Source organism: Candidatus Neomarinimicrobiota bacterium (assembly GCA_012964825.1).
Taxonomy (GTDB): Bacteria; Fidelibacterota; Marinisomatia; order Marinisomatales; family S15-B10; genus UBA2125.
The window spans coordinates 1-54,910 of the sequence record DTTI01000081.1 but is presented as its reverse complement, the minus strand read 5'-3'; the positions used below and the strand labels follow the sequence as shown (position 1 = coordinate 54,910).

Here is a 54,910-nt window from a genome sequence, read left to right as displayed (position 1 = left end):
CGACAGCGTGCAGGAGGAGCAAAAGAGTTTATTAATATTGAATCAGGTATTTCAAATGAAGCAGCTAAGATGGCTGCAAATGCTAATATACCTCATGCATCGCTAATATCAGCAAAAGGTGCAAATCATAAAATATGGGCTAAGAATTGGATTCATCCATTACTGTATATGAAGACTATTGGGCAAAAAGAACAAACTGTAATATCAAATTTCTTTTTTAATAGAGTCTCTATTTTTAAGCCAGGTATGTTAATACGACTTCAGGGTAAAGAAACATGGTTGGAGTATTTTTTTGAATCGAAAGGACTTGGGCTTAGAGTCGATACTTTAGCTTCAGCAATGATACATGATGCGGAGAGAGTAAAATTTGGTCTAGTAGAAAAGTCACCCCAATTTTTTATTGGTAATAACTATATAAAATCTTCTTTAGAATTATAAATAATTTCACCATATGAGAAAATTGAAAGTGACGGGGGGACGGTCGGGATGAAAGAATGAAGCACTTCTGGCTCAAATAAAGGAAAAGAGAATCAAAAAAATTATACTAATGGTACTACTAACTGGTGTTGTTTATTCCCAATGTAATAAGGATAATTGGGAAGACTATTATCCTTATAAAATGCAAGATTGCAACCTTGCAGGGGCAGACCTTAAAGGGGCAGATCTTGAATGGGCATTCCTTAAAGGTGCAAACCTTTCAGGGTCAAACCTTGAAGGGTTAGACCTTTCAGGAGCATACCTTCAAATGGCAGACCTTACAGGGACAAACCTCACAGGGACAAACCTTGAAAATACAGACTTTACGGGAGCAGACCTTAAGGGGGCAGACTTGAAGGGTTCCATATGCTATGGAACAAACTTTTCAGGGGCAGACCTTAAAGGGGCAGATCTTGAATGGGCATTCCTTAAAGGGGCAAACCTTAATGGGGTAAACCTTAGAGAGGCAGACCTTACAAGTGTTATATCGGGTGGGATTAAAGGGACTCCTAAATCGTTACCTGATGGATGGTCTCTTGTAGGTGGGGTTTTAGTAAATGAAAGTGAGGGTATCAAAGACGAAAGTAAAGATGTTGAAAATGAAGCTTTATCTTTATTCGATAATATTGATATTAATGGAAACAAAAAGATTAGTAAAAAAGAGTGGAAGCTGTATAAAGAGGAGCAACAGCCAGAAGTTATGAAAGGTAAGGCTACATTTTCTTCGGTTGATAGAAATAAGAACAAGAATATTAGTAAAAAGGAGTTTATAAATTTTTTCATCAGACTTAAGAAATAAACTAACAGTCTAATCTATATTTAACAAATCAGCCTCCTCACGGGATTTTTTTGTTTATAGACCTCATGATTGACTTTACCGTTATCTCTCCTTAGTTCGCCTCCAGAGAGGTAGTTTCCCCTATTATTCTTTCACATCAGCTTTCTCAACCACTTTCCCAATCTCAATCTTGAAAGTGAGGGGAGGACGGTCGGTTGAGTATGGGGGAGGCATTTAATGTCATTCCGTTGCCTCCATAGTAATCCAGCCGGAGTCCCTTTAATCATACTTAGCCCGCATCTTCTTTAAGGTTTTCAGCCATGCCTTGTTGATATTGTGTTCGGTGGCGCCCGCTATCATGAGATCCAAATACTTCTTTGCCGGTTTGTATGGACCCTTAGGTTCACTCACCCGATATAGATCGGCCGCATACCATTCCCCATCTTCGCCCAAAACCTGAAACGTCTCTCTATTGTAAATACCAAGAGGAACGTCTTCCAGTATGTCCAGTGCTTCCATTTCCTTTTTCTTGATATAATACATTACACCATAGACCATGCCGCCTGGCTTCTCAATGATACTACTGATTCCGCCGCCCATATTTTTAGAATATTTGCGGAACTGAATCTCAAAATTGGGCAACTGGGCATTCATAACATATTCCAGACTCGGCGTGTATTGACGCATATAGGCTTCTGACATATTGGATCCATAACCGAAATGCAGCACCAATGCTTTCTTCTCATCCGTATTCTGGCTGTACCCTATGGATACAACAATCATCAGGCAGAGTGCCTCAATCGCAACTGTTTTTATTTTCACCTTTATCCTTCTCCTCATTTCATTTGATGCTGAATATACGATGGGACTGAGGGCGTTGTATCTATTTTCAAATCCCCACTACCTCTCCTCTGTTTTGAGAGGAGCGATTCGTGGTCTTTATTGTTTCTAGAAATATCAAGACTCTGCTGATTAACTTTACAGAGTCAACACCTATGAGAAGATGAGTGCCACCTCCTAGGCGCGTATTACCGAAATGCTGGAGGCGGCGGCCAAGCGCCTGGTCCTGCTAGTCTCGATCCTTGAGAAATACCGTATCAATGTGTTGTAACACTCTCGCCTATATTTCACCCAAACGAGGTTTCACACGGTCCGACTTTCGGGCCGTTGACACCACCCTTTTAGGATCTTTCCTGAGAACTCTCTGTTCCTCTTTGGGCAAGCGGGCAAATTCTCTACAATCTTTTGAACAGCAACCCTCATATTTTTTTTTGCAGGCATCACATTGGATAAATAAGATATGACAGGCATCATTGCAACAGTCAATATGATTATCTGCCGGTTCACCGCATTGGTGACATTCGCTGATCACATCATTGGTGATTCGCTCTCCAATACGGGCGTCAAACACGAAATTTTTTCCCAAAAATTTCGACTCAAGATTTTTTTCCTTCACATTGTGGGCATAATTGATAATGCCGCCGTTTAGCTGATTCACGTTTTTGAAGCCGTGGTGAATAAGATAGGCGCTTGCTTTTTCACAACGAATTCCACCGGTGCAGTACATTAAAATCTCATCATTTTCCTTCCCTATTAAGAGGCGTTTCATCTCTGGCAAAAGCTCACGAGAGGTTTCTACATCAGGTATAATGGCACCGTCAAATCGACCCACTTCACTCTCATAATAATTCCGCATGTCAACAACAACTGATTTAGGGCGGTTCAGGGCCGAATTGAATTCCTCAGGACTGAGATGCTTCCCAACATTATTCATATCAAATTCGCTTTCACTTATGCCGTAGGTGACAATTTCATCTTTCACCTTGATGATTAGCTTGAAAAAGGAGCGTCCATCCACAACAGCTAATTTTTTGGGAATATCTTTTAGAAAGAGGCGATGATTGAGTTTTTTATTAAATAACCGCCAGTTCTGCTCGGGGCAGGAGAGTTGAGCGTTAATTCCCTCATTTGCTATATAAATACGGCCAAAGATTTTCAGTTTGGACCATTCCTCATAAAGGGTATCTCGCAATTCCACCGGGTTTTTGATTTTCACGTAGCGGTAAAACGAAGTTGTTAAGCGCTGGAAGGGTTCCTCTTCCAATTCTTTAATTAAAAGCTCCCGGCTTTTCTTATTGTATAACAGTTCCTTTTTCATTGAGGTGTAATCTTACGGGTATCTTTTTGCGAAATCAACTTTCCACTGATTAGCTCGTTAGAGAGAAAAAGGCTGAAGGATCTGTTATCCGTGGATGGATTGTGTTTACAGGACGTGATATTTGCGCTAAAAAATGTTAAAAATTATTTTCCCACATTCATATTGGGGCTTGGATAATTTACTCAGACTTGGAAGATGCTTTTGTTGAAATAAGTTGGTTTTTCAACGACTTTCCCAATTTTAAGATAGAAAGTACCGCGGGAATGGATGAGATGAAAGATGGGGAAAAATATTGTTGAGGAATTATTTGTAATCAGCTAATCGTTCCTAACAGAATTCTAATTCCGTTCTTGCTTTTTTCTAACATCTGGAGTGTTATATCGGGTCCTTAGAAGATTAATGTCTGGTTAATTATTTATCTTATTAAGCAGGTTTTATGGCACAAAAGTGTGTAAAGAATTTGGATTATTGGTTTTCGTTATGCAATTTCGAAGGGCTCGTAGATGGAGCTTCCAAACCTCGGAACTCCCTCAAATTGGAATATGCAAAAGATGCTAAATACTTAGGGAGATATACCTATGAAAAAGATAATATTATCATCTGTTCTATTATTTCTTCTTCTTACTCTCCCGGTTTCACTGTTTGCTCAGGCAACAGTAGCTGGCCGGGTAACAGATGCTGAAACAGGACAAGGGTTGGCGGGAGCGAATGTAATAATTGAAGGTACCTCTATCGGTGCTGCTGCCAATGCAACTGGAGATTACTCCATATCAGATGTACCCGCGGGAACTCAAACCGTGACCGCATCTGTTATCGGATACGCTTCAAGCAGCACAACAGTAAACGTACCTTCCTCTGGGTCAGTGACGACAAACTTTGCTCTGTCTGGCGAAGCAATCGAACTTTCCGGATTGGAAGTATTAGCTTCTCGTGCCGATGAGAGAACACCAGTTGCTTATACTAATGTCACGAAAGCGGACATGGAATTCCGTCTCGGATCACAGGATATCCCGATGAGTCTTAACACGACTCCAAGTGTCTATGCCACACAGCAAGGTGGTGGTGCTGGGGATGCTCGTATTAATGTTCGGGGGTTTAACCAGCGTAACGTTGCCGTAATGATCAATGGTGTACCGCAAAATGATATGGAAAATGGTTGGGTCTACTGGTCCAACTGGGACGGTGTTGGTGATGTAGCCTCCATCCAGATGCAGCGCGGGTTAAGTGCTGTTAACCTTGCTACCCCTTCCATTGGCGGAAGCATGAATATCATTACCGATCCAACGGCACTCAGCAGCGGTGGAAAGTTCAGACAGGAAATTGGTGCTGGTGGTTTTGTGAAAACCACACTGAATTACAACACCGGACTCATTGGTGATAAAATGGCTTTCAGCGGAACAATCGTTCGTAAAACGGGTGATGGTGTTATTGACAAAACATGGACGGACGCCTGGGCATATTATTTTGGTGCCAGCTACGCCATGAATGAAACCAACCGTTTCGAGTTGTATGCAGTTGGTGCTCCGCAGCGTCATGGCCAAAACCTATACAAACAGAATCTGGGTGCTTATGACTCGGATTTTGCTGCTTCTGTAGACGGTTACGATACCGGTGCACTTGGGAGTGATGGACAATTTCGTGATGAAGGTGAGGCTAATGGAATCGGTTTCGGTCGTACGTTTAACCAGAACTGGGCGCCTGTTTCCTCTTCCTATCAAGGGAAACAATACTGGTACATGTATGGTGCGAAAACGGTGGATCGCCATAGCCCAGACTTCCTGAATGAAAGAGAAAACTTCTTTCACAAACCATTAGTTAATTTGAACCATTATTTAACCCTCAACAGTAAAATGAGACTCTCATCGATTCTATACTGGTCCGGTGGTTCCGGCGGTGGTACAGGAACCTATGGTAAAATTCCAACGATGGATGCTGATGAAAATCTTGGGGATGACGATTACAAATTCTACTATGGGCGTTCTCCATGGGTCAGGGACTGGGATGCATTGATCACGATGAATTCTGGCTCTGATGCTACAGTCTATGTAGATAAAACGGCTCTTTCCCGCGATCCCGGTCAATCAGTTGGTATTCTAAGAAATAGTATCAATCGCCAGAACACCTACGGTCTCATCTCCAAGCTCAACTTGGATATGAGTGATGCATTGAAACTGCAGCTTGGTGTTGACTGGCGAATGGCCGGTATTGAGCATGCTCGCGAAGTCCGTGATCTGATGGGTGGTGATTATTATATTGATTTTGCCGATGATAACTATTCCAGCGGTAAGCAAGTGAAACTTGGTGATATTATCGCATACCATAATGAAACCACCGTTGACTGGATTGGTTTTTTTGCTCAAGGAAACTACACGGCCGGTCCTATATCAGCGTACGGTATGGCAGGTTTTTCCTCCATTGCCTATTCATACCAGGATCATTTCACTGTTGCGGATGAAAAAATTGTAGCTGACCCTATTTCCACTATGCAGTTCAAAGGTGGCGCCATGTTTGATCTAAATGAGAGCATGAGCGTATTCGCCAACTTTGGTCTGTCAGAAAAACCGCCCATCATGGATAACGTCATTTACTTTGATGGTACCGTGGCTTCAGATCCCGCTAACGAAAAATTCCAGAGTATGGAAGCTGGAGCTAACTACAGTAGTGGAATGTTTGCTGTAAAGACAAGTTATTACAATACTGACTGGCAGGACCGTAACCTCACGAAAGCAGTTACATCAGGTCAAGGATCCAGTGGTGATACGGACGTTATCTTCCTGTCAGGTATTAACCAGAACCACAGTGGAATTGAAGTTGAGGCATCAGCTCAATTAATGTCTATGCTTCGTTTTGACGCGGCCGTGAGCCTGGGAAACTGGAAGTTCGTGGGTGACGCCTCCGGTAATTATCAAGAGGATGAGTTTAATGAGCAGGGTCAGGTAATTGGTCAAACCTCAACGACCTATAATTACGCTCTTGATGGTCTTTTTGTGGGCGACATGCCTCAGACAGGTTATGTCATGGGTATAACTCTTACACCTATTTCCGGATTAAGGGCTCAGGTTCTGTATAATATGTACGATAAGAACTATTCAGACTGGGGCCCTTCGGATCGTGAATACAGTGGCAATGATTCTGAAGCAGACAGAGCACAGGTATGGCAAGCCCCAGGATATTCGAAAATGGACGTACATGTCACCTATGACCTTCCGTCAATGGGTGGTTTGAATCTCCAGGTTTTTGCCCATGTGTTTAATGCCCTTGATGACGTGTATGTGCAGGATGCTGTTGACCACAGTCAATACAACAGTTATGGGGATAAAGTCCATGCTGCACATAATGCTGAAGTCTTTCTGGGTATACCCAGATACTTTAATGCAGGTCTTACGGTCCGGTTCTAATCGAAGAATTTAAGATCGAGATGAAAAAAGCCCCGCTTTGGCGGGGCTTTTTATTTTTTTCCTGGCTTGCTTTTGGGATGGGGGTCAGTTTGTTTTCTTAACCTCCCGGTGGAGAATTCCTCCTTTGGGATCGCGGATGAGTGTCACCAGTTCATTCCGCTCAGAGTCGAAGATATACTCGATCGTCTCCAGCAGTGTTCCCCTTGCATCATAGAACGCTTTTTTCAGCAGACGGTTGTTTTCATTAAACACCAGTTGATGGCTCCCCATTTTGGTGCTATCTGCCAAATAGTATTCTGATGTTGTGTATCTGAAACTTACGGGGTTAAGACTGTCACCTTCAGTTTCATATCTGTGTTGAAAACGATAAAAATAGTACATATTTCCAACGGGATCACTTACTACGGTCTCAAGCGGTCTGTCGAGGCGGTTGTGTTTGAATTCAGCAATCCAGCCCTCCTTCATTTCGCTTGCAGAAGTGTGGAACAAATGAGGGTCCAAAACTGTGAGAGGCTGCTGCGTTGAAAATACAATTGAGAGATGTGGCCCTTTTTCGCCTTCCCGTGTCATGAAATAATATGTCCAAAGGTGCCTGTTTCTCCTGCGGAAGAATTCTACTGTTCGGATGGCTGATTCTCCCTCGAATGAGACACGGTAAAATGGTAGACTGCCAATCTTTGAAGCTGGCAGCTGGTTTGCCAACTTTCTGCTGTGAGGATTCCATCTGCGGTAATACTTATACGGTGGTCGGGGACGAGGGAAAATTTCCCGCTTGCGCAATTGTGCAAGGGTGCGGTCACCGTTGGGATAAAATTCTACTCTTACCAATCTTCCCTGGGCATTGTAAGTAGCTTTAAAATGGTTGATTTTCGCAGCTTCATCCTCGGGAACTTCTTCTTTTAACAACTCGCTTCGATGAAGGTCAGTCTTGAAATATTTTACGTTTTTTTTCTCCTGCGCCGGGAGAAAAGAACCTAAAACAAAAACAACGACAAGGTATGAAAAGGTCTTCATAATTCTGATGTGATCATTCGCTACTGCACAGCTTCCAGGAGAGTTTTCCGTTTGGCTTCCAGATCGTTTATCTGTTGTCGAAGATGCATGACGGAAGCCACAGCTTCGCTGGTGTCCTCACCGGCCCGCTCCATACCGCGAAGTTTTATTCTCGCCTGTTCAATCAGCTGTTTCAAAGGATTTTTCTCCAGCGTGATGAGGCAATCAATTGCCACACGGTGGGCATCCTCTTCTGTGGTCGTTTCAAGGAGCAGACGTGAAGCCCGTTCTCTTTCTTTCTTTTCTTGGAACAGGTCAAGAGCACCTGACAGGTTTGAATTTCCGTTCTGATTTTCCGATTCCAAAAGGTAACCGGCCAACGTTTTCATGACAGGATCAGTGAAAGTTTCGAGGTTGGTATTATCGCGCAAAAGTTCCACCACTTGGCTATTACCACTGGCCAAGAGCTTAATGATTTCACATTCGGCTTTTTCCGTTTGAGAACCGGGTTCTGTGTCGGACTGTACACTAGGCGTTTCTTGCTGCCTGCGCGGACGGCGCATGTTCTTTTTCACTATTCTTAGTATAGCTTCTTCATCCACAGCCATCCGTTCCGCCACTTGTCTCACCATATCTCTCTGGATAATCTCATCACCAATTCCCGCAAGTTCAGTTGACATTTCTTCCGCCAACCGGGACCGCTCCGAGGCGTTGGAGAGATCCCGCGGTGTATGCCCAAAATGGAAAGCGATAACATCCCGGGCCTGTGCCTGAGCTTCTTTGAAACTGTCAACACCAGATTCTTTCACCCAACTGTCGGGATCTTTTTCTTCCGGCACTTCCACGATTTTGGGTGTGATGCCACCTTTCAACAGATTGTAGCCGGCGGTAATGGCAGCTTTTCGACCGGCAGTGTCGCCGTCATAGGCGAGGTAAACGGTGTCGGCAAACTTCCTGATCTGTGACACCTGGCCAGATGTCAGGGCCGTTCCTGAGGTGGCAGCGATGTTGGTAATACCGTTCTGATAAAGTTGGAGCAGGTCCATGTAACCTTCCACCACCACCAGAGTGCGATCCTGCCTGGCGGCGTCTTTCGTCCGTGAAAGGCCGTAAAGTATTTCCCGTTTGTTGTAGATGGGCGTCTCGGGTGAGTTCAGGTACTTTGCATCACTTTCACCAAGCATATCCCTGCCGCCAAAGGCAACCACACGGTCACCCCGATTGGTGATAGGAAACATCAGTCGATTTCTGAAACGGTCAAAGATGCCTTTATCGGTCTTGGTGAACAGCCCGCATTTTTTGATTACTTCTTGTGTCACTTTTTTCGATTTTGCCACACTGAGCAGATGATCCCAGCCGTTGTCGGCATAGCCGAGATCAAATATTGCCACGGTCTCATTTGATAGACCGCGCTCTTTCAGGTAGTCACGAATTTTCTTTCCTAATTCTGAAGCGAGGTTCTTTTTGAAGAAATTTACCGCCGCAGTGTGGATGTCATAGAGTTGACTGAAGAACTCGCTGGAGCCGTCATCCCGCTGTAGGTTCAGTTCTATGCCATAACGCTCTGCCAATTTTTGCAGCGACTCCACAAAGCTTATTTTTTCATATTCCATGAGAAAAGAGATGGCGTTGCCGCCGGTTCCGCATCCGAAGCAGTGGTATATCTGCTTGTCCGGTGCTACGCTGAATGAGGGTGTTTTTTCCGTATGGAAAGGGCAGAGGCCGAAGTAGTTCCGTCCTCGTCGGCGTAACTCTACATAATCAGAAACCACATCAAGGATTTCAGCGGAATCCCGAATCCGATCGATGGTATCTTGAGGAACCCGGGCCACTTTCTACTTGCTCTCCATCTTATCCCTCACCCACATTTCGCCTTTTTGAACAGATTTTTCCAGATGGAACGCCGCCACAATCCAGTTCCGGATACCGCTGGAATTTTGATAGACGTATGAACGAGTTTTCATCTCTGAAAAGTAGTCGGCGTTGGGGAGAACATCAACTGCCCAGCAGAGGATGACCGTCATAACAGACGCCTTCACGGCACCCACAGCGACCCCCAGGGCTCTGTTGGCCCAGCGAATTCCCCGAGCAAGGAGAAACATTTGAATAAAGCGTGTGAACAATCTTGCTGCAAACAGGATCACTATGAAAACAATAGCGAACGAAACGACCAAAATAAGCCGACTGTCAACAGGTAGCCGGGGATAGAGAGCCATGGCAATGGTGTCGTGAAACTGAAAAGCAGTTACTGATGCCAAAATGAGTCCTGTCAACCGTCCAACCTCTTCCAGAAAGCCGCGGCTGTATCCCACACACCCGAAAGCGATAAGCAGAAAGATGCCAATTAAGTCAAAAGGGTTGATCAACTAGAAAGCCTCTTTTTTACCAGCTCCTGCACAGTTTTACCATCTGCCTGTCCCCCCACGCGCTTCATAACCTTTGGCATCACTTTTCCCATATCCTGCATGGACTCAGCACCCGTTTCACTAATGATCGAGTCTACAATTTCCGCCAAAGCTTCCTTTGACATCTGGACAGGAAGGTACTCTTCGATGATGGCCAGTTCATTCAACTCTGTCTCGGCCAGCTCATTTCGGTCGCCCTTCTCATACATTTCAGCAGATTCTTTCCGCTGCTTAGCGGCCGTCTGAAGCACTTTGATTATTTCGCCATCATCCAGATCTCCCCTCTTCTCAATAGACCTCTCTTTCAGTTTTGCCATCAGAGTGCGGAGGGTACGGACCCTGTCTCTGTCTCCTGATTTCATGGCAGCCTGCATGCTAGACTGTAGGTCGTTAACCAGAGTCATACATTTACCTCGGAGTTACAAACTTGAGAAATTGACACCTTCGAAGGGTGAAGTCAAGGTGTTTTGATTCAGTTCAAGACGACGTGACGTAGAATGATCCTTTTGTTTTGTCTCCCAGTCCAAGACTCAGCTCATCGTTGTGGTGAAGGGGACCCACCCCGCTGGGTGTACCGGTGAAAAGAAAGTCACCTTCCTGAAAAGTGACGATTTCTGAGAGTGTTGAGATTAGTGTAGGAATGTCGAACACCATATCGCTCACATTCCCTCGTTGGACTTCTACTCCGTTTTTTGTGAGCCAGAAATCCTGTTCCAGTATTTGCCAGTCAATGGGCTCTCGGCCAGTGATCACCGCGGCGCCTGGGAACGACTTGGCGTCAAACCAGGGGAGACCTTTATCGCGCTTTTTATTCTGGCGTTCTCTATCGGTGAGATCAAGACCGAGGCACCAGTGTGAGATATGATCTCGAGCTGCACCTTTCGGAATGTTTTTTTCACTTTTCCCGAAAATCACAACCAGTTCAAGTTCATAATGGATCTTGCGCCCGTTAGGAATTTTGATCTTATCACTTGTTGAAAGGCAAGATGATGCCTTCTGGAAAAAGATCGGTTCTTTTGGCACTTCATTGTCTAATTCCTGTGCATGTTTGGCGTAATTCTGCCCCACACAAAAAATGTTCATGTTTTTCTCTCTTTTTTTCTAGCAGCGGGAAAGAGAATATTGTTCAGTATTAAGCGGTAGCCAGGGGAGTTCCGGTGCAGTGCCAAGTCTGTGGGAGGATCACCTATAAAATGCTGGTAGTCCTCCGGGTCGTGCCCACCCAGGAAAGTGAAGGTCCCCCTTCCGTAGTTTCCGTGGATGTATTTCACCTGCTCATCTCCTTCAACTTCTCCCATGATCAGCACATGATTTTTGATAAGAGACCTTCGGAAGCCGGTTGTTTGCCCCATGAATCCCTTCACAATACCCACATGGTTCTGCGTCAGCATAGAGGGAACAGGGTCGTATTTTGCTGAAAACTCGAACAGCGTGAAATAGTCCGCTTCGGCGCCACGGGTAGTAGGACGGTCGCTGGGTGGCACATCGATATTGGAAAATTCATACACAAACGGATCGGTGATGATAGTGAATTCCTCAAAGGCGAAACTTTTACTGTAGTCCATTCTGCTCTCGGCATTGTGTTCAGCAGGAGTTCCATCTATAATAGCCTCGGTGATGTCGACACCTTCCGCTGTTAGGGCGATATCGTAGGAGTCGGTGGCGGAGCACATGGCAAAAAGGAAGCCGCCTTTGCCGACGAAATCCCGAATCGTCCTCGCCACAGCTTTCTTTTCCTCACTGACGGAGGCGAACCCCAGCCGTTGAGCCATGGTTTCAAACTCCAGTTGCTGCTCCACGTACCACGGTGCGTTGTGAAAGTTTCGGTAAAACTTGCCGTACTGACCCGTGAAATCTTCATGATGGAGATGGAGCCAGTCGAAACGGTCCAGCTTGCCGAGAAACACTTCATCGTCCCACAGCTTCTCATAGTCCACTTCTGCATAGGTGAGGGCCAGGGTAACGGCGTCATCCCACGGCTGTTTGCTTGGCGGCGTATAGATGGCGATTTTCGGCGCTTTCTCCAATAAAACAACTTCCATATTGTTGGCGTCAACTTCAGCATAGATACCGATGGCCGACTGACCATCCATCGGTTCCACGGTAACGCCCCGAATCCTCGCTTCCCTGGTAATTGCGGGAAATTCATCCAGCATAAATGAGCCTCCGCGATAGTTCAGAAGCCACTCCACGTTGATGTCTTGAGTGAGGATCCAGTATGCAATACCGTAAGCTTTTAGGTGATCCTTTTGAGCCAAGTCCATAGGAATAAGGATTTTATTTCCTGAGAGGAATGAAAAAGAGAGGAAAACTATCAACACAAGCCGTTTCAATTTAATTCATTCCTTTTTGTGATTTCGCGAAGACGGTACCGTACCGGTTCCGTCAATAGGCTTTCGGGATACTCTTCCAGCACCTTGAAGTACCACACCTCCGCCTCTTCATTGTTGAAAAGATATCGGTCGTACACCTCGCCTGTCATGACGGCGGCAAGATCTCCCAAGGGGGAATCCTGTATGGCGGCGAGCTGCTCCACGGCCCTGGTGTAATTCCCGAGCTCAAGTGTCAGCTGCGCCCTGCGAAAGGCGGCCTCATCGGCAATGGGTGTTTCGGGGTATGCGTCTACCACAGATCTGAAGAAAGAATCCGCCTCACTGCGCTTTCCCTGCCGCAGAAGCCGTTCAGCCAGGATGTAACTCTGAAACGCATCCTTATCAATCTGATCACCCCGAACATAGTTTTCTTCAACAAAACCCTTCAACTCAAGGGCATCATTGAAGTAAGGATCGCCCAGTTCCAATGAAGAGAGCAACTGATCCAGGATCACAAGTGTGCTGTCAATATTGCCATAGAGAAAGTGAACCTGGCACAGCTTGAACTTGAGTGATTGCCGCTCCTTTTCTTGCCCGGTTGATGACAGTGCGTCCCGGAGATGGTTCAGGCCCGAGGAGAAATCACTTTTCGCCATAAATACATCGGCTAATCTGAGATTTGAGCGGAGAGCCAGATCTCTATCTTTCGTGGCACCGGCGGAAGCCGAAAAGGCGGTCATGGCCCCATCGAAGTCCCGGGTAATCTTGTACTTAATCTCACCAAGACGAAAGTGCGCCTGAGGAGGGAAAGTGGTGGAAGGCAGCGTCACGAGGATGGAGTCGTAGAGCGAGAAAGTGTCCTCCAACGGTTTAACTTCAATGGACTTAAGTGTAGTGAGATGATCTTTAAAAACCATATTGCCGGGAAAGTATTCCGCGAGCGGTGCCCATTGCTGGCTCGGTGTAATCTGCTGCTCATATGTAAGAGCGAGACCGTAAAGCGCCTCACCGGTGATTCGCTTGAGATTATTAGCGTTACGAGAGAAGGAAGTACTTTTCAGGGTGTCCAGCACCATGGTGAACGCCTTCAGGGCGAGGGGGAGAGATTGCTCCTTCCTGAGATTATGGGCGAACCTGATCCACCGCTCCATATTTTTCACTCCCGTCACGCCCAGTGCTAAATGTTGATTATAAGCTTCGGGATAGCGCTGTACCTTGAACAGAAAATCGCTGTATAGTAAACGGACAACGTCTTCACTCACTGCCCTATTATTCATGAGAGCTTTCTCGATATTTTGATGACTCTCCTCCCGGTCAGACATTCTAAGTATTTGAGATGATATCGTCCGAATTTGTTCAGGATGGTACGACGCGTATGTGACAAATTCCTCTGTGGCGCCGCTGTAATCGAGATTGCGCATATGGATGTTTCCTAGCTCCAGGCTCAAGAAGGAAGGGTCATCGAAATGTTTTCGCCCTGCATCCACCAGTTCATTCATTTCTTCGTCCAAGTTGTGCTTTAGATACATCTGGATCAGCATATAATAGATTGACCTCGTTTCGCCAAACTGAAAGCGGAGATTATTCCAGTACTGTTTCGCTTTTTCCCGCTCGTCCATGAGAAGAAAAACTTCCCCGAGCTCAACATGGCTCTGGAGGTCCCTGTTGAAGGTGCGCACTCTCTCAAGCAAGACCACTTTCAGATCTTCATACTTTTCCTGTTTCCGGTAAAGCGCCTTTAACTGTAGGAATATCCGTGTATCTTTCGGATTGACCTCCAAGAGTTCCAGGTAGATGGTCTCAGCCGCTTCCAATTCACCGATTTTCTCAAGTCGAATGGCCTGGCGGAAGCTGTCCTGCTTTTTCTCCAGCATGGGCAGCGTCTTCTGGGGGATTTGCCCGAAAGAGATTGTTAGGGCCACCAGGAGGAGTACAATCTTAACGATTCTCATTTTTCTCCTCTTTCGAAAGATTACCTAAATCTACCAGTGAATTGAAATATCTCCGGATCATTTCCCGGTAATCCCTGGGGTAGCCTGCCTTCATTGCCGTGTTCAGCGCCTCGATGGCCAGATTACGACGCTGGCCGAGATCAGCTGGCAGGCCCGCCGGTCCTTGGCGCTTAATATCACCGGCAGTGACTGCACGTCTTTTTTCTGTCATCTCCTGTTGGCGGAGAGATTTTTGAGCATCCAGCATACGGGTCAGGATGCGGCGCTGCCTTTCGATCGTTCGGCGGTTTACATTGTTTCTGCCAAAGTCTTTGATCACTTCTTCCATTTCGAGACCAATGCCGCCGAGTCGTTCACCTCCCTCACTGGAGCCCCTGATTTCTTTCATTAACTCTTCCAGCGATTTCTTCAATTGTGCCTGATCTCTCTGAAGTCGACGCATAAGCTGTTCCTGAGAAACAGAGGCCATCTGACCCAGTGCCAATTGAAGCGTCTGTGCATTGATTCCTTCTTGGCTTGCCGCCATCTGTTTCATCCTTTCCAAAAACTGTTCAAACCCGGAGGCCGAACCGGACTGGCGAATTTCCTCCATAGCAGCAAGGGTGGCCACGGTGGCTTCATTCAACGCCTCTACTGTTTCACCCTGTTTTCTAGCGGACTCGGAACCATTCCGCTCTTCCAACTTGGTGAGAGATTCATTCATGCCAACCGATGCTCGGCCGATGGCTTTTCCCATCTCCGGCGTGATGGCAAAAGTTTCCCGGGAAAGTGTCATGAGGCTCGAGATGAGCTGGCTTAACTGATCTCGGAGCATTTGCTGGCGGAATGCCATCTGCCCCAACCTTGGGCTATTCCTCGGTAGATCCCGGGTGTCAGCGCGGAGCTGCTCCTGCTCCTTTGAGATAAAGAGCGTGTTGCGGAGAACCTTTTCAAAACGCTCCGCCATGGCATCCGCCGTTTGGGTCCTGAAACTTTCAGAAATATCATTTATCTCAGTCTGGAGGGATCGCAAATTCTCTGCGGCAACCTCTGTAGACTCAGAAGCTCTTGCCATATTGCCGCGGCGAAGAGAGTTCTGAGCTTCCCGCATTTTGTCCGATACTTCCTCGACATCTCGAGATTTGAAGAGACGTTCAAGTTCGCCTGAAGGCATGATGGCGAATGATTCCATGGCATCCGCCGTCTCCTTCATTAGATCTTTGAGCCGCTCGTATTCTTCTCTGTTGCGCTCCTGTTGAGTTGAAAGCCGCCCGCTATTTTCGTCATCAGTTTCCGTAGCAACCTCACTGGCCAGCTTCTCTTGCTGCTCGGTAAGATGGTCGAACCGCGTCACCAGTTCGTTCATTTTTTGCTCAGCGCGGATCCGTTTGAAAATCTCGATGAACCTGTCAATCTGTGCTTCCATGGCGGCACTGTTTCCCTGAAAATCTCTTAGTGCCTTCATTAACTCATCTGTAGAAAGGCTCTCCATGGCATCATCTAGCCCTATCATAGATTCCAGCATCTCTGGCGTGACTATATCCTGAAGAAGCTCATTAAGATTCTTGAATTTTTCCATGAGATTGCTAGAGAAGAGTTCGTGCTTCTCTGCCTGTTCCCTGATCTGGTTTACTGCATCCTGTAATGCCTTTACTTCCTCCAGTTTATTCCTCATCTCTTCAACGGACTGCTGGAGCGTTTGCCTGTCTTCCCACTCCAGCTCTTCCGTTTTCAGTAACCTCAATTCAATATCTTCAACGGCATCATTGATCTCCTCCAGATCCCGGAGCATGTCACCCAAATCTTCTTCCAGCAAATCTTCTCCCTGCTCCATTCTGGCAAAAAGATCAGCTAGGGATGGAAATCTTGCTATAAACTCCTGAGAAAGGGATTTCTTCGGGCCGGAGACCAGATCATTGTCATACGATTCAAAATGGAACTTTACTTCATCCTCGGGCATGAGCTCCAGAAAACTCAAATTCCAGATATAGAATACATCCTGAGATGTGACAACGTTTGACAGGGTTGGGATTGTCTGGACGCTTACCAGGTCCCGGGAACCGACGTAGTCCGGATGTTTGGTCTCATAGACGATCTGCAGATTTGAGAAACCGAAATCATCCTGAATGTGGAGCTGAACCGGGACGGAAAAATCGCTCCCCAGTTCTGTGATTTCTGATGGCATGAGCACTTCAATTGAGGGGAAAGCGTCGGGGATGGGGAGGACCCGGTATTTAATGGGATTGAGGTTTTTGATGTTGCGTTTATCAAAAATATGCGAGGTAATAAAAACTTCTTTAGCCATGGTAAAACTTCCGGAAGCTTGGTTTCTCTGGATGGTGAGACCGATCTTCTCTTCTTTTTTTGAATCGGCGTTGAATGAAGTGAGATATCCGCCGGTCAAATTTTTGTCAGATGACAAGTTCACAGTGACGTGAGAACCTACCAACCCCCTGATCTCAGCCACATTCCCCTCCTGAATAGTCCTCTCCAGGCCTGAATAGGTCGGCGGCTGGACAGTGACCGAGAATTTCTTGATGGTTGGGCGGTCGATCACTTCAATGGTGTGAACCGGTGATGAAATTTCGCCCCACCTTTCCCAGAAGTGCTCTGCTTTTACGAAAGCACGGTATTCAAGATTCTGAAAGATCGGGTCTATCTCGTGGCGGAAAATATCTTTTTCATCAGGTATTAGTGTGGTGACGGATTTACTCTCTAACTCTTTCATTTCGAAACTGAGTGAATCGGGAACCTCTCCTTCCACGGTAAAGACCACAGAAGCCGAATCACCGCCCATGAGATAAATATCACCGCTGTTGCTCAAGATCCTGAAAGGGTGGGGCGGTGAGTAGCTCGATTGAGGATTTAGCCAGTGGCGCGTGGCCACGATGAACTCCGGCAGGAAGGTAAGGGTGACAACAACCGCAAGGATCAAGGTGATAAGAGCAATGCCCCGAGGTCTGCCAGCACCATCGTTTAATAAAACTATTTTGGGTGCCAGGATTGAAAGTTTTGATTTGATCTGCTGCAGAAATTGATCAGTGAGCTCTTTTGAATAGTTGCTGTCACTTTCAATTGATTGTTCAAGCTGCACCGCATTCAATACATCATCTTTCCGCGGGAAGGCGGCTTCGCCAACTTCTGCCGCACACGTTTCAGGTCTGTATCTGGTGATCCGACCTTTTTTTATCAAGGCCAGTGTCACCACGGTGCCTGTGACAGCCAAAATAAGTGTAATCAACCACGCCCACCATGCGCCGTAGCGAATCGCTGGCGAAAGCCAGAAGAGAGTTTCAGCTGACAGCATAGCCATGAGAGAAACCATTAAAACGATGGCAAGAACCCATACCGCAGTGGTGAGGTCGTTGCGAATTTTCTGTATCCGGAAACGTTTGAGTTCAGCGATGACTTTCATCTACTGAATGAGAGAATAGATAAAAATGTTGGCACCCATTTTCAAGGCTGTCAGGCGCTTCCATTCGGGATCATTGTGAACAGATGCATCTTCCCAGCCGTCACCCAAATCAGACTCGTAACTGTAAAAGACAATGAGGCGTTCACCATCGAACAGGCCGAGACCCTGAGGCGGTTTATTGTCATGCTCATGGATTTTGGGCAGCCCGCTGCTAAAGTCAAAATAAGTATGGTAGAGAGGGTGATCGAAAGGAAGTTCGACCCACTCCTTGTTGGGGAAAACACGCTTCATTTCGCGCCTGAAAGATTTATCTAGACCGTAGTTGTCATCGGCATGCAGAAAGCCACCGGAGTGGAGATGACTGCGGAGATTTTCAATCTCACTTTCGCTGAAGCGAACATTCCCGTGGCCTGTGATATAGAGGTACGGGTAGTTAAAAATTTCATTATCCTCCAGAGAAACCCTCGCCTCAACATTGGTCAATTGCACGTTAGTATTTTCATTGATGAATTTCAACAAGTTGGGCAAAGAGCTGGGATCGCTGTACCAGTCACCACCGCCGGAATATTTCACGCGGCAGATTGTGGGTCCCCAGGAATTCTGTGCTGACAGGTCCGGAAAAACCAGCCCGAGGACCAGAGACAGAGTTATCACTCTTGGTAAGGTCATGTTCATGTTAAAGAAGTTACAAATCCTCTTTGTTCCCGAGAGGTGAAAAAGTCCGGTTGGGACTAAACTCTTTGAATTGGTCAGATGATACGGTTATTTTTACAAGCTTATGATAATCCGAGGTATCAATAAAGCATTAAGGATTGTTGTTATTTCCTTCCTGGGTACAGTAGCGTCCCTCTATCCGCAAGAGGAAGAAGTACCTAATGAGAAGCCAGCTGTAGAGGAAGAGAGATTGGAGGCGCCGTCCATAAAACCGGGCCGCAAGCGGTTCAAGCTGAAACTGCCTCCAGCTGCTCAAGAGATGGTCCAGGCCCTTATGCGTGGAGAAAAGAAGGTCGTGGAGGCAGTTTTCAGGCCCATGGAATTCAGAGAACCCATAGCCACTATTCCAGCCGAAGGTCGTTTCGGTGTTGGCTTCTACGGTTGGGATGGACTGAACCCTCTTAAAATCAATCCAACATCGATCAGTTATTCTGAAGACACTGAAGATAAATTGACTGAAATTAGTTTTTCCGGAAGGATGGGGTCATTTCTTGAGATGGAGGGAGGGCAGACCAATCTTTCCTATGCACTTTTTGGAAAGAGTTACACCGATATTCTGACGGGACTTGGCATCAGATATTCCTCCATATTCCCTTTTCCACGTATGGAGATCAGGGATGATCTTATCATAACCGGGCCGCCCAATGTTCCTGAGTCTTGGGGCATTGAACGAAAGTTTTCCCCATCGGTTCTGGAGCTGAATATTGTCTCATCTTACATCATGCGTTGGCATCCGAAATGGTTTATTCATCTCAAGTATTCTTATGGTGTCAATTACACTCGCTTTTATAAAGATCAACGGATGGACAGTTCGCCGTACGGAACGGGAACATCATCGGCATACTCTGCCGGACTGAAGATGATCACCGAATCTCCCTCGGAGGCCCGCTATGCTTGGGGTCTTGAAGTAAGACACATCTACCACAGGGTAAATACAATCCATGATGAACTGGAGATCACACCCATCACAGGTATGAGCCTGCCCAACCTTGGTGTTTTCTTCACGTTTAGTGCCTTTTATGGAGGCCGGAAGACAGCGGGAGATGAAGCCAAGAAACTTTTCCTCAATGAAGACTATGTGGCGGCCCGACCGAAATTCAAGGAATTCATGAACACCTATCCGAACCATGCCAAAATGCGCAGAGCTAAGAAGCTATTGGATATTACCAATAAGCGGATCCCGTACCAGCTTTATACAGAAGGGGGCGATCTGCAAGGCAGGAAAAAGATGGACAATGCTGCGGAAAAATATGTTGAAGCACTGACAGCTGCGGAAGACACCTTGAAAGACCGCCTCATGGACAGGCTCGATGAATTGGTGGAACATTACGTTGCTAGGGGCAACGATTTGTTTGAGTTGCGCCGGTATGAAGAGGCATTGAATAGCCTCGGGAAAGCTGCCGCTCTTACAGAGGAGGGCAAGAGAGCACAATATACACTCCGGGCCAAGATCCTCATGGAACAAGGGGGCGACCTTGCTTCTGCAGGTCTTTACAGCCTTGCTATTAGAAAGTATGATGCAGTACCTGCACTAGACAGAAAACTGACAGTGGAAGCCAGGCGCGCCAGTATGAAGGCGGCAGTGGGGATGGTGGGTGACGTCAATGAAGCAAAGGATGTAGCTACACTGCGGTTGGCTTTAAAGTCACTGAAGACAGCCCGGGACATGTTCGCTCCGGCGGAGTTTAAGTACAACAATTACATCACCGTTCTTGAGGAACAGTTGGCCGTCACAGATTCTCTGCAGGTCCGGAGGGAAATGGACAGTTCTTTGGATGAAGCTCGCGAATTTATCGCTCAGCGCCACATGCCCCGGCTGGAGACGGGTATGCTTGTGTCGGAAGTACAGGATCTGATTGGGGAGCCAGATGAGGTGGTAGAATCAACTAAAGGAAAGAACAGGAACTACCAGATGTGGATCTACAACCTGCCTCATAAACAGAAGAGACTTCTCTACTTCGAAAATTACGTACTTTTTAAGATCGAGACGGGATAGCCTCAGAGCAGGTGGGCATTTCGTCTGACGAAGGCGACTTCCTGACCAATCACTTTCAAAACGCCTGTTGCAGGCACGGCAAATAGCATCCCCAGCGGACCGAGAATGGTGCCACCAATGATGAGTGCGATCATGACAATCATTGGGTGAAGGCCCACACTTTTCCCCACAAGTGTGGGTGTAATCAGGTTTCCTTCAATCTGTTGAACTATGATGAACATAAGTAGGATATCGAGGATGAAAAAAGGTGAAGGTATAACACCAAAGAGCATGTGGGAAAGAGCAGTCTCGTTTCCGATATTATTCATGAATGCGATGAGTATGGCCGGTACCATTCCCACAAACGGTCCCACAAGAGGAATGAGATTGGCCAAGCCTGCAATGATTCCTATGAAAACAATAAGTGTAAGATTGGCGCCGCTCAGATTGAGTATACCCAGGCCGATGACCGACATGAGCGCAACACTGGCCGCCGAGAGAAATTGTCCCCTGAGGTAACTTGAGACAGATTTCTCGATATTGAAGATGAGCCTCAAGCCTATTTCAAAATACTTATTGGATATAAAACCCACGAGGCTCTTTCTGAAACCGTGATATTCCGCCAGCAGGATGATTGTAAAGATGAGTATCATGGCGGCATTCAGAACGAAACTCCCAACAGCGCTGGCAAGAGAGGCAAGATTGGTTATCACAGTATTGACGAAACCACTCAGTGTTGAGGCAAAGTCCCCGCCAGTGGGTATCATACCAGTCGCAAAACCCGGCAACGCAGCCATGAATTTTTCCCCGAGATTCTTGAATTCAGCGGTTAGGGTGGCTGGATCTACACGGGAAGAAAAATCTGTGGCCTGAGCGGAAAGTTGTGAGATAAAGCTTCCAATGAAAATTCCAAACCCGGCCAGTACTCCTATTGTGACAAGAAGTACACTCAGTCCTCTGCTGCGGATTCTTTTCTCTAGTGCATCCACTGAGGAGAGAAGCACTGTGGTGAAGAGAAAAGCGAAAACCAAAATCAAGACAACGTTTGAAATATAGGGCCAGATGATCCAAAGGAATCCTGCTAAAATGAGGCCAATAAAGAGGCGATAAATCAGCTGGAAGTAATCAGTCTGCTGTGTCGGCTTCATCGTGCGATTTTATCTGAGCTTCAAGAAGCAGATGGTTCGTGCTGCGTAGTCTCTCACCCAGCATACTGCCCAGGTTCATTAGAATCTTATTTGTCATCTGCGGATTTCTGTCTTGAAGTGAAAGTAGATCAGCTGTAAAAAAACCGATTAATTTCGAATCCGTTGTGGCAAGAGCATTTGCAGATCTAGGTTCATTATCAAAAAGGGCAAGTTCGCCAAAAAAGTCTCCTTCCTTGAGTTCCGCTAATACCTTCTCGTCCCCAGATCTGGTTCCTATGGTGATTTTTATGGTGCCTTTCATGATGATATACATTCCCTCACCAGGGGCACGATTCTTAAACACAAAGTCACCGCTTGCATATGTTCTGTGATGAACCAACTTTTCCAACTCGGTGAATTCCTTTTTACTGAAGTCTTTATATATTGGAACTTGTCTGAGCGTGTAAACGGTTTCACTCTCAGTCCTGTTCCAGTTTCGAAAGAGATTTGGCCAAAGTGCGTTCTTCAATTACCTCTCCCCTTGTAATAGTGTTATTTAGACTTCAAAGTAGTGATGGGCATCAGTTTTGACAAGGTGTTTGAGGGAAGGTTTTCTTGAACGATGAACGTAATTTTGTGTCTTGATGACGCTAATGAAACTCCCGTTAAGTCTTTCATTTTTTCTCTCGCTTTCGGTCATATTCAGTCAGACAGAAAAGATTGAAAAAGACATCCAGTTTCACAATAGCGAGCTGGACCGTCTCAGAGAAGAGATTGCCGATTATGAGAAAAAGATCAAAAATACATCTGACCGTGAGAAAAGTGAGATTGAAAGGCTCAACGAAATTGATGAAGAGATATCCCTTGTGAGAAATCTGATCTACCGTCTCCGTAAGGAAGAGAAAATCAAGGAAAAGGCCATTATCCTAGCCGAGGTCACTATTGAAAAGAAGGAGTCAGAGCATACTTCATTAGTTGACCGCTATGCCAAACGGGTCACTTACACCTACAAAAAAGGGCGACTTTCCGATCTTGAAAAACTGTTAGACGCTAAATCGTGGCGGCAGGCGGTCTATCGAGCCAAGTACATTAAAATCATTTCTGAACATGACAGATCACTGGCAGTTGAGATAAGAAGCAATCTCACCGAAATAGAAGCGAAACGGACCGTTATGGAAAGGGAGTTGACCGATATTAAAAAGATTGATAAGGAGAAGTCGTCTCGGAAGAAGTGGCTGGAGCAGCGCCGGCGGGGGAGGGACAAGGAATTGGACAATCTGAAACGAGATCGTCAGAAGATGTTCGTCGCACTCAACGAGCGCAAGAAGGCTGCGCAACAGATGGCGAGTATCATCTCCCGCCTGGAGCGAGAGCGTGTTGCCCGCATCGCCGAACTAGAACGGCGGCGTAAAGAGATGGAACTGGTGGACTCAGCACCTTTCACAGAATTGAAAGGGAAACTTCCATGGCCTATCGACGGGAAAGTCATTTCACGCTTTGGCACCTACCACAATCCCAATCTTAAAACTGTTACGGAGAATACAGGCATCGATATTCGTGGTTCAGAAGGAACTGAAGTGAGGTCCATCTATGATGGAATTGTGACAACGGTGACCTATATCAGAGGATATGGAAACACGGTGATTTTGGACCACGGTGACAGCTTTTATTCTGTCTACACCCACGTAACGGAAGTTGAAGTGGAAGAAAACAGCTACGTGAATGCCCGGGATATCATTGCTCACGTTGGCGATTCAGGCTCGTTGGAAGGAGCGAAACTCCATTTTGAAATCTGGGGGAACAAGGACAAACTGAATCCTGAACTTTGGTTGAGGAAACGTTAATGAAAACTTATATCCTTGGTCAGGATGCTGTCTGGAATCGTCTGGTTTCCATCAGCCGGGGAGATCGCGTCGGGAACGCTTACCTTTTCCACGGACCTGCCGGTGCGGGAAAGGAAGGGATGGCAATTCAGTTCGCCTCTTTGCTTAACTGCCAAAACCCAACGGACGAACCTTGCCTTAACTGTCCTTCCTGTGCCAAGTTCAAATCTCTTCAGCACCCCAACATCCATATTGTGGTACCCTTCCCGAGGGACAAAGATATCAATAAGAACGACCCTCCTCTCAAAGCGCTCTTGCCGAAAACGCTTGAAATGCTGACGGAACTGATGAAGCAGAAGGGTGGTGACCCTTATATAAAGCTGGAACTACCCCGGGCAAAAACTATCCTCATCAACTCTGTCAGGGAAATCCGTGAAAAGGTTTATCTCAAGGCTGTTGAGTCAGGACAAAAGATGGTTCTCATCTTTGAGGCAGAGAAGCTTATGTCACAACAGGGTGAATCGGCCAATGCTCTCCTCAAAATCCTGGAAGAACCACCTGACGGCACAACTCTCATTCTTTGCACCGAGTACCAGGAAAGGCTTTCCGAAACGATCCACTCCCGATGCCAGTCCATTTTTTTCCCAGCGGTACCGGAGTCTGTCATCGCCCCTTTCCTGGAGGAGAATTTTCAGGTGTCTTCTGATGAAGCGATACTTGTTGCCCACCTTTCTCAAGGCAACGTTAGGATGGGAAAAAGATTGGCAGAGTCTGATCTGACTGCTATTACCGCTACCTTGCAATCTTTGTTGTCTTGGGTGGTGTCAGGAACGGAAAGTGGCTGGCGGAAGTTTATTGCTCATGGTGCCGCCACGTATCGATCTAGTCCACTTGAATTGAAGTTTCAGTTACAGCTTCTAAGCTACTGGTTTCGGGATGCGTTCCATGCTCAAAAACTGAACGGTGAATCAAGTTTCATCCTTTCCATGCTGGAGAAAGAAGTTCGTCAGTTCAGCCATCGGTTCCCGGAGGCAGACTATACAAGAATCATCACAGCGGTTGAGAAATGTGCCGATTCCCTTGCACGAAATTTTCAGCTAAATTTGGTGCTTATGGATCTGCTGATGGAAGTTCGTGACGGATTGAAAGGTGCTACCCGGTGAGCAAGTTCTACATTACAACGCCTATTTATTATGTAAATGATAAGCCCCATATCGGCCATGCGTACACCACGATTCTGGCCGACGTGCTTTCCCGGTATCACCGTGCCGGAGGCGAAAATGTCTTTTTTCTCACCGGGCTGGATGAACACGGACAAAAAGTGCAGCAGGCTGCGGAAAAAAGGGGTGTGGATCCTAAACAGCACTGCGATGAAATGGCGCCTCGGTTTCTTGAACTTTGGGAGAAACTCCATATATCCAATGATGATTTCATTCGCACTACGGAAGACCGTCATGTAAAAGTAGTGCAAAACATTTTGCAGATGGTTCATGATAACGGGGATGTGTACGAGGATGAATATGAAGGTCTTTATTCCGTCTCGGAAGAACGGTTTATCACCGAGAAAGAATTGGAAACAGGAGAGTTTCGTGACATCAAGAAACTGAAGGAGAAGAACTTTTTTTTCAGGATGTCCAACTACCAGCAGGCACTCATTGATCATATCAATGACAACCCCGACTTCATCCAGCCGGAGCATCGGAAAAATGAAGTCCTCGGTTTTTTAAAGCAGCCTCTCGGGGATTTGTGCATTTCCCGTCCGAAGTCCCGCCTGAGCTGGGGAATTGATCTTCCTTTTGACACCAACTACGTCACCTATGTCTGGTTTGATGCGCTGATCAACTATGTGACGGCGACCGGTTTTGGCACGGATGATGAATCCTATAACGAATGGTGGCCCTGTGAATATCATCTTATCGGGAAGGATATACTGATAACACACACTGTCTACTGGCCCACCATGCTCATGTCCGCAAAGTTGCCACTGCCAAAGTCCATCTTCGCCCACGGCTGGTGGCTTTCGGGGGAATCCAAAATGAGTAAATCGTTGGGTAATGTGGTAAATCCTCTTGATCTGATCGAAGAATATGGTGTGGACCCTGTCCGCTACTATCTTATGCGGGAGATGGTCCTTGGCCAGGATGCTAGCTTCACCATGGAATCATTTATAAGGCGCTACAATAGCGATCTGGCCAACGACCTGGGCAATCTGGTGGGGAGGGTTAGCACGCTTATTGACAGACACTTTGATGGTATGGTGCCGCCGAAAGGCGATCTGACTGATACCGAGGCTGAATTGAGCAAGAAAGCTGACAGTATCTCCGGTCTTGTGACGGATAATATTTCGAACATGCGTTTGAGTGAAGCGGTGGAAGAAACATTACAGTTCGTTCGGGCTATCAATCGATATATGGAGGAGACGGCGCCGTGGAAGCTGGTTAAGAGTGACACCGGCCGGGCCGGAACTGTCTTATACACCGCTACCGACTGTCTCCGGCAAGCTGTTGCTCTTTTGCAACCCATTATGCCTTCACGGTGTGAGAAAATTCTACATATGCTTGGTCTGAATATGGTATCGGCCAAAGAGTGCTTGGAAGCAGGAACACTGCTGGGGGATTTTGAAATTCCTTTCCCGAGAATTGAATTGCCGGATGAGGACCTCGATGAAGTCAAAGATGTAAAGGAGAACGTGATGTCTGACGGAAAGATTTCCATTGAAGATTTTGCCAAAGTGGACCTGCGGACTGGTGTTGTTACCGCCGCTGAAAAGGTTGAAGGTGCCGATAAGCTTCTTAAGCTTGAACTAGAGGTGGGCGGGGAAGCGCGGCAGATTGTAGCCGGTATTGCAGAACATTATGCGCCAGAGGATCTGGTGGGAAAAACAATTGTTGTTGTTGCAAATCTTGAACCTGCTGTTATCAGAGGGGTTGAATCGAATGGTATGCTTCTAGCGGCAAGCAGTGTCGGTTCAGTTGTGGTTGTTACAGTGGACGATCCAAAAGTCGGTTCCGGCATCCGTATTTCATAAAGCTGAACTTGTCTCGTATCTAATCACATGTACATCGATACCCACGCTCATCTTTATTATGATAATCTGAAAAATCAACTTGCTAAAGTTGTGGAACGGGCAGAGGCTGCCGGGGTGACACAGATCATCTGCGTTGGCACCGATCTGCCGTCATCTGAAACGTCCATTTCAATTGCCGAAAAGTACGATGCCGTTTTTGCCACTGTTGGCGTCCACCCTCACGATGCCAAAGATGCTCCTGACGATTATCTCCATCAACTGAGGGATCTGACGTCCCATTCCAAAGTTGTGGCGGTGGGGGAGATGGGTCTTGATTATTTTAGAGACTTTTCTCCCAGGAATGTGCAGAAAGAAGTATTCCAATCTCAACTGGCGCTCGCTCGGGAACTGGATTTGCCGGCGGTGATTCACAACCGTGATGCCGATGAAGATATTTTAAAAATTTTGGAAGAGGTCCGTTATGAAAAGTCTGTCCTCCACTGTTTTTCCAGCAACACAGAGATGGCTGGGAGAGCCATTTCCCTTGGGTGCCTTCTATCTTTCACGGGGAATGTCACTTTTGGTAAGAACCACACCGAGTCCGTTCTATTAACCACCCCATTGAATCGAATCATGCTGGAAACGGACTGCCCCTTTATGACACCAGTACCTAATCGTGGGAAATTGAATGAGCCTGCAAACATTCTCCACATCGCTCAGTGGATTGCTAAAATAAAGAGAATAGATGTTTCAGAAGTGGCAGAATCGACAACGTCAACAGCTCAATTCTTCTTTAATTTACCTGTGTGAAGCGCTCAGCAAAAAAACGGTGGGGCCAGCATTTTCTGACGGATACAAATCTTCTTAACAAACTGGTGGAGCTTATCAATCCAACCAGTGAAGATTCCATTCTTGAAATCGGCCCCGGTGGTGGTGCACTCACTGAATTGCTGGCGCCAATAGTTAAAGAGCTGGTGGGTATCGAGATAGATAGGGAACTGTACGGACATCTCAAGGAGCGGGATGATCTACCAAACTGTCAGTTTGTGAACAGAGATTTTTTGAAGGTCGATCTGGAGGAGATTCCGTTCAAGGGGGGGCAGGTGAGAGTCGTGGGCAACCTCCCTTACAATATTACGTCACCGATTCTGTTCAAACTGATGATACAGGATCCCTTCTGGTGCGACTGCCACTTCATGGTTCAAAAGGAAGTTGCTGAAAGAATGGCAGCTAAAGCTGGTACAAAAGCTTACGGCCGATTGTCAGTGAATCTTCAGGCTGTGGCAAAAGTGAAAATTGTTCTCACTGTTCCGCCTGAAGTGTTTGTCCCAAAGCCGAAGGTCGATTCTGCTGTAGTGAAAATTCAACCGAGATCCTCCATTTTCGATTCACCCCGAGAATTGGAAGCCTTGCAGGAAATTACTAGCCTTGCTTTCGGTCAGCGCCGTAAGATGCTCAGGAATTCTCTTGCCTCCCTGGAAATCGACAGTTCATTTTTCGATCTGACACTCCGCCCGGAGAAAGTGAAGCTGGAAGAGTTTACAATAATGGCAAAATGGTTTGTGAAGAGTAGTCACGTTATTAAGTGATAATCTTTCGGCCCGTTGGAGAATTCCCACAAGAATAGTAAATTTCGCCTCATAAGGGGAGCGGGAAAGCTCGAATTCAATAAAATAAAGGATGTTTAATGCCATCTGATGCAAATAGAAGTTTAAGTCGTTATCTCGAAGAGATCGGTAAGTTCGAGCCGCTAGAGCCTGCTCGTGAGATCGTTCTTGCTCAGCTGGTGAAGCAGGGTGATGCTGAAGCGCTCAATGAACTGACAGAAGCGAATCTCCGTTTCGTCGTTTCTGTGGCCAAAGATTACCAGGGTCAGGGTTTACCGCTTACCGATCTAATCAACGAAGGTAATCTGGGTCTTATCAAAGCTGCTGAGCGGTTTGATGAGACGCGCGGTTTCAAATTTATCTCCTATGCTGTCTGGTGGATTCGTCAATCCATTCTTCAGGCGCTGGCGGAGCACTCTCGTATAGTACGTCTCCCCCTCAACCGGGTCGGGACTATCAGCAAGATTACTAAAACAGCGGAAAACCTTGAGTCAGAATACCAGCGTCCGCCTAATGAAGAGGAAATTGGTAAGCAGCTGGAAATGCATGGGGAAGAAGTGACTGATGCTATACGCATTTCAAGGCGGCATCATTCGCTCCATGCTCCTTTTAGGGATGGCGACAAGAATTCACTTATGGATGTTATTGAAGATGGTAATCAGCGTCCACCGGAAACAGGACTCATGAGTGAGTCGCTAAAAGAAGAGATTCGCCAATGTCTTGAGTCCCTTAAGGATCGTGAACGGGATGTGATCAAGATGTATTTTGGTATTGGACGGGACTACGCCTTGACGTTGAACGAAATTGGTGAAGAGTTTAATCTTACTCGGGAACGAGTCAGGCAGATCAAGGAAAAAGCTATTCGCCGTCTCCGTCATAAGTCTCGCAGCAAAAACCTCCGGAACTATCTGGGATAGGGAGGAGGTGTTTTGAATGGTTGAAGTTTCAGTAAAAAAAGGTGAGGAACTCCAAAGAGCTCTTCGGCGTTTCAAAAAAAAGTACGAAAAAGCGGGGATTTTAAAGGAAGTAAAGAGGAAGTCATTCTACTTAAAGCCGAGCGCTGCAAAAAAACTGAAAAAAGCTAAGAGTCGTAGATAGCACCCTCCTTCCCAACCCTCCTGATACGACTCTTATGTAAAATCCAGGTTCGAGCAATCGGATCTGGATTTTTTTATCCGAAATTGTGCCTGTTAAATGTCGGCGGTCCTAACTTCTTTAAGTAATTCTTCTTAAGAAAGTCTCGTTATGTTGATTGAATCCATTTCCGGAGTGCGGGGCACCGTCCCAGATAGCCTCAACGGTGAGATCGTGGCTCTTTACGCCGATGCATTCCACCGTTTTTGCTCCGAAGGTGATATTGTTGTCGGGCGCGACAGTAGATCTTCTGGCGACGAGTTTCTTTCCGTAATTGTTCAAAGACTCATAGCACTCGGACGCAATGTTCACCACTGCGGAATTGTTCCTACCCCGACTGTTCAGTATGTGGTGGATGACAGTGAAGTGGTGGGAGGAATCATAGTGACTGCCAGCCACAACCCGGCCGAATGGAATGGACTGAAATTTGTCGGATCTGATGGTTGTTTTCTTAACGGCTCCCAAGTAAAAAAGTTGATGCAATTGAAGAGCGGGGATAGTCCTGAACCGGTGGATGGGAAGGGAAAACAGGTTCGAATGGATGACGCTATCCAACGCCACATTGCCAGAATCTGTGATGTGAGTTGGATTGACCTGGAAACCATCAGACAGCGGAAATTCAAAGTCGCTGTGGATGCAGTGAATGGAGCTGCAGCTGTAGCATTGCCCGAACTTATTAAAAGACTCGGTTGCGATGTGGTTTCTATCAATTGTGAACTGTCAGGTGAATTCACCCGAGGCACTGAACCGCTGCCGGTAAATCTATCTGACCTTTCCCAACTTGTTCAACAGGAGAATTGTCATGTCGGCTTTGCCACAGACCCAGATGCGGACCGGCTGGCGGTGATCGATGAAAAAGGAAAACCTGTTGGTGAAGAGTATACCCTTGTCCTCGCGCTGGATGGCTTCCTTTCAATATTCGGCAGTTCTGAGATGGTGGTGACAAATCTTTCAACAACGCTGGCTGTTGATAAAATTGCCGAGCGCTATGGTGCTCAAGTTACCAGATCGGCGGTGGGTGAAATCAACGTTGTTGAGATGATGAAGAAAACAGGCGCCTCCATGGGAGGCGAGGGTAACGGGGGAGTTATTCTTGAAGAGGTACACTTGGGCCGGGATTCTCTTGTTGCCGCTGCCTCTATTTTGCACCGGCTGGCGCAAACTGACAGCAGTCTCAGTGAAGTGATGAATGAACTGCCGAAATTCGAGATTGTTAAAGACAAGATTTCTGTTGAGAAAGTTAATGGCGAAACGCTATTTCAAAAGATTTCCGACTCATTTGATGGTGCCCTAAAAGATGAAAGGGATGGGCTGAAACTGACTTGGAATGACAGGTGGATTCACATCCGAAGATCCAACACCGAACCGATTATGCGGATTTACACTGAGGCGTCCACTGAGAAAGAGGCGCTGGAGCTGTTCGAAAAAGTTAAATTGATCATTCAATCTTGAATTATAAGGATTTGTCATTGGAATGAAGATTTCATCTTCCCAGCTTGCCGGAATCATTGACCATACACTTCTTAAACCGGATGCTATATCTGAAGAGGTTACGCATTTGTGCGAAGAAGCTTTGGAGTTCGGTTTTGCGACTGTCTGTATTAACCCTGTACATGTGCGGCTGTGTGCCGATCAGTTGGCCGGCAGTGAGATCGGCGTCTGTACCGTGGTTGGGTTTCCGCTAGGAGCGAGTTCCACAGCGGAGAAGGCGGCGGCTGTATCACAAACTCTCGAAGATGGCGCTGTTGAATTCGACATGGTTATGAACATAGGTGCCTTTAAAGATGGAGACTTTGCCACCGTTGGGAGTGACATTGAGGCAGTGGTCGAAGCAGCAGAATCGAACACGGTAAAAGTGATTATTGAAACGTGTCTCTTGAAGGATGATGAAAAGAAGGAAGCTGCACTGATCGTTCGTGATTCGGGAGCAAACTTTGTAAAAACATCCACAGGCTTTTCTTTAGGGGGAGCCACCCTGCTCGATGTAACGCTTCTTCGGGAGACAGTTGGTGATAACATGGGTGTGAAGGCGTCCGGTGGAATAAAATCATTCAGGCATGCGCTGTCACTGTTGGAGGTGGGCGCCAGCCGGCTGGGGGCCAGCGCCGGGGTTTCCATTGTAACGGAGGCGCAACTTTCGAGCGACTCCGACAATTGATCTGAAAGTGAGATAGATGACGCCTCGTCCGAAAAAAGGGGATGAGCTTGAACTGACCGTCGAATCCCTTGCTTTCGGCGGCAAAGGTGTAGCTCACCTGAACGGCTATGTAATCTTTATCAAAGGCGCACTTCCAGACCAGAAGGTGCTGGCTCGGTTGACGAAACGCCGGAATGGCTACGGCGAAGCGAAAACCCTCGAAATATTGAAGGAGACTCCATCCTACATAACCTCAAAATGTGACCACTTTCCCACCTGTGGCGGATGCTCATTCCAGGATTTCGATTATTACGCCCAGATCGAACAGAAAAAGGCACAGGTTATCGATCTTTTCAGGCGTATTGGCCATATGGACAAACCAAAGCTCAATCAGGTCGTCCCTGCGGAGGAAATATTTCACTACAGAAATAAGATGGAATTTTCTTTCTCCAATCGGCGGTGGGTTCTGCCGGAAGAAGAGGAAAACGCTGAAGCAGATTTCGCTTTGGGCCTGCACATCCCCGGCCGATTTGATAAGATTCTCGATATTTCCACATGTTGGATACAGAAACCGGTAGCCAACGAAATCCTCAACACTGTCCGCAATGTGGCCCAGAAAACAGGATTGGCGCCGTACGACATTCGTGAACACAGCGGTTACTTAAGACATCTAATTATTCGATTGGGTGAGAGGACAGACGAGGTGATGGTAAATATTGTCACTTCGAGAGAAGAGAAAGAACTCCTGGAGCCGATTGTTGAAGGTATAAAGAAAGTTCACCCATCGGTCACATCTATTGTTAACAATATTACCAGACGGAGGGCGGGCGTTTCCTATGGGGAGTGGGAGGTGTTGCTCCACGGCCGTCCAACCATCACGGAGCGTCTAGGTGACTTCACTTTTGAAATCTCCGCCAATTCATTCTTTCAAACGAATAGTGTTCAGGGTGAGAAACTCTACAAAATCGCACGCGATTTTGCGGAATTTCGAGGCGATGAAATTCTGTATGACCTCTACTGTGGTACGGGCTCCACATCCATTTTCATGGCTCAGCAGGTGAAGCAAGTGTACGGTTTTGAAGTAGTGCCGCCGGCAGTGGAAGATGCTGTCCGTAATGCCGTCTCCAACGGAATCATTAACTGTCGATTCTTTCCAGCTAATCTTGATAAATTCTTCAGGAAGTCATCCATTCTTTCTGAGATCGAACCTCCTGATATTGTTTTTCTGGATCCGCCTCGAGCGGGGATGCATCCAAAGCTGGTGAATGATGTGGTGGACATGTCGCCTGAGAAGATTGTTTATATTTCCTGTAACCCTTCAACGCAAGCCAGGGATGTGGCTCTACTTTCTGAAAAAGGATTCAAGTTGAAGAATCTTGCTATGGTGGATATGTTCCCGCACACGCCCCATATTGAGACAGTGGCCCTGCTCACACATCATTGATAAAAGGTAAATGTCAATAATTTGTTTTTTTCGGGGGAAATATCACCTCTGACCCTTCAATTCTTACATAATTTCAAGCCCAATCACTAAATTAGCCTGATGATACGTTTTCTGAGGATTGTCATGCGGAGCCCCTTCGCTCAGATTATTACAGTAATAATTGTGGTGATGATGCTTGGAGGTTGGGCCATCAGCAGATTGGAGGTTCCTCCTGTCGGGGAACCGAAACTTGCAGAGGGAAATAATCCCTTCTGGTGGGCCATTGTTACCATGACCACCGTGGGATACGGTGATTTTGCTCCAAAAACTCCGGAAGGTAGGTTACTGGCCATTGTTATCATGTTTGCCGGTATTTCGCTGACTGCACTTATGACGGCAACAGTATCCTCGATTTTCGTAGCAAAAAGAATTCGGGAGGACAAAGGTTTGGAAGCACTGGATACAAAAGATCATATACTTCTCTGTGGTTGGAACAGAATGGTTGACAGTCTCATCGACTCATTGCAGTCAATGAATGAGTCTGGCAAACTTGATATTGTCATGATCAATGATGAAACTGAGGATGCAATCTCGGCCATCCGAAACAAGTACGGGAATGTGAAATTTCAGTTTGTAAGGGGAGATTTTACCCGCGAGGCCATTTTGGAAAAAGCAAATCTTGAAAAAGCGAAAATAGCTGTCATTCTTCCGAACGAAGGATTGGAAGCTGGTGGTCATCCTGATGAGAAGACAATCTTTGCTACGCTGACGATCAAAACGATGGCTCCCAGCTGTCGTGTTGTTGCCTATATAACAGAACGTGACAATCTGACACATATCCGCCGGGCGAATGCTGATGAGGTGATACTCAGCGACGATTTTGGTGCATACATGGTGGCATCACATGTCATTGATCCGGGAGTTCCGCAGACGATGGAATCGCTCTTGGATTCTCACCAGCCAGGCACACTGAAACGGGTGTCAATTCCGGAAGAGTTTGTTGGCGAATCATACAATAAATTGTTTGATCATTTCCGTTCGAAGAGGTGGGTGCTTATCAGTGTATATTCGGAAGATGAACAAATCGGGATTGGAGAAATACTCTCGTCCGATTCCTCCGCCTTGGATGCCTTCATTGAGAGAAAACTTAAGGAGGCCGGGCACTCTCTTGGCGATGAAAACAAGACGGCCGTGGTTGTCAACCCCACAGACGATTATGTCATCAAAGAAAATGAAAGAGCGGTTGTCATTCAGTAGGTGAAGGTATGAGCGAAAACAGAGAATACTCAAAATACAGGATTTTCAACGGTTTGGAAGATAAACAGATCGGTCACTTCGAAGAGGTAATTAAGGTGAAAACATTCCCTTCTGGAGAAGTGATCTTCGAAGAAGGTGATGTTGGCGACTCTCTCTATCTATTGTTGGAGGGGAAGATAGAAATTAATCAGGCGCTGACGCTTCAGCTAAGCAAAGGTGATTATGATACTCGTGAGAAGGCCATAATAAGTCTTTCCAGTGATATTCACCCTGTTTTTGGTGAGATGTCCCTGCTCGGTTCCGATGACAAACGGACAGCCGCAGTGAAGGCCATCACCGACTGTGAGATGGGAATCATCATGAAGGATGACCTTTTCGCGATTTGTCAGTCCGATCCTGATATTGGTTACGCTATTATGAAGAATGTAGCTTCTATTGTTACAGATAATCTTATCAAAGCGAATACAAATGTCCTCAAGCTTACAACAGCCTTCAGCCTGGTTTTGGAAAAATAGAGAACCTTTACTGGATGTCTTCTGACGACAAGATTTCGAAGATCTATGACCCTAGTCGAGTTGAAAAGGAATGGTATGATCACTGGCTGGATCGGGGCTATTTCCATGCTGAAGTAAACAGCGACCGTTCACCTTATACTGTTGTCATTCCTCCTCCCAACGTTACCGGCAGTCTCACTATCGGCCATGTGCTGAATAATACCATTCAGGATGTACTGGTTCGCCGGGCGCGCATGCAGGGGCGTGAAACCTGCTGGATCCCGGGTACGGATCACGCTTCTATCGCTACTGAGACGAAAGTGACAAAGATGCTGGCGGTTAAAGGGACAGATAAGAATGAGATCGGCCGAGAGGAGTTCCTTAAGTGTGCCTGGGAGTGGAAAAATGAGTACGGATCACTGATCATCCAACAGCTCAAACGGCTGGGATGCTCCTGCGACTGGGAGAGAGAGCGGTTCACCATGGACAATGGCTATTATCGTGCTGTGATTACCGCTTTTGTGAAACTTTATGACAAGGGGCTCATCTACCGAGGCAAGCGTTTGGTGAACTGGTGTACTGCGACGAAATCAGCCATTTCAGACGAGGAGGTGATTTATAGGGAAGTTCAGGGGAAACTATGGTACCTGAAATATCTATTATCAGACAGTGATGACTATGTAACAGTTGCCACCACCCGTCCTGAAACCATGCTGGGAGATACCGCCGTTGCAGTTCATCCCGGCGATAAACGATTTAAAAACTTCGTTGGAAAATCGGTGATGCTACCGCTAGCTGAGAGGAAGATTCCCGTTATTGCCGATGATTTTGTGGACCCTGAGTTTGGCACCGGCTGTGTGAAGGTGACTCCGGCCCACGATTTCAACGATTTCCTGATCGGCAAGCGCCACGATCTTGATTTCATTAACATTCTGAACCCCGATGGATCCTTGAATGAATCTGTGCCGGAACAGTTCCGGGAGCTGGACAGATTTGATGCCCGGGATAAAGTCGTGGAGGCCCTCACAAAATCAGGAGCACTGGAAAAAACAGAAGACTATACAACAAGCATTGGCTATTCTGAGCGGGGGGATGTTCCCGTCGAACCGTACCTTTCTGAGCAGTGGTTCATGGCCATGGAAAAGCTTGCCAAGCCGGCACTGGAGGCGGTCCGAAAAGGTGATATCAAGTTTAACCCTTCCCATTGGTTAAAGACCTATGAACATTGGATGACCAACATTCAGGACTGGTGCATCAGTCGCCAGTTGTGGTGGGGACATCGAATACCTGTCTGGTATTGCCGCGGAAATGATATTGGAAAGTGTGAACTTGATTGCAAGGATCCCATCGTCTCAGTAGATGAACCGGAATCATGTCCTGCCTGCGGGTCGAAAGATTTGGTTCAGGATCCTGATGTTCTCGATACTTGGGCCAGCTCATGGCTGTGGCCAATCGGTGTTCACAACTGGCCTGAAGAGTCCCCCGATCTTGACTACTTCCATCCCACGGATGATCTGGTCACCGGTCCCGACATCATCTTTTTCTGGGTGGCGCGAATGATCATGGCGAGCCTTGAGTTCAAAGGTGAAATCCCCTTTAAAAATGTCTATTTCACCGGCATGGTTCGGGACATGCAGGGGCGTAAGATGAGCAAATCGCTGGGTAACTCCCCCGATCCTCTGAAACTCATGGATAAATACGGTGCCGATGCTGTTCGCTACGGCATTATGCTCATTGCACCGCAAGGACAGGATATACTGTTTTCCGATGAGCGGATGGAAATCGGCAGGAACTTTATGAACAAACTGTGGAATGTATCTCGGTTTCTGGACATGGCAGGTTCTGATATTGATGCAAAACCAGTGGATGAACTTGAAGGGGACAACTTAGATCTCTCCGATAGGTGGATTCTCAGCCGGTTAAACCGGACAATTACTGGAGTGGATGAAAGTTTCGATGCTTACCGCTTCAATGAGACAGCAAAAAAGATTTATGATTTCACCTGGTCGGACTTTTGTGACTGGTATGTTGAGGTGATAAAGTCCCGACTCTATGGCGATGACGTTGACCAGAAAAAAGCCGCTTTCAGCGTGGCTAATCACGTCATGAGGGGCATCCTGAAAATGCTTCACCCCTTTGCGCCATTCATAACAGAGGAAATCTGGAATCGCCTGGAGGGTACTGATAAAGATGAGACAGATCTCATAGTTTCGCACTGGCCAGGTGTCGACGATAAATGGATAGACGAAAATGTCGAAGGGAACTTTGTTGAGATTCAGGAAGTAATTACAGGCGTAAGGACAGTGAGGGCTGAAATGAATGTGCCACCGGGAATGCGTGCCGATCTTCTTATTAGGAGTGATAACGGCCAGTCCCTAAAGTTAAACGAGCGGTTAATTCGTGACCTTGCCAAAGTGGACGACCTCACCATCGAACCGGATGTAGAGCGTCCGGACAAATCGGCTACGGTAGTGGTTGGAAAAAAAGAGATGTTTATACCTCTTGGTGACCTTATTGATGTGGAGACGGAGAAAAAGCGGTTAGAAGAGAAGATCTATTCATTGGATGGACGGTTAAGTGACGTAGCGACGAAACTGAACAATCAGAATTTTGTCAACCGCGCGCCAAAGGAGGTGGTGGAACGGGAAAGGAAAAAGCTCGGCGATATGAAGGAAAATCTTGCTAAACTGAAGCAGAATTATACTTACTTAGAATGAAGAAAACGGCAATCATACTTTTATTAGCATCGTTTGGACATGCACAATCCAGGGATGCCTCTATTACGCTCTACAAGGATGGATACGGTCTTGTTCGTCAGCCCATCACCGTTAAACTGCAACCTGGTTCTAACCAGGTGACTTATCCAAACCTCCCGGACAAAATTGAACCGGCGTCAACTTTTCTCTCCATGTCTGAGGGGGATGTGATCTATCAGAAATTCAACAGAGATATTTTTGACACGTTTGTTTTTCTCAAGAAACAGCTGGGGAATACTGTAACAGCGAAAACAACTGAAGGTAAATCGGTAAGAGGTCAGTTGGTGGGTGTGGACAACAACTGGCTATCCATAAAGTCTAGGAGCGCGGTGCATGTTCTAAATATGAGTGAAGTCATTGAAATTTCTTCTGATTACAAAAAAAAGAGTCCCTCAGTTCGGGCTTCCATGGAATGGACAGTTCAGTCGAAATCCAATGGCAGTGTTGGAGGAGAAATAGTCTATATTTCAGGCGGCTTTGACTGGAACGCCAACTACCGGCTCATCATAGACTCTAATGAGAAGAACGCCATACTTGTTTCACAAGCGATCATTTTCAACAACACAGATCAAGATTTTGTCGAGTCATCCATCGAACTTGTTGAAGGTGACCTTAAACGTAGGAGAAAAGCCACCCATAAAATGTCCCGTATGGCATCCCAGTCGGATAATGCCGCCGAGGCCGTCTTCCAACTTGAGTCGTCCGGCGATTTCGTTCTTTACTCACTGCCCGCATCACTAACAATTCCAAGAAATGAGTCCGTCACTGTTTCTCTTTATGCCGACATGGAGGTCCAGCTCACAAGGATATACTTATTTGAGAATGATGAAACGGCAAAAAGTGAAGAGCCCTTGGCCATTGAAATTTCATTTGCCAACGGCGGCAAAAATATTGATGTGCCTCTCCCCGCCGGCACTTTTCAGATATATCAGCGCACTGAGAGTGGTGGCATCTTTTTCGCGGGGGAGGATCTCCTGCCTCAGACGTCGGTGGGAGAGAGCGTTACCGTTGTGGCCGGCCGTGCGTTCAACGTTATAGGCAAACGGACGGTCATGAATTATGACCGGAAGAAAAAGAGTGAAGAAGCCACCATTCTGCTCGAGATAAAAAACAATCGTAAGGATAAAGTAAACGCCCGAATCACGGAACACATTTTCGGTGATTGGGTCATTCGCGACCCGTCCCGCGATTATCGGAAGGTCGATGCTGAGACAATCCAATTTGATCTGATGCTGGGTGCATACTCTTCAGAGACTGTCACCTATACATACAGGAAAGAGTGGCAGTAAGCCTTCCGCAGGTTCAGCTTCTTTCACATTATATTTACCTTAAAGTTGTCGAAATCAGTCACTCAGTTCCATGAGTTCTGAACAGTCTCTTTCAGCAGACACTTCAGTGCAGTACATTAAGGGCGTTGGCCCGAAACGGGCTGAAATTCTGGGCAAGTCAGGCGTAAAGACAGCTCTTGATCTTTTGTATTATCTTCCCCGCCGCCATCTGGATCGTACTTCCGTCACGCAAATCCGGGATTTGAGTGAAGGGATCACCGCAACAGTGGTGGCAAAGGTAGAAGCTGGTGGCATGAGGTCGGCTCGGGAAAAGAAATACTACCAGCTCATGGTCAACGACAATACCGGTTTGTTAAAATGCACTTGGTTTAACGCTGCCAAGTACATGGAAAAAGTGTTTTCAGTAGGCGATGAAGTGGCTTTCCATGGTAAGATCGATTTCTACAACGGATACCAGATAGTCCACCCCGAGTACGATATATTGAGTGACGAGGAAAGAGAACCGCTGAATACCGGTGCTGTAATTCCCATCTATCCCACCAGCGAAGGCCTTAAGAAGATGGGACTGGAGAGCCGGGGCTTTCGGCGGATAATCAAGGCGTGCATTGATGCATGTGAACTGGATGAGCTGGAGTACATGTCGCAGGAAATGATTGATGAACAGTCTCTCTCTCCACTGGGCAATGCATTGAGTCACATCCACTTCGCCCCGGATGTGGAAGCGCTCAACGGGGCGGTGCGACGTCTCAAATTCGATGAACATTTTTTCCTCCAGCTTCTCATGGCAAGCCGAAAAAAACTCATTACTGAACAGAGCGGGAGGACTATGACGGAAGTGGGTCCGCATATAACAATGATTTATGAAACCCTCGGTTTTGAGCTCACCGGAGCACAGAAGCGGGTTTTGAAGGAGATTCAGGCAGACATGGCATCACCTAAAGTGATGAACAGGCTTTTGCAGGGAGATGTGGGATCGGGCAAAACCATTGTGGCGATTTTTGCCTCGGCTGTGGCTGTGAGCAATAGGGCCCAGGTGGCGTTCATGGCACCCACAGAGATCCTTGCACATCAGCAGTATCATGTCTTCAAATCTTATCTCGATGTCGTTCGAGTGCCCACAGCCTTGCTGGTAGGCAAACAGAAACGGGCAGAGCGAAAAAAAATACTTGACGCTGTTCGTGAGGGACGTGTGAAGGTGGTGGTAGGTACTCACGCCATCATCCAGGATGAAGTGACCTTTAAGGATCTCGGGCTGGTCATTATAGATGAACAACAGCGGTTTGGTGTTCTTCAGCGGGGAAAGCTTCTCAGCAAAGGTGAAAATCCGGATATCCTTTCCATGACCGCCACGCCCATACCCCGGACACTGGCCATCACTTACCACGGCGACATGGACCTTTCAATGCTCGATGAAATGCCCAAACACCGTCAACCATTGACGACGCGAGTGGTGGAAGAGGATAAGATAGACAAAGTTTACAGTTTCATGTCGGAAGAGATGAAAAAGGGGCGGCAATGTATGGTGGTCTATCCCCTTATTAACGAATCTGAAAAGATGGATCTTGAAGCGGCGGTGAAGGGATCTGAGCGTCTTGAGAAGCAATTCTCAGATTATAAAGTGGCACTTTTACATGGTAGAATGAAACGGGAAGAAAAAGATAATATTATGGACCGTTTTGCCGGGAACGATATTCAACTTCTTGTTTCCACCACAGTCATTGAAGTGGGGATTGACGTTCCAAACGCTACCATCATGCTCATCGAAAATGCTGAACGATTTGGGCTCACTCAGCTTCATCAGCTTCGAGGTAGAATTGGGAGAGGGTTAGATAAAGGGTATTGTATCCTTGTGCGGCGAAACATTACTGCGAGTTCCAGAAGACGGCTGGCCATCATGGAGAGAACCACTGACGGATTTGAAATTTCTGATGAAGATCTCAAACTAAGAGGCCCTGGTGAGTTTTATGGGACTCGACAGCACGGTTATCCCAAGTGGAAGATTGCTGATCTTGTAAACGATGGTCAGATCATCCGTGATGCGAGGAAGGCGGCGTTCAAAATTGTAGAAACTGACTCGCATCTCACCGACCCCGCTAACGAAAAAATTCGGTTAAGATTTATGAGGGATTACCAGCAAATGCTCGAAATGGTAAACATAGGTTGAAGGTGAGATGGAAGCTCTGACCCGATGCACTCTTTGCGGCTGCTTAGATCTTCGCCCGGTTCTTTCCATAGGCGATTATGTGGTGTCAGGTGAAAATTTCGACATTGTGGAATGCAATAAATGTGAAGTTCGACTTACAACTCCGGTACCTAAACCAGATGAAATTGACCGCTATTATGAGTCGGATGAATACCGTCCCCATTCCAGCAGTGGATTCAGTTTTTCGGGCATTGCCTACAAGGTTGTACGAGGAATCATGTTGGGGAAAAAGCGTCACTGGATAGAGCGCTTTACTGGAGTGAGGGGTGGATGCCTCCTGGACATCGGTTGTGGCACCGGTGAATTCGCTGCATCCATGCGGGACGGAGGCTGGGATGTGACCTGTGTCGATTCATCAGAGACCGCCCGAAAAACTGCAAAATATCAATTCGACCTTGATGTCATGTCTCCTCAAACCTGGCTTGAGAAAAATGGTGGTTCATTTGACGCCATCACCTTTTGGCACACACTTGAGCATGTCCACGATCCGGAGTTTTATCTGAGCCGGGCTCGTAGTCAGCTCACTGAACAAGGAGGCCTGTTCATTGGTGTCCCCAACTTTACTTCCTACGACTGCCAGGTTTATGGTGATCAGTGGGCGGCTTGGGATGTTCCACGTCATTTGACTCATTTCAGTCCTGCCGCCATGCAGCGGCTTCTTAACAAGTGTGATCTGTCGCTCAGGAATATAAGAGGTCTGCCTTATGATGCGTATTATGTATCGCTTTTGAGTGCGAAGTATAGCAAGCAAAATTCCCTGGGCGCTCTGTTCACAGGCTTCTTTTCCAACAGAAAAGCCAGGGCTGACAGGAAACGGTTCAGTTCGTTAATTTATATAGTTAAACAAAAGTCCTTTAACGAAGGATAGTGAAAGGAAACCAACCACTTAGAAAGGCATTAAAGCGTTATGTCAGAAAATGAAGGAAACGGTGACGAGCATCTTCTTATTCATGTTGTGACCATGTTCACGCAGCAGGCGTGGATGGCCATGGGAAAGCTGAAAAATCCCGTGACGGAAAAAATGGAGCGAAACCTTGAAGAGGCCAGTTTTTATATCGATATCATCGATATGATGAAGAAACGGATGGCGGGGAATCTCTCAGATGATGAGGAGAAATTCCTCGAGTCAAGTCTCAGCGGCCTCAAAATGAACTACATTGAAGAGACGAACAAACCTGAGCCTGAGACTCCTGAAGAAGAATCGCCTGAAGATGAAAAGGACATAAACACCGATGAAGCTTCCACTGAAAAAGAGAATGCGGAAGAAAAACCTGAAGTGCCTGACTCTGGTGAAAATAGTGATGAGGATAAAAAGACTGAGTGACATCTGAGAAGCTAAACAGACTTTTGGCTGGCGCTGTTTTTGCCATCACTTTTCTCATCTACTTTGACACAATGGCGCCCACGGTCTCTTATTGGGACTGCGGTGAATTCATTGCCACTTCCTATATACTGGGAGTACCTCACCCTCCGGGGAGCCCACTTTTTCTAATCATAGGCAGGATTTTCTCCATGCTGCCGTTTAGCAGCGACATTGCTTTCAGAGTTAATATTATCTCGCCGTTGGTGAGCGCTTTGTCGGTCATGTTTCTTTATCTCATTATCGTTCAGCTTGTGCGTCAGTTTCGCGGCAAGATTGAGTCAGTTGCAGACCGATTAATCACTTTCGGCTCCGGCGCAGTCGGCGCCTTTATTTTCGCTTTTACCGATAGCCAGTGGTTTAACGCCGTTGAGGCCGAGGTGTATGCTATGAGCACACTTTCCACAGCCCTTGTAGCATGGCTCATACTGCATTGGGCTGAAAGAGCGGATGAGCCAGGGAATGAAAGGTATGTGCTCCTTATCAGCTATGTGCTGGGTCTCGCCACCGGAATTCACCTTTTGAACCTGCTTGCGCTACCATTTATGGGGATGATCATTTACTTCAAAAAAATCAAGTTTTCCTGGTATTCATTTATTGTCATGGGCGCAATTACTGGGGGCATATTCTTTGGCATCTATTTGGGAATAATCAAAGGGTTCCCGCAGATTGCCGCAAAGATTGGTCTTTTTGGAATGGCTGTTACAATGGTAATTGTTTTCAGCGTTACTGTTTTTGCTATCATTCAGAAGAACCGCCTCGCCTCGCTCATCCTTTCTTCTATTGTTCTGGTGATTGTAGGCTATTCCACCTATGGTATACTTTTTATTCGTTCTTCGCAGGATCCTGCCATTGATGAGAATAATCCTGAGACTGTGGAGCGGGCCATTATATATCTCGAACGTCAACAGTATGGCTCCATTTTTACCATGCCCAGGAGATACAAAAAGGAGCAGGTAGGTTCTTATCCTCACAAAGTTTCCGTTGTGGGCAGGCCCAATAACGGTCAAAATTTTTCTTCCTCCCAAAGTTATAAATATATGTTCCATGATCTTGGCACCCAGCTGAGTTTTCTGTGGGATTATCAGATTGTCAGGATGTATGTCCGTTACTTTCTGTGGCAGTTTTCCGGCCGGGGACCAGCGGGAGACAAATGGGTGTCAGAATTTGGCGCTCTGGAAAAAAGAGGGGAAGATGGTGTCGACTGGAGCCAGTTTGGTTTGCCAATTCCATTTCTTATGGGAGTATTGGGCATGGTCTTTCATTTCAAGCGGGATCCGGAACGGGCGTGGTCTGTTCTGGTTCTGTTTTTCATGACCGGACTTGCCGTCATTTTATATCTTAATCAGGATAAGTTCCAGCCAAGGGAACGTGACTATTCTTACGTCGGCAGCTTTCTTGCCTATTCTATCTGGATTGGCATTGCATCCGCAGCTCTTTTGGATAAGGTGGTCAACACCTTGAAGCAAAAGAATATGGCTTTCAATGCTATGTATGCTGGTGTTGCACTGCTTTTTCTGGTACCGGGCATTATGCTGTCTTCCAACTACCACTCCCACGATCGCTCCGGCAATTATGTAGCGTGGGATTATTCGTACAATATTCTCCAAACATGTGAACCGAACGCCATCATATTCACTAACGGAGACAATGACACATTTCCTCTTTGGTACCTTCAGGAAGTAGAGGGAATTCGGAAGGATGTCACCGTAGCCAATCTCAGTCTCTTGAACACTGATTGGTACATTCAACAGTTGCGGGAATTACGTTCCGGCAGTGAACGATTCATCAATCTTACTGATAAACAGATTTCTGGCAAGAGACCTATCGGTGTCAACCCGGTGGATGGGAAACCGCTTTTTCTTAGGGTGGATCGTTGGAAGAATACGCCCATCACTGTCCCAGTTGCCGGTGATCCTGACAATAAAGAAGGGAAGGTATCCTGGACGCTCAAACCGACCATCGGGGGAGGTGGAATCCGCGTCCAAGACCTGATGATCCTTCACATCATACAGCAAAGCAAGTGGCAAATTCCCATCTATTTCGCTGTTACTGTTTCTCCAAGTAATAGAATTGGCCTGGAAAAATATCTTCAGATGGAGGGTCTCGCCTTTCGGCTAAGGTCTCATAGAGTCTCGGCAGTGAATTATGACCGGCTTGGCAAAAATCTCATGACTGTGGTGGAGGATACTACCTGGTCCACCGATTATGCACCCGGATACAAATATAGAAATTTGGATGATCCTGAAGTTTATCTTAATCCCAATATCCTGAAGTTGCTTCAAAATTACCGCTCTGCATTCATGCAACTAGGAATGGAAAAATATCAGAAGTTGCGTAATAAGCGTAAGGACAGTTTTACTACTGATGACGATTTGGAACGATTTAAATATGAAGCTTTAGAACCACTCAATTTAATGGCGGAGCTTATGCCAGAAGACGTAGTTCCCGTCAACAGCGAAGAAATGAAACTTCAGATGGGCCAGATTTACCACGACTCCGGAGATGTAGAGCGGGGGAAGGAGATACTCAAGCAGTTTCACAACTCCAACCGGCCGGACATTGTGGCTTTTTTACTTCAGACTTACACCGAAAACGGTTACGACAATGAAGCCGTTGATGTTCTGGAAAAGTGGACTTTGAAGTTCCCGGCAGATACAGCTGCCACTTCTCTTCTAAGGCAATATCGCTCGCGGAGCGAATTTCCTGACTCTTGATACCGGCGCAATGCCGTTAGTCTCAATTATTATTCCACACTACAACGGGATCGAGATCCTCTCTGAATGTCTTGATTCGCTGAAAGTCTCTACTTATCCCGAAATTGAAGTGCTTGTGGTGGATAATGGATCAACTGACGGTAGCGCCGATTGGGTGGCGGAGAATCATCCTGATGTTCATCTGATCAAGAATGCTTCCAATGAGGGATTTGCCGGAGGCTGTAACGGTGGTGCTCAAGCGGCCAAAGGTGAACTGCTGGTCTTTCTCAATAACGACACCATCCAGGAAGAGGGCTGGATTGAACCTCTGGTTGAAACGCTTCAGTCAGATCCAGATGTAGCGGCGGTACAGCCGAAAATTCTCAATTATTTTGAAACCGATCTTTTTGATTATGCAGGCGGCAGTGGCGGCGCCATGGATCTGCTCTGTTTTCCCTTTGCCAGGGGGCGGCTATTTCTGACTCAGGAAAAAGATATGGGCCAATACAATGATGAGGTTGATATTTTCTGGGCGTCAGGAACGGCCTTCATGGTACGCCGAAGTGATTTTGAGGCCGCGGGACAATTCGATGAATTGTTCTTTGCCCATCAGGAGGAAATCGACCTTCAGTGGCGGTTGCTTCTCATGGGGCGCCGCGTCATGGTCAATCCCAAGTCTGTGGTGTACCACAAAAATGCTGTCACACTGCCGGCCCAATCCCTTAAAAAACAGTATCTGAATCACCGCAATTCGATGCTTATGCTTCTGAGCAATTACTCTCTCCCGCTTATGCTCTATTTTCTTCCAATTCGCCTTGCCCTTGAGATTGTAGCCATTTTCTACTCTCTGGCCTTGGTCGATTTCCGCCACGTTTTCGGCATCTTCCAATCATTAGTCTGGATTCTGTTTCACCCCCACGTAATTCTAAAACGCCGTCGCCGCGTCAAATCACTCCGACAGCTGAAAGACAGAGAAGTGATCTCCCGTATGTATAAAGGGAGTGTCGTTCTGCAGTATTGGATTTTTAGGAAGCGGAATTACCGGGACTTGGTGTCGAGTCCCGACTGATACTTTTTCTTGTTGTCAGGATCCAGTTCTGACAACCTTTTCAGCATCTTTTTTTTTGATGAAACGCCGGTGGGTAGTTTGCTCAAATCCTCGGCGTGACCGGTAAGAAATATTATTGAGTAGTGCTCACGGGGGAACTGAGTAAAAGTGCCCTCCAGATTTTTCATCATCTCTTTGAACGCCTCATCGGCGCTGTTCAGTTCCCCTTCGTCGATATAGGCCATGGCGTCGTAGAAATGGAATTTAGCCAGCCGCGTTTGGCGGTATTTTGTCATAAGATTTACCAGCTCCAGACGCTCACTCCATCCTCGGCGATACTGAGATGAGAGGCCTCGCAATGCGATCTCCCTTGCCCGCTCATAAAACCGCGTGCCGCCGAACTTTTCATAAGTGTCCGTTTCGCCTGCGATTACGAGGTAGCCGTAAAACTCCAGGGCACTGGCTAGAGGTTCAAAAATGACGGGTGAGAACACCACACTCTGTCCCATGGCGTATGGGAACTGAATAAGTTTGGCGAAGTAACGTTGATCAATACCTGTTGAAAAGAGGCATTGAGCAGAATAGAGCCGTTCACTTCCTTTATCGGCCACACCTTCGAAAATGATCTGAACATTCATTGGGACTTTCAGATCACTGAATTCTTCATCCCAAGGGGTAAGTTTAAAGAAGCTGGTGACTTCATTTGCCAGTGTCGAGGTAGTTCGGCGATCGTTCTCCTTCAATCGCTGAGCGTCCAATGTGACTTGAACATTGCCGAACTGTGCATTTGATAGAGAAACGAAAATCAGGGTTAAGACAAGGGATCGCATACTTACAGGTGGAAGTTATTGCGGGACGGAAGCAGCTTCAAGAGGAATCTTCAGTCGTCCGGGGATTTCTCTTCGGTAACCGTAAATTACCATAAAATGACTAATGTAACATCTCTGCTGGAACAGCACCTTGACGGCTATAAAATTCTCACGGTGGTCATGGATCTGGCTGCAGCTACGGAGAGGGAGGTGTACGTTGTTGGTGGCTATGTCCGGGACGCCCTCATGCTGAGGCCTCTCACAGACATTGATCTCATGGTTGTGGGGGATGGTATCGCCTTTGCCAGAGACTTGGCATCAGTTCTCAAGGAAGGGAAGGTTGTTCCGTTTGATCAGTTTGGAACTGCCCAGATCCTTTTAAATAACGGCATAGTTGAGGTTGCCTCAGCCAGGAGCGAAGCTTACTCATCAGATTCGCGGAAGCCACAAGTTGAAGATGCAGACCTTGAAAAAGACCTCTCTCGGCGAGATTTCACTATCAATACCATGGCTGTTTCGCTGAACAAAGCAGACTTCGGTAAACTTCATGATCCCTACAACGGCGTAAGGGACCTCAACTCAGGTCTAATCAGGACGCCGCTGAATCCAGACACCACCTTTTCCGATGATCCGCTCAGAATGCTCAGGGCCGTCCGTTTTGCTTCACAGCTTGGATTTAAGGTTGATCCTTCCGTCACGGACAGCATCCAGCAGCAGGCGGATCGGATCGAAATTGTCTCAGCCGAACGAATTACCGCCGAGATATACAAGATTCTCGCCTCTCCACAACCTTCCGTCGGGCTTGACCTTTTGCAAAAGGTGGGTCTTATGGAAATTGTCCTTCCGGAGATTTCGGTTCTCTACGGTTTGGAACAGCCATCTGAGTGGCATCACAAGGATATTTTTTATCACACGCTTCAGGTAGTGGATAACATTGCTGAGAAAACGGAAAAAACGGACCTTCGCTTTGCAGCGCTTATTCATGATATTGGCAAACCGAAGACCCGTCGCCTGGATAAAAAGAAAGGGTGGACATTCCATGGCCACGATGCAGTAGGGGCCAATATGGTGGATAAAATGGCGGAGCGGATGAAACTATCCAACCAAACTCGGGAGTTTCTCAAGAAGCTGACACTCTTACATCTTCGCCCCATCTCTCTGGCGAAAGAGGATGTTACTGACAGTGCCGTGCGGCGGCTGATGGTGACGGCGGGAGAAGAGGTAGATGATTTAATGACTCTGTGCCGGGCGGACATCACTTCTAAGAATCCGAACCTTGTGAAAAAGTACATGGCAAATTTTCAGAGAGTTGAAGCCTTTATGCAGGATGTTACGGAGAAAGATACTTATCGCAAATTCCAGTCTCCTGTTCGAGGCGACCAAATCATGAAAGAATGCGGTCTGCCTCCGGGCAAGACGGTGGGTAAGATTAAGCAAGCTATCGAAAATGCAATTCTGGATGGGGAAATCGAAAATGATTACAATGCTGCCTATGAATATTTTCTCAAAAAAAAAGAGAAATTTTCGGAATAGGAGAAGGTTAAATTCGCTATCTTTTCTGCCGGGCTGAAATTCCCTTGGCGGGGTTGTCTGGTTTGGACGAAAACTTTATGAAGGAACTTGTGGCCTGCCGACTCGTTACTTCCTTTGGTGCTTGAAAGGTTATTTAACTATTTTCCATTCTCGGGTATCATAATAGAAAAACTCCTTAAATCGATAGAGAATGTTTAATCGATTATCTCTTCTCCTCACTGTTGTATCGTTCTGTTTTGGTCAGGAGGTTTACACCCTCGATGACTGCATCCGCCTTGCGCTGGAAAATAACCGAAATCTGAGAGTAGCCCAACTCCAGGTTTCATCAGCCGAAGCCGATAAAAAGGGGTCCTTGGCTGTTATTTTGCCGAGGATAAGTGCTTCTACCGGGTCGTTCCAGCAGGGTTCTTATACCAATCTCCAGTTCGGTATACCTGTGCCGGAATCGGAATACCACTCCGGCTCTATTTCTCTAAGTCAGAATATCTTTGATGGCGGCAACTGGTGGAATCAGATAGCCCTCAGCAAGAACATTTATCAGCTAAGTGTGGAAAATGAACTAGCCACAAGAATTAGCACAGTTCTTGGCGTGAAACGGGCTTATTATGAACACTTGAAGAATATTGAACTGCTGGAAGTTGCCCGCCAGCAGGTTGAACTGTCTGAACAGCAGGTGGAAAGGGTCAGGCTGCAGTATGAGGTTGAAGCGGTGGCTAAAACGGATCTGTTAAAACAGCAGGTACTTCTAGGAGAAGTTCAAGTCCAGTTGCTTAATCAGGAAGCGATTCTGGAGAATTCGATCCGGGTGCTGGCAAACACTATGGGTATAAATGTTAATTCTAAATTTGACTTGTCGCAGGCTGACCAAAAAAGATCAACTCTGGAATCTCAGGATGAACTGTGGAAAATAGTGGCGGAACGCAACCAGGCCATCTTGTCCCGGCGGACGCAGATAACCGCATCGGACATTCGGGTGAAGATTGCCAGGGCGGGATACTTTCCCTCAATTTCTGCTTCACTGGGGTACAGCGGTTCATCAGACAAAATAGATCAGCTTTATTCAGATGTGGATAAACACTGGCGGCAGTCCTTGAGTCTTTCCATATCCTATCCTCTTTTTACTGGACTTCAGCGATCGAGCCAGTTGCAGCGGGCAAAGATAGACGCTGAGATCGCTAGGGAAGAATTCGATAGGCTGACCCGGGACCTGCGGGTTCAGTTTGGCAGTTATTACAGACAGTGGGAGAATATCAGAAGGTCGATTCCAATTTATACGGAAACAAAAGCATCGGCAGAGGAAGATCTTCGGCTGGTTCAGGAAATGTATAATCTGGGAGCCTCAACCATTCTTGATGTTTTAAACGCACAACTTTCGCTGGCACGGGCCAACAGTTCACTTGTTCGTGCTAGCTATGATGAACGAATTCTCAGGTCTGAGCTGAATGCTCTTGCCAGTAGATCATAACTAATGATGAGGTAACATGGAAAAAAAGAAAAAGAATAAAAAGAACAAAAAAAGAAATATAATTATCATTTCTGTTTTAGTCTTAATTGTAGCGGGCATTTCTCTCAAATTCGTTTTTTCATCCGGTGTTAAACCAGTGGAGGTAACGGTGGAAACGGTAGCAAAACGGGAAATTGTTCACAAAGTGACAGCGTCAGGCAAAATCCTACCAGAGAAGCAGGTGGAAATCAGCGCGAATATCAGCGCCCTAATCATGGAAATTTCAGTTGAAGAGGGTGATTCCGTCATGATGGGCCAGCACCTTATATCCCTTGATCGTATGCGATACGAGGCGGCTAGTGAGCAGGCTCATTCACGGCTGAAATCAGCCGAGGCGAATCTGGTAAAAAATACGGCAATGAGAGATAGGGCGGAAAAGCTCTTTTCTGAGCAACTGATTTCCAGCCAGGAGATTGAATCTTCTACGGCCAGTTTCCAACTTGCGGAAAGCGAGGTCGAGATGACAAGGGCGTCTTTAAAATCTGCCATGGATGATCTCTCGAAAACATCCCTGTTGGCACCCAGCAATGGTATCGTAACTGAGGTTAGGAAGGAGGAGGGTGAGATGGCTCTCGGCTCCATGTTTCAAGCTGATGTCATCATGAGTATTGCAGATCTTAGCAAAATGGAAGTGCACGTGGATGTGAACGAGAATGATGTGGTCTCCGTTGAGATTGGAGACATCTCAGAAATTGAGATTGATGCTTTCCAGGATACCTTGTTTTACGGTGTAGTGAAGGAAATAGCTCACATTGCCCAGACGGCTGGTTTGGGTACTCAAGAGCAAGTAACCAATTTCAAAGTGAAGGTTCGCATGATCGATGTGCCTGAAGGTATCCGCCCGGGTATGAGCGCCACTGCAAACATTGTTACCGATAAACGTGTAAATGTCTTGGCAATTCCTATACAGAGTCTTACTGTAAGGCCGGTCGGTTCTGAAAAACAGATGTCTCCTGATAAAGGTGTGTCTGATAACGAATCTGAAGAAAGGTCCAAGGCAAAAGTTCAGGAATTTGAGGAGTTAATTTTTATTCTGGCAGATGAGCCTGGAGGCGTTCTGCGAAATGGTGAGTTATCAAGACTGGAAGATTTAGATAAGATAAAATCTAAAGGTGACTCCAAGTATGTACATATAAGACCGGTAAAAGTGGGTATTTCCTCCGAAACTCATTATGAAGTTATTAGTGGATTGGAAGAGGGTGAAGAGATTGTTGTCGGCAGTTACCGTGCCATTAGTAAGGATCTAAGTCATAATAAAGCCGTCATCACAAGTAAGGATCGCGGGGAGAATAAAAAAGGGTTCAGGATTCAAATTGGCGGGTCTTCAAAATCGGAGAATTAACCATCCCTGACCTGATTTCGCTGACTGGTATTAAGCGTCACTATGACGTAGGCGGCGAAGTTGTTCGTGCGCTTGACGGAGTAGATCTAATCATCCGTCCAAATGAATATATTTCAATTATGGGTCCTTCCGGTTCAGGCAAGTCTACCCTTATGAATATGATTGGCTGTCTCGATACACCTACAAATGGCACTTACGAATTTGAGGGTGAATTGGTTCATGAAATGGATGACAATCAGCTGGCATCAATTAGGAACCGAAAAATCGGTTTTGTTTTTCAGACATTTAACCTACTTCCCAAAGCGACGGCCTTGAGAAACGTAGAGGTACCTCTTATTTATGCTAATATCTCCAGGGTGGATAGACTTGAGCAGGCGAAGGAATCATTAACTGCTGTGGGCTTGGGAGACCGAATGCATCACAAACCCAACGAACTTTCAGGTGGTCAGCGTCAGCGAGTGGCCATTGCTCGGGCATTGGTTAATAACCCGTCTATCATGCTGGCAGATGAACCGACAGGTAATCTCGATTCAAAAAGTGGTGTTGAAATAATGAAAATTTTCGATGAACTGCATGATAAAGGGAATACCATCATTGTGGTAACACATGAAGAATATATTGCTGATCATGCCGATAGAACTATCCATCTGTTTGATGGTAAGGTAAAGGAAGATTTTAGAAGTGAAAAAAAGGCTGAATCGGAGGCAGTTTTTTAGTTTTGTTTGGTCTCATCTGGGAAAATTTCCGTATTTCCCTTTCTTCTATACTTGCTAATAAATTTCGTTCTATTCTGTCTGTGTTAGGCATTGTTATCGGTGTTCTGTCAGTTACACTTATGGGTACCCTGATCTCAGGCCTTGATGCCACATTCGAAAAAAGCATGGCCAGTTTTCGTAGTAATGTCCTTTTTATAAGCAGGATGGATTGGTTTGGTGGTGACTTTGATTGGTGGGAGCTTCGTAACCGGCCTCGTATAAGAGCGGAATATGGTGAAAAACTAAGGATAAGATCCCAGTTTGTTGAAGCGGTTGCGCCTACATCAGATCGAGGTGGCAGAATTATTAGAAAAGACAGACAGATTGAGACCCGATTTTTTGGAACGACACCTGAATACCTGGCCACTAATGATGCTACTGAGATTGCCAGTGGCCGGTTTTTTACTGAAGGTGAAAACCGCTCAGGAAAACGTGTGGTTATAATTGGTGCCGGTATAGCTGAAGCCCTTTTTCAAGATGAAAATCCTTTAGATCAGCATGTGAAGATAGGTAATCACAAGTTTCGTGTTATCGGAGTCACTGGGGAAATGGGATCATTTATGGGCCTTTTCAGTCTCGATAACCAGGCCATAATTCCCTTAGGTACTTTTCAGAGGCTTTTCGCCCGTCGCGGATGGATGAGTATTCGGGTAAAACTGAATACATCAAATATTGATGAAGCCAAGGAGGAGATTCGGGGACATATGCGGGTAATCCGGGGGCTAAAACCGACCGAAGAAGACAATTTTGCTCTGCCACACTCCTCCACCTTTGAATCTCAATACCAAGCCATCAAACTTGCTATCGGCGGAACAGGTATATTTATCACCGCACTTTCGCTGATTGTAGGTGGGATTGGAATCATGAATATCATGTTTGTTTCTGTCAAGGAACGGACTCGGGAGATAGGTGTCCGAAAAGCACTGGGCGCAACTCAACGGACTATTTTATACCAGTTCCTTATGGAAGCAATTGTAATCTGTTTTTTGGGTGGTTTGCTTGGTTTGGGGATTGCTTTTGGACTTAGTAAAGTTATTAACCAATTTTTCCCCTCCGTCTTGCCTATTGGTCTGGCAATGGGAGCGATTTTTCTAAGTATCATTATAGGTGTCGTTTCTGGACTTGTACCCTCCTCTCGAGCTGCACGGCTAGACCCTATTGAGGCGTTGCGTTACGAATGAAAACCAAACGGTCTCACCTAAAAAATACACTTAAGGAAAGCTTTCGCATGGCTGTGGAAGCCATTCGGCAGAACAAGCTTCGTTCCATTCTTACACTTCTTGGAATCAGCATAGGCGTGTTTTCAGTCATTGGTGTAATGACAGCTATCCGGACATTGGAAGTTTCCATTGATTCGCAACTGGATATTTTTGGTACGAATACTTTTTCGGTAAACAAATGGCCAGCTATTATGGTTTCGGGTGGCCATGGCGGTAGAAAAAAATACAGGGAACGAAAAAACATCGATTTTTTTCAGTTTGAAGAATTAAAACGTCGTGCAACGTTCCCTCTAAGAGTAAGTGTGATTGATGGTACTGATGAACGAAATATTCGTTACAAGGATAAACAGTTAAAACGAACAGCGGAACTTCAAGGTGCCGATGAATGGGGATTACGTAGTCGCAATACATTCATACTTAGTGGTCGCAACTTCATGGAAGATGATGTTCGCTTTTTTAGGAATGTCACTATTCTAGGTCCGGATGTGGTAGATATATTATTTCCGTTTGAAGATCCTATTGGAAAGAAAATTCAAATCAAGGGTCTTGACTACACTGTAGTCGGTATTACAGAATGGAAGGGGCAGGCATTTGGACAAAGTCAGGATAATTATGTCCTGATCCCTATCAGTGTTTATCTCCAACGGTTTTCTAATAGATGGACTTCATTGAGAATCACTGTAGAAGCCGTATCAGCAGGTATGTATGATAAAACGTTAGATGAAGTGATCGGATTAATGAGAACAATTCGAAAAGTTCCCCCTGAAGATGAGAATGATTTTGAGATTATCTCCAATGAAGAATTGGCTAAAGTGTTGGCAGGTTTTACGGGGGGAATAAAACTGTTTGCCGGTGCGGTCAGCGTTATTGCTCTTTTTGTAGCAGGTATTGGCATTATGAATATTATGCTCGTGTCGGTCTCTGAAAGAATCAAAGAGATCGGAATTCGCAAAGCTATAGGTGCAAATCGAAATGATATTCTAACGCAATTTCTAATGGAAGCCATCTTCTTGAGTCAGTTCGGCGGTGTTGTTGGTGTTATCCTGGGTATTCTGGGAGGTAACCTGGTGGCTGTTTTTCTCAATGTTTCATCAGTAATTCCCTTTGACTGGGCGTTCTACGGTATGGCTATCTGTTCCTTGGTGGGCATCAGTTTCGGTATTTACCCTGCTTGGAGGGCGGCAAATTTGGACCCTATCGAATCCCTCCGCTACGAATAACAGGACTCCCCGGCGGGAAAACTTTCAACCTTCTTTTCCAAGTTTCCCTTTCCCTTGATTGCAGAGAAGAGTACAGCTAAATTTTTACTGGCACGATAATTGTATAAAGAACAAAAAGTGACTAAAAACCAGACGGTTGACCGTGATGAAGTTCTCAAAATCGCGGCTTTGGCTAAACTCCATCTCTCTGAGGAAGAGGTTTCATTGTATACAGATCAGATGAATGAGATCCTTGAATATATGAAACAGCTGGGTGAGCTCGACACCAAGGATGTGGAGCCTCTCAGCCATGTTCTTGATCAGATCAATATGACCCGCCCTGATGAGGAAAAAGCTTCTCTCAGCCGTGAAGAGGCACTCCGGAATGCCCCTGAGACCGATGGTGAGTATTTTGTCGTGCCGAATGTAATCGAAAAATCATAATGTCAAATGCCAGAGCTATTGAATGTGTCGGGGTGATTCCGGCGAGGTATCACTCTACGCGTTTCCCAGGTAAAGTTCTTGAATTGATTGATGGCTTACCTATGGTGGCGCATGTTTACAAACAGGCAACGGCTTCACAACTTGATAAGGTTATTGTATCAACTGATCATCCTGCTGTTCAAAAGGC

Annotated in this window: 44 protein-coding genes; 30 read left to right on the top strand and 14 right to left on the bottom strand. The window is 46.4% G+C overall.

The features are described 5' to 3' along the window. Positions 1 to 547: 547 nt before the first annotated feature. Entirely contained in the window at positions 548 to 1,276 is a 729-nt protein-coding gene (locus EYO21_08810) for a hypothetical protein (GenBank protein ID HIB03902.1), read from the top strand. Positions 1,277 to 1,534: 258 nt separating this feature from the next. Here EYO21_08810 and EYO21_08805 read toward each other — a convergent pair whose 3' ends face one another. Further along, entirely contained in the window at positions 1,535 to 2,095 is a 561-nt protein-coding gene (locus EYO21_08805; GenBank protein HIB03901.1) for a gamma-glutamylcyclotransferase, read from the bottom strand. Between the two features lie 280 nt (positions 2,096 to 2,375). Beyond that, entirely contained in the window at positions 2,376 to 3,413 is a 1,038-nt protein-coding gene (locus tag EYO21_08800; protein ID HIB03900.1) for a rhodanese-related sulfurtransferase, read from the bottom strand. Between the two features lie 590 nt (positions 3,414 to 4,003). On the opposite strand from EYO21_08800, the gene EYO21_08795 reads away from it, so the two are divergent. After that, positions 4,004 to 6,811: a TonB-dependent receptor gene (locus EYO21_08795; protein HIB03899.1), complete on the top strand. Its 2,808-nt coding sequence runs from the start codon at positions 4,004 to 4,006 to the stop codon at positions 6,809 to 6,811. Between the two features lie 84 nt (positions 6,812 to 6,895). Here EYO21_08795 and EYO21_08790 read toward each other — a convergent pair whose 3' ends face one another. The 9 genes from EYO21_08790 to EYO21_08750 form a co-directional block, all read right to left on the bottom strand. Further along, positions 6,896 to 7,825, bottom strand: a complete 930-nt coding sequence (locus EYO21_08790; protein HIB03898.1) for a hypothetical protein — start codon at positions 7,823 to 7,825, stop codon at positions 6,896 to 6,898. 20 nt (positions 7,826 to 7,845) lie between these two features. Then, on the bottom strand, positions 7,846 to 9,636 hold the full coding sequence (locus tag EYO21_08785; GenBank protein ID HIB03897.1) for a DNA primase: 1,791 nt from the start codon (positions 9,634 to 9,636) through the stop codon (positions 7,846 to 7,848). A gap of 3 nt (positions 9,637 to 9,639) precedes the next feature. Further along, a complete protein-coding gene (locus EYO21_08780) occupies positions 9,640 to 10,170 on the bottom strand; it encodes a CvpA family protein (protein HIB03896.1) in 531 nt (176 codons plus the stop codon). Further along, the gene (locus EYO21_08775; GenBank protein ID HIB03895.1) at positions 10,167 to 10,613 is read right to left on the bottom strand and encodes a GatB/YqeY domain-containing protein; all 447 of its coding nucleotides are present in this window, start codon (positions 10,611 to 10,613) and stop codon (positions 10,167 to 10,169) included. Before EYO21_08775 ends, EYO21_08780 begins: the two co-directional genes overlap by 4 nt. A 73-nt stretch (positions 10,614 to 10,686) precedes the next feature. Beyond that, entirely contained in the window at positions 10,687 to 11,292 is a 606-nt protein-coding gene (locus EYO21_08770) for an FAA hydrolase family protein (GenBank protein ID HIB03894.1), read from the bottom strand. Beyond that, positions 11,289 to 12,542 carry an asparagine synthetase B gene (locus tag EYO21_08765; protein ID HIB03893.1) on the bottom strand — a complete coding sequence of 418 codons (1,254 nt, stop codon included), beginning with the start codon at positions 12,540 to 12,542 and terminating at the stop codon, positions 11,289 to 11,291. The genes EYO21_08770 and EYO21_08765 overlap by 4 nt, the downstream gene beginning before the upstream one ends. Beyond that, a complete protein-coding gene (locus EYO21_08760; GenBank protein HIB03892.1) occupies positions 12,539 to 14,473 on the bottom strand; it encodes a tetratricopeptide repeat protein in 1,935 nt (644 codons plus the stop codon). The genes EYO21_08765 and EYO21_08760 overlap by 4 nt, the downstream gene beginning before the upstream one ends. Next, positions 14,460 to 17,867, bottom strand: a complete 3,408-nt coding sequence (locus tag EYO21_08755) for a hypothetical protein (GenBank protein HIB03891.1) — start codon at positions 17,865 to 17,867, stop codon at positions 14,460 to 14,462. Before EYO21_08755 ends, EYO21_08760 begins: the two co-directional genes overlap by 14 nt. Beyond that, on the bottom strand, positions 17,868 to 18,536 hold the full coding sequence (locus tag EYO21_08750; protein HIB03890.1) for a DUF4159 domain-containing protein: 669 nt from the start codon (positions 18,534 to 18,536) through the stop codon (positions 17,868 to 17,870). Positions 18,537 to 18,645: 109 nt separating this feature from the next. On the opposite strand from EYO21_08750, the gene EYO21_08745 reads away from it, so the two are divergent. Further along, positions 18,646 to 20,577, top strand: a complete 1,932-nt coding sequence (locus EYO21_08745; protein ID HIB03889.1) for a hypothetical protein — start codon at positions 18,646 to 18,648, stop codon at positions 20,575 to 20,577. A 2-nt stretch (positions 20,578 to 20,579) separates the two neighbouring features. Here EYO21_08745 and EYO21_08740 read toward each other — a convergent pair whose 3' ends face one another. Then, positions 20,580 to 21,704: an AI-2E family transporter gene (locus EYO21_08740; GenBank protein HIB03888.1), complete on the bottom strand. Its 1,125-nt coding sequence runs from the start codon at positions 21,702 to 21,704 to the stop codon at positions 20,580 to 20,582. Then, positions 21,682 to 22,212, bottom strand: a complete 531-nt coding sequence (locus tag EYO21_08735; GenBank protein ID HIB03887.1) for a cyclic nucleotide-binding domain-containing protein — start codon at positions 22,210 to 22,212, stop codon at positions 21,682 to 21,684. The genes EYO21_08740 and EYO21_08735 overlap by 23 nt, the downstream gene beginning before the upstream one ends. Positions 22,213 to 22,327: 115 nt before the next feature. Between EYO21_08735 and EYO21_08730 the strand changes: the two genes are divergently transcribed. The 19 genes from EYO21_08730 (at position 22,328) to EYO21_08640 (ending at position 45,938) form a co-directional block, all read left to right on the top strand. Then, positions 22,328 to 23,527 (top strand): hypothetical protein, encoded by a 1,200-nt coding sequence (locus EYO21_08730; protein ID HIB03886.1) that lies wholly within the window; start codon positions 22,328 to 22,330, stop codon positions 23,525 to 23,527. Next, complete coding sequence (locus EYO21_08725) at positions 23,527 to 24,669, top strand: hypothetical protein (protein HIB03885.1); 1,143 nt, start codon at positions 23,527 to 23,529, stop codon at positions 24,667 to 24,669. The genes EYO21_08730 and EYO21_08725 overlap by 1 nt, the downstream gene beginning before the upstream one ends. Further along, positions 24,666 to 26,534: a methionine--tRNA ligase gene (gene metG, locus EYO21_08720; protein HIB03884.1), complete on the top strand. Its 1,869-nt coding sequence runs from the start codon at positions 24,666 to 24,668 to the stop codon at positions 26,532 to 26,534. The genes EYO21_08725 and metG overlap by 4 nt, the downstream gene beginning before the upstream one ends. Before the next feature lie 27 nt (positions 26,535 to 26,561). Beyond that, a complete protein-coding gene (locus EYO21_08715; GenBank protein ID HIB03883.1) occupies positions 26,562 to 27,323 on the top strand; it encodes a TatD family deoxyribonuclease in 762 nt (253 codons plus the stop codon). Continuing rightward, positions 27,320 to 28,102: a 16S rRNA (adenine(1518)-N(6)/adenine(1519)-N(6))-dimethyltransferase RsmA gene (gene rsmA / locus EYO21_08710; GenBank protein HIB03882.1), complete on the top strand. Its 783-nt coding sequence runs from the start codon at positions 27,320 to 27,322 to the stop codon at positions 28,100 to 28,102. Before EYO21_08715 ends, rsmA begins: the two co-directional genes overlap by 4 nt. 98 nt (positions 28,103 to 28,200) lie before the next feature. After that, positions 28,201 to 29,037: an RNA polymerase sigma factor RpoD/SigA gene (locus EYO21_08705; GenBank protein ID HIB03881.1), complete on the top strand. Its 837-nt coding sequence runs from the start codon at positions 28,201 to 28,203 to the stop codon at positions 29,035 to 29,037. A gap of 16 nt (positions 29,038 to 29,053) precedes the next feature. Then, complete coding sequence (locus EYO21_08700) at positions 29,054 to 29,218, top strand: 30S ribosomal protein S21 (GenBank protein ID HIB03880.1); 165 nt, start codon at positions 29,054 to 29,056, stop codon at positions 29,216 to 29,218. 147 nt (positions 29,219 to 29,365) lie between these two features. Then, entirely contained in the window at positions 29,366 to 30,706 is a 1,341-nt protein-coding gene (glmM, locus tag EYO21_08695; GenBank protein HIB03879.1) for a phosphoglucosamine mutase, read from the top strand. A 22-nt stretch (positions 30,707 to 30,728) separates the two neighbouring features. Then, positions 30,729 to 31,412 (top strand): deoxyribose-phosphate aldolase, encoded by a 684-nt coding sequence (gene deoC, locus EYO21_08690; GenBank protein ID HIB03878.1) that lies wholly within the window; start codon positions 30,729 to 30,731, stop codon positions 31,410 to 31,412. Positions 31,413 to 31,428: 16 nt separating this feature from the next. Beyond that, positions 31,429 to 32,835, top strand: coding sequence for a 23S rRNA (uracil(1939)-C(5))-methyltransferase RlmD (rlmD, locus tag EYO21_08685; GenBank protein ID HIB03877.1), 1,407 nt, complete (start codon positions 31,429 to 31,431; stop codon positions 32,833 to 32,835). Positions 32,836 to 32,934: 99 nt separating this feature from the next. Continuing rightward, positions 32,935 to 34,071, top strand: a complete 1,137-nt coding sequence (locus EYO21_08680) for a hypothetical protein (GenBank protein ID HIB03876.1) — start codon at positions 32,935 to 32,937, stop codon at positions 34,069 to 34,071. An 8-nt stretch (positions 34,072 to 34,079) separates the two neighbouring features. Then, the gene (locus EYO21_08675; GenBank protein ID HIB03875.1) at positions 34,080 to 34,586 is read left to right on the top strand and encodes a cyclic nucleotide-binding domain-containing protein; all 507 of its coding nucleotides are present in this window, start codon (positions 34,080 to 34,082) and stop codon (positions 34,584 to 34,586) included. Between the two features lie 14 nt (positions 34,587 to 34,600). Further along, entirely contained in the window at positions 34,601 to 37,282 is a 2,682-nt protein-coding gene (locus EYO21_08670; protein ID HIB03874.1) for a valine--tRNA ligase, read from the top strand. Then, a complete protein-coding gene (locus tag EYO21_08665) occupies positions 37,279 to 38,610 on the top strand; it encodes a hypothetical protein (protein ID HIB03873.1) in 1,332 nt (443 codons plus the stop codon). The genes EYO21_08670 and EYO21_08665 overlap by 4 nt, the downstream gene beginning before the upstream one ends. Positions 38,611 to 38,680: 70 nt before the next feature. Beyond that, complete coding sequence (recG, locus tag EYO21_08660) at positions 38,681 to 40,774, top strand: ATP-dependent DNA helicase RecG (GenBank protein HIB03872.1); 2,094 nt, start codon at positions 38,681 to 38,683, stop codon at positions 40,772 to 40,774. A gap of 7 nt (positions 40,775 to 40,781) precedes the next feature. Continuing rightward, positions 40,782 to 41,681, top strand: a complete 900-nt coding sequence (locus tag EYO21_08655) for a class I SAM-dependent methyltransferase (protein HIB03871.1) — start codon at positions 40,782 to 40,784, stop codon at positions 41,679 to 41,681. A 39-nt stretch (positions 41,682 to 41,720) separates the two neighbouring features. Continuing rightward, entirely contained in the window at positions 41,721 to 42,137 is a 417-nt protein-coding gene (locus EYO21_08650; GenBank protein HIB03870.1) for a DUF1844 domain-containing protein, read from the top strand. Further along, complete coding sequence (locus EYO21_08645) at positions 42,134 to 44,890, top strand: DUF2723 domain-containing protein (protein ID HIB03869.1); 2,757 nt, start codon at positions 42,134 to 42,136, stop codon at positions 44,888 to 44,890. The genes EYO21_08650 and EYO21_08645 overlap by 4 nt, the downstream gene beginning before the upstream one ends. A 10-nt stretch (positions 44,891 to 44,900) precedes the next feature. Continuing rightward, positions 44,901 to 45,938 carry a glycosyltransferase family 2 protein gene (locus EYO21_08640; GenBank protein ID HIB03868.1) on the top strand — a complete coding sequence of 346 codons (1,038 nt, stop codon included), beginning with the start codon at positions 44,901 to 44,903 and terminating at the stop codon, positions 45,936 to 45,938. On the opposite strand, the gene EYO21_08635 is transcribed toward EYO21_08640, so the two are convergent. Further along, positions 45,908 to 46,747 (bottom strand): DUF4835 family protein, encoded by an 840-nt coding sequence (locus EYO21_08635; GenBank protein ID HIB03867.1) that lies wholly within the window; start codon positions 46,745 to 46,747, stop codon positions 45,908 to 45,910. The genes EYO21_08640 and EYO21_08635 overlap by 31 nt on opposite strands. 96 nt (positions 46,748 to 46,843) lie before the next feature. On the opposite strand from EYO21_08635, the gene EYO21_08630 reads away from it, so the two are divergent. The 8 genes from EYO21_08630 to EYO21_08595 form a co-directional block, all read left to right on the top strand. Then, complete coding sequence (locus EYO21_08630) at positions 46,844 to 48,259, top strand: HD domain-containing protein (protein ID HIB03866.1); 1,416 nt, start codon at positions 46,844 to 46,846, stop codon at positions 48,257 to 48,259. A gap of 190 nt (positions 48,260 to 48,449) precedes the next feature. Then, positions 48,450 to 49,724 (top strand): TolC family protein, encoded by a 1,275-nt coding sequence (locus EYO21_08625; GenBank protein ID HIB03865.1) that lies wholly within the window; start codon positions 48,450 to 48,452, stop codon positions 49,722 to 49,724. Between the two features lie 16 nt (positions 49,725 to 49,740). Next, the gene (locus EYO21_08620) at positions 49,741 to 51,105 is read left to right on the top strand and encodes an efflux RND transporter periplasmic adaptor subunit (GenBank protein ID HIB03864.1); all 1,365 of its coding nucleotides are present in this window, start codon (positions 49,741 to 49,743) and stop codon (positions 51,103 to 51,105) included. A 2-nt stretch (positions 51,106 to 51,107) separates the two neighbouring features. Further along, on the top strand, positions 51,108 to 51,821 hold the full coding sequence (locus tag EYO21_08615) for an ABC transporter ATP-binding protein (protein HIB03863.1): 714 nt from the start codon (positions 51,108 to 51,110) through the stop codon (positions 51,819 to 51,821). 2 nt (positions 51,822 to 51,823) lie between these two features. Then, the gene (locus EYO21_08610; protein ID HIB03862.1) at positions 51,824 to 53,041 is read left to right on the top strand and encodes an FtsX-like permease family protein; all 1,218 of its coding nucleotides are present in this window, start codon (positions 51,824 to 51,826) and stop codon (positions 53,039 to 53,041) included. Continuing rightward, complete coding sequence (locus EYO21_08605; GenBank protein HIB03861.1) at positions 53,038 to 54,300, top strand: FtsX-like permease family protein; 1,263 nt, start codon at positions 53,038 to 53,040, stop codon at positions 54,298 to 54,300. The genes EYO21_08610 and EYO21_08605 overlap by 4 nt, the downstream gene beginning before the upstream one ends. 117 nt (positions 54,301 to 54,417) lie before the next feature. After that, positions 54,418 to 54,723, top strand: coding sequence for an Asp-tRNA(Asn)/Glu-tRNA(Gln) amidotransferase subunit GatC (gene gatC / locus EYO21_08600; protein ID HIB03860.1), 306 nt, complete (start codon positions 54,418 to 54,420; stop codon positions 54,721 to 54,723). Positions 54,724 to 54,740: 17 nt separating this feature from the next. Next, a partial coding sequence (locus EYO21_08595; protein ID HIB03859.1) for a hypothetical protein occupies positions 54,741 to 54,910 on the top strand: 170 nt, incomplete at its 3' end.

Bases quoted from the DNA above. Each gene is read 5' to 3' on its own strand.
- EYO21_08810 (HIB03902.1), top strand. From the start codon at position 548: ATGGTACTACTAACTGGTGTTGTTTATTCCCAATGTAATAAGGATAAT.
- EYO21_08805 (HIB03901.1), bottom strand. From the start codon at position 2,095: ATGAGGAGAAGGATAAAGGTGAAAATAAAAACAGTTGCGATTGAGGCA.
- EYO21_08800 (HIB03900.1), bottom strand. From the start codon at position 3,413: ATGAAAAAGGAACTGTTATACAATAAGAAAAGCCGGGAGCTTTTAATT.
- EYO21_08790 (HIB03898.1), bottom strand. From the start codon at position 7,825: ATGAAGACCTTTTCATACCTTGTCGTTGTTTTTGTTTTAGGTTCTTTT.
- EYO21_08775 (HIB03895.1), bottom strand. From the start codon at position 10,613: ATGACTCTGGTTAACGACCTACAGTCTAGCATGCAGGCTGCCATGAAA.
- EYO21_08770 (HIB03894.1), bottom strand. From the start codon at position 11,292: ATGAACATTTTTTGTGTGGGGCAGAATTACGCCAAACATGCACAGGAA.
- EYO21_08760 (HIB03892.1), bottom strand. From the start codon at position 14,473: ATGAGAATCGTTAAGATTGTACTCCTCCTGGTGGCCCTAACAATCTCT.
- EYO21_08755 (HIB03891.1), bottom strand. From the start codon at position 17,867: ATGAAAGTCATCGCTGAACTCAAACGTTTCCGGATACAGAAAATTCGC.
- EYO21_08750 (HIB03890.1), bottom strand. From the start codon at position 18,536: ATGACCTTACCAAGAGTGATAACTCTGTCTCTGGTCCTCGGGCTGGTT.
- EYO21_08745 (HIB03889.1), top strand. From the start codon at position 18,646: ATGATAATCCGAGGTATCAATAAAGCATTAAGGATTGTTGTTATTTCC.
- EYO21_08740 (HIB03888.1), bottom strand. From the start codon at position 21,704: ATGAAGCCGACACAGCAGACTGATTACTTCCAGCTGATTTATCGCCTC.
- EYO21_08730 (HIB03886.1), top strand. From the start codon at position 22,328: ATGACGCTAATGAAACTCCCGTTAAGTCTTTCATTTTTTCTCTCGCTT.
- EYO21_08725 (HIB03885.1), top strand. From the start codon at position 23,527: ATGAAAACTTATATCCTTGGTCAGGATGCTGTCTGGAATCGTCTGGTT.
- EYO21_08715 (HIB03883.1), top strand. From the start codon at position 26,562: ATGTACATCGATACCCACGCTCATCTTTATTATGATAATCTGAAAAAT.
- EYO21_08705 (HIB03881.1), top strand. From the start codon at position 28,201: ATGCCATCTGATGCAAATAGAAGTTTAAGTCGTTATCTCGAAGAGATC.
- EYO21_08700 (HIB03880.1), top strand. From the start codon at position 29,054: ATGGTTGAAGTTTCAGTAAAAAAAGGTGAGGAACTCCAAAGAGCTCTT.
- glmM (HIB03879.1), top strand. From the start codon at position 29,366: ATGTTGATTGAATCCATTTCCGGAGTGCGGGGCACCGTCCCAGATAGC.
- deoC (HIB03878.1), top strand. From the start codon at position 30,729: ATGAAGATTTCATCTTCCCAGCTTGCCGGAATCATTGACCATACACTT.
- rlmD (HIB03877.1), top strand. From the start codon at position 31,429: ATGACGCCTCGTCCGAAAAAAGGGGATGAGCTTGAACTGACCGTCGAA.
- EYO21_08680 (HIB03876.1), top strand. From the start codon at position 32,935: ATGATACGTTTTCTGAGGATTGTCATGCGGAGCCCCTTCGCTCAGATT.
- EYO21_08675 (HIB03875.1), top strand. From the start codon at position 34,080: ATGAGCGAAAACAGAGAATACTCAAAATACAGGATTTTCAACGGTTTG.
- EYO21_08670 (HIB03874.1), top strand. From the start codon at position 34,601: ATGTCTTCTGACGACAAGATTTCGAAGATCTATGACCCTAGTCGAGTT.
- EYO21_08665 (HIB03873.1), top strand. From the start codon at position 37,279: ATGAAGAAAACGGCAATCATACTTTTATTAGCATCGTTTGGACATGCA.
- recG (HIB03872.1), top strand. From the start codon at position 38,681: ATGAGTTCTGAACAGTCTCTTTCAGCAGACACTTCAGTGCAGTACATT.
- EYO21_08655 (HIB03871.1), top strand. From the start codon at position 40,782: ATGGAAGCTCTGACCCGATGCACTCTTTGCGGCTGCTTAGATCTTCGC.
- EYO21_08650 (HIB03870.1), top strand. From the start codon at position 41,721: ATGTCAGAAAATGAAGGAAACGGTGACGAGCATCTTCTTATTCATGTT.
- EYO21_08640 (HIB03868.1), top strand. From the start codon at position 44,901: ATGCCGTTAGTCTCAATTATTATTCCACACTACAACGGGATCGAGATC.
- EYO21_08635 (HIB03867.1), bottom strand. From the start codon at position 46,747: ATGCGATCCCTTGTCTTAACCCTGATTTTCGTTTCTCTATCAAATGCA.
- EYO21_08630 (HIB03866.1), top strand. From the start codon at position 46,844: ATGACTAATGTAACATCTCTGCTGGAACAGCACCTTGACGGCTATAAA.
- EYO21_08625 (HIB03865.1), top strand. From the start codon at position 48,450: ATGTTTAATCGATTATCTCTTCTCCTCACTGTTGTATCGTTCTGTTTT.
- EYO21_08620 (HIB03864.1), top strand. From the start codon at position 49,741: ATGGAAAAAAAGAAAAAGAATAAAAAGAACAAAAAAAGAAATATAATT.
- EYO21_08605 (HIB03861.1), top strand. From the start codon at position 53,038: ATGAAAACCAAACGGTCTCACCTAAAAAATACACTTAAGGAAAGCTTT.